The organism is Glutamicibacter sp. B1, assembly GCF_039602135.1.
GTDB classification, from domain to species: domain Bacteria; phylum Actinomycetota; class Actinomycetes; order Actinomycetales; family Micrococcaceae; genus Glutamicibacter; species Glutamicibacter ectropisis.
The window spans coordinates 2,354,440-2,409,190 of sequence record NZ_CP125942.1 but is presented as its reverse complement, the minus strand read 5'-3'; the positions used below and the strand labels follow the sequence as shown (position 1 = coordinate 2,409,190).

The following is a 54,751-nucleotide window of genomic DNA, read 5'->3' as shown; positions in this document are numbered from 1 at the left end:
CTCTGCAATGGCTCCGCTCCTTCGTTAAATTCTAATGGGCGCTTGCTGGGCATCGACCCGACGGTTTAGTCGCTCAGAGAATAGTATTCCAAGGATCGCTAAGACGAGAACAAAGACCGGGAAAATCCACAGCCCCACCCACTGGGAGACAATGCCGAACAGTGGTGGCATCAGCGTCGAACCAAGGTAGGCAGAAGCCATCTGAATGCCAATAATTGCTTGCGAGTTGTTGCGTCCAAAGTTGGTCGGTGTTGAGTGAATGATCGCTGGGTAGATTGGTGCAGCACCTAACCCGGCAATAGCTAGCCCGGTAAGCGCCACAGCATTAGTTTCCAATGGCAACAAGATCATGATGCCAGCGACCCCAACCAGGATGAAACCGCCGCGGATGAGATTCCTGTCGCCAATACGGTCGGCAACGATTCCAGCAAGGAATCGTCCAAGGGTGATGCCTATAAGGAAGAAGGACGCAAAAGCTGCCGCGGTAGCAGCGGATACGCCACGGGCTCCCACTAGGTAGGTGGATGACCACAAGATGGAAGTGCTCTCCAAAGCGCAGTAGGCGAAGAATGTTGTCAGGATAAGTACGACGCCAGGGATCTTGAGCGCTTTGGTCAGCGGAACATGGCCGGAGGCCGGAGGTTGCGATGCAACAGCCTGGCTATCTGTATTCACCTCGGTGAGCTGGTGTTCCTTAGAACGCAGGATGTTGACCTTGCCCCAAAGTGGCAGGGTAAACAGTAGAGCTGCGGTCAAGACAGCTTGGATGATGCTCACAATGTTGTAGGCTCCTGGCCACCCCATCCCTGAGGTCAGGGCATGGCTCATGATCAAGGGGCTGATCGATGCACCTACACCCCAGAAGCTGTGTAGCCAGTTCATATGGCGCGCCGCATAGTGCAGGGCGACATAGTTGTTCAGGGCTGCATCGACCGCGCCAGCGCCCACACCGTATGGGATCGCCCATAGACAGAGCATCCAAAACTGGTCAGAGAATGCGAAGCCAAATAACGCGGTGGCGGTCAGTCCGACGCTGATTGCCGTGACCAATCCTGCGCCGAATCGTCGAGTCAGGCGCTCGGAAGCCAGACTGGAGAGGATGGTTCCGATGGCAATGATCATCGTGATAATCCCGGCGAAGGATTGCGGGACATCTAAGTCTTTATGCATGACCGGCCAGCCGGCCCCAACTAGTGAGTCCGGTAATCCGAGGCTGATGAAGGCAATATAAATGATGGTCAAGAGGATTGAGTACATAAAGTGCTGGCGTCCTTCACGGAACCTCGAAGATGATGGGAATCGTCACCGTCTGGACGATCTCTCCAAGTATATGTACGAACGTACTCAAATGTCGTGTATATTTTCTGGCATGACTGAGAAATATTTTGAAGGTGACCCGAGAAGCAACCGAGAAAGAATGCTCGCAGGGGATCTTTATATTTCGGATGATCCTGAAAATGCCAGACTCCAACAACGGGGAGTCCAGCTAACTGATGCCTACCACCGTGCCGTCGTTGCTGCAGATCCACAGGCACGCGAAATCCTCAAAGAGCTTGTTGGAACCTTAGGCGAAGAAGCACACGTCAACTCCCCGCTCTTCGTGGATTACGGCGAAAACCTACACATTGGCGCGCGAACCTTCATCAATTTCAACCTCACCGCCTTAGACGTTGCCACTATCACTATCGGTGAGGACTGCCAGATTGGACCGAACGTTCAACTGCTAACCCCCACCCACCCCATAGATCCACAGCCTCGACGTGACAAATTAGAAGCCGCCCAGCCGATCATTATTGGAGACAATGTCTGGCTCGGCGGTGGCGTGATTGTGTGCCCTGGCGTGAGTATCGGTGAGAACTCTGTGATCGGTGCCGGTGCTGTTGTCACCAAAGACATTCCAGCTAATGTCATTGCTGTCGGTAATCCAGCCCGGGTTATCAGGACAATTGGATAAGTAGATGTCCACTCAACATCCGCCCACCGGATCGCGACTCGGGCGTCGTAATGATCCCGAACGCCGAGACAAAATTATCGATGCCTGCCTGAAAGTCATTGCACAGTCCGGAGTGACCGGCACTTCACATCGAAAAGTTGCGGCTCAGGCAGGTGTCCCACTTGGTGCCATGACGTACTACTTTGACGGCATGCAAGACCTCTTGCACAGTGCGTTTACCAGCCTGGCAATCCGAGTGAGCGGTGAATTCGAACGTTCCATGGCTACGGCGACTGACAAACAATCAGCGTGTGAAAAAGTTTTCGAAAGGATTCTTCAAGCAAGTAGCGGTGATGACGATGAGCTAATCCTGTCTCATGAGCTCTACACCCTAGCCACGCGTGACACCACTTTTCGTTCCATCACTAGCGAATGGATGAGACGCAGTCGTATTGCGCTAGAGCTTCACTTTGATCCACTGACCGCCCGCTTACTGGACGCGATGATTGAAGGAGTCACCATCCATCGGGCGCTTGATTCAGAACCGCGTGATCCACAGGAAATTAGGGCTGCGATTGCCCGTATCACGGGAAATCCAAGCTTTGATTCTTAGTGAGCTAGTTCGACCCAGAATCTAACTATTCTAGCGTCGGTACATGGCCAGGGATTCTATTGATTCAAATCAGAGTGAGGGGAAGGATGGGCTCTGCAGGTTTCGGACGGGTCGCACTTTGTAGGTTTGTTACCAGCCAACTATGCGACACCCTCCTGCCTGGTTCGACTACGTGACCAACCCCTTGATCTCGGGATCAGCTCTTCCAGCTCTGAAGATCTTCTTTCTGCTGCAACAGCTCGGGCTCATCGCCGAAGAACTCGATGAGAATGTCTAATGCCTCCAACGCGCGAACGCGCCCGGCTTCATCGATCTGACCAGTAAGTCGAAGCAAGGTGAACGCGGCCGCAACGATGAATGTCGCGTCCTCGTACCATTCCTCTGCCGATGGGGTTTTGCCCCATTCGCCCGATATGGGGGCTTCGGTGATTTCCAGAACATCCGCCACAGTAGAACCGCTGTTTAGCTCATTGCGGTATTCGGCAGCCTCTTGAAGGGTATCCCAGCCCTCGTCGGAACCGAACGGGGCAAACTCGCAGGATTCGTCTTCGTAGAATGTCGCGGTAAAGTGGCGCGTGAAATTCTTGTGGGCTTGTGGCAGTTCTTCTTCGTTCATCATTCTCTCCGAAATGGTTCAGGCGGAACGCAAAGCGTTCACTGACATGGAACTAAGACTAGTCGAGCCCTGGCAGTCCTCAATTTCAGGCGACGTTGTGACAACTCCTACCAAGGGCTGTGACCGGTTAAGTTGAGAGGGAGTTAGCGTACTAGCCATCGACATTCTCCGTGGTCTCCCGGTTACTCACCTAGAACGTGAACCGAACAATGCCGGGATTGTGCCTACCTTGCACGAAGCGACCGACGAAGCGTTGTCCGAGTATAAGGTGCAGGATGACCGATAGAGAAGTAAGGGCAAATCTGTCGGTACGGCCGAACAGGCAGACATATACCTCCTCGGAGTATTCGCACATTCGAGCGATGCGTCGATTTCCAAAACGTTCTGTTATGAGCGCCGGGGTGAACATATGGAATATTTGCCTGATATTTATCACGATGTATAGAGACCAGAGAGTCTGTCGCTCCCGCGTAGAATAAGGCGCAGACAGCACCGACCGGCGCGGAAACATATTGACTGAGCGCGATCGCGAATAAAGGACATTATTTTGGGCCAGCCAGCCAACCTGAAAAAGCAAGCACGCGAACGCATGGCGCGCACGGGGGAGAGCTACACCACCGCGCGTAAGAACATCCTCACTGGCAAGCCGGAAAGCCCCAAGGCGGCTCGTGCCGCTGCCGCTCGCGACTATGCCAAGGAAGCTCGCGAAGCCAAGGCCAAGGGCAAAGCCGCCAAGCCAGCGCCCGTTGCTGCTCCAGCCCCTCAAGATGAGCTGCCGGAGTACCCGGCGCCCGAAGATGTCATCCAATACGATGCGGCACTCTGGCACCGCGTTCTAGTTCAGGCAGGCGTGACCAACCCTGTTACCGGCGCTCCGTTGAGCCAGGCGCTACTGGCAGGTCTTGCTGGTGGCATCGGCTTCATGGTTTTCACGTTTGAATATGAAGAAACAACTACCGCCACCTTGGTCACCCGTGCGCACCCGGAGCCATACACACAAAACCTGCTGGCTCGCTGCGGTGCCAAAATCAACGAACGCACCACGGGCTCTGCGCAGAAGGCAGTCGAATACATGGATGCGGCGTTAGATGCTGGTCGCGCCGTTGTTGTCCGGGTCGCTATCAACGCACTGCCGTGGATTGATGGTAACGAGGTAGACGAAGCCGAAACGATTGATCTTGCGGTCGTTGGTGACCATGAAGATGATCTGCTGGTAGATGACGGTTCGGGAGTGCTGAATGTTATCAGCCCCGCAGACCTGGCTTTCGCCCGCGCCAAGCGCAAGAAGGAAAAGCACTGGCAAGCATGGGTGCCATCTACGCGCTCGCCGAAGGTGGAAGTTCTCGTTGCCAATACATTAGAAGCCATTGAAGAAACTACCTCCCGTCTTCTTGGAACTCGTGAACTATCAGGGATTCCGGCCCACTTCGCCAAGAACTTTGGAATCGCTGGTATGCGTACCTTCGCAGAACGCTTGCGTGATACGACCACCAAAACTGGGTGGACTCGCATGTTTGCCGAACCTGCACGGTTGGCTGGTGGCATGAATCAGCTTTCCGGATTCCTCACCGACACTCGTTTTGGTGGGGAGGGCGCGCTACGCGGACTCTACGCAGAATTCCTTGATGAAGTTTCGGGCCTGCCCGGCCTCTCAGCGCTAGGTGAGCATAGTGCAGATTACGTGAAGCTAGCCCAGCAGTGGGATGACTTTGCAGAACTGGTTGATCCAGAGGTCACCGTTGATGAGCGTAGCGCAATGTTTGCTCGAATGGCAGATGCGATTGAGCGAATTGCCCAGGCTGAAGAGAAGGCTGCAGCTGCGTTGGCAGACACCGTTAAATCCTTGGCTACGCAGGCTTAGGTCACTCAAGTTCAGACTCTTCAAACCCTGCCTCATGATGTGTAAGAACATCATGAGGCAGGGTTTTACGTCACGCCCGGTGCCACTAGCTCCATGAAAATCAGGAAATCGCCTCAGACTTGGTAACCTAGTTAGGTGAGTAACGAGATTGAGATCGGCCGCGGCAAGCGGGCACATAAGGCATATTCCCTGGACGACGTAGCGATCGTACCGAATCGCCGTACTCGTGATCCGAAGGACGTTTCGGTATCCTGGCAGATCGACGCATTCCAGTTTGAAACCCCTATCCTGGGCGCACCAATGGACTCAGTGACTTCACCAGCCACTGCCATTGCCCTCGGTAAGCTTGGCGGTTTAGGTGTACTAAACCTCGAAGGTCTGTGGACCCGTTATGAGAACCCAGAAACCGTCTTGGCTGAAATCGCTGGTCTGAAGTCGGAAGCTGCTACGCGAAATGATCCCAAGATCACCGCTAAGCTGCAGGAACTTTACTCGGCACCAATCCAGCCAGAACTAATTACCTCGCGCATTTCTGAGATTCGCGATTCCGGTGTTGTGGTTGCTGGTTCGTTGACTCCGCAGCGCACCCAGGAGCACTACAAGACCGTAGTGGCTGCTGGCGTTGATATCTTTGTCATTCGTGGCACCACTGTTTCGGCCGAGCACGTCTCGAAGACCACCGAACCATTGAACCTCAAGCAGTTCATCTATGAACTCGACGTCCCGGTGATCGTGGGTGGCGCGGCTGGTTACACCCCAGCAATGCACCTGATGCGCACCGGTGCTGCCGGTGTTCTGGTGGGCTTCGGCGGCGGTGCTTCCTCGACGACTCGTCGTACTCTCGGCATCCACGCACCAATGGCCACCGCTATTGCAGACGTTTCAGCTGCACGCCGTGACTACATTGAAGAATCTGGTGGACGCTACGTTCACGTCATCGCCGATGGCGGAATGGGCAACTCCGGTGACATCGTCAAGGCCATCGCTATGGGCGCCGACGCTGTCATGCTTGGCACCGCACTAGCACGTGCCGAAGAAGCTCCGGGCGCCGGATACCACTGGGGCATGGAAGCAGTACATGAAGCTAGCCCACGTGGTGATCGCGCCGAGGTTGGCACCGTTGGTTCCTTGGAAAAGGTCCTCTACGGTCCATCGCATGAAACCAACGGCACCTCGAACCTTGTCGGTGCCCTGCGCCGTTCGATGGCAACCACCGGTTACTCGAACCTGAAGGAATTCCAGCGTGTAGACGTTGTACTGTCTCCATACGAGTCTGACCGTTTTAGAGCCTAAACAAGCTACTGATTTTAGCGTCAAGGCCTGCTCTTCCATTTTCCGTGGAGGAGCAGGCCTTTTCCGTACATGTCGTATGGCAACGGCCGTTCAGAGTCAATTATGCGCAACTAAGAAGATTCACTCTCCTCACACCACGGAATCGTAATGAAAGAAAGTATTGCGAGAGTAAGTGGATTGCTTGTGAAATAAAAGCCATTTGTTTTGACTAAGTATCCATAAGTGCGTCACGTCAGTGCTAGGCTGATGCTTCCAAAGAAGTGCTGCTGGACTAGAAATTGAGAATGATCTTGGTGGAACTGCTGGCGCAACTTCACCTGAAATCGCTGACGGCGCTCAATGTCGACGAGGCAATTAAGGGCTCGAATGCTATGCGCGTTTTTGTTCCGAGAGGAATTGCTGGATTCAGGCGTGCGGCAAAGAAGGCGTTGCTCGCAAGAGTTACTAGATATTAGAACAGAGGCTATAGATGTCACTATCGGCTACAACGAAATCGCCCAACAAGAGAACGGGGCTACTCATTTCTGTCGTGGTCTTGGCAGTAACAGTCATTGCTGGCGCTCTGTACCTATCAGGAGGGGCTAGGGCGTAATCAAACGAGTAACTTGCAGGACTTTCTCGCGGGTAGTGAGTCCCTTAGCCCGCAAGAAAACACTAAAGAATTGTGTTCAACTGACCAATGTGTTGAAGAATGGTCGACTTCAAATGGAAACTTCCTCCAATTTGAATCTCAAGGTGCCGCTGAGCAGTTCGCAACCTATCTTGGAGACGACGGGCGACGCTGGAGAAATATTGTGCTCGACATGAGTGGCAAGGAACTGAGCTTTGAGCAGAAGAAAGAAGTCATTGACACCCTATTTGCTAGTCACGACTGGTCTTAAGCGGTTTGTGTAATGTGGCTAGGATCTGACAATGGAATCGGTCAGATTCTAGCCACTCGTGTATTACGGCGCAGGGCTTTGCGAAGCCTTTTGCATCAAAGAATATGCTAGGTCCCAACGACTGGGGTTCATGGATGGTTCCCCTCTCGATGAAAGTTGCCTGCTAGGCCAATCTCACCCCTCACCATTTCGAGTTCTACGGCAAATAGAAGTACGGTTAAGGGGTGTTTAAAACCGCTCTGAAGCTTAAGTGGATCGGCGCCCTCCTCGCGGCGCTCGCCATCGCCACCGGATTTGTTGCCCTCTCCGGATGGCAGTTTGGTGCCTCTGAGAGTGAACCCATCGTCAAGGTTGATAAGACCGAGAAGCCGGTGGAGCTGACAAAACACCAAGACATCGGCACCGAACTTCTTGGTACTAAAGCGGACCAAATCGTCACCTTTACCGGTGAATTCGTTCCCGGGACAGACCAGCTCATCGCTGACCGAATCGAAGACGGCAATAAGGGCGTCTGGGTCATCAGCGAGTTCAAGGTTGAGGGTGCCAAACAAGACGCTGGCATTGCTGTCGTCCGAGGCTGGCAGCCAGAAGAAACCACGCCATCTGCAGCACCCACGGGTGAACTGCAAATCACCGGACGATTGCTACCTAGCGAGGGACCTGAAAACGAACACGACTTACGTAGTAAAACTCTTCCCACGATTGCATCAGCACAGTTGGCAAATATCTGGGATTCAGTACTGTACGACGGCTTCATCTCGGCTCACGAAATCAAAACTGTCAAGGGTGAGAGTGTCCAACAGCCTGGTATCGACATGATCTATGTTGGACCGCAGCCACAGGAAGCTCAGATCAACTGGCTCAACGTCTTTTACGGAATTGAATGGGTCGTCTTTGCAGGCTTCGCGATCTTCCTTTGGTACCGAATGGTGAAAGACGATTATCAGCGGGATCTGGATGAGGTTGCCGAGCGCGCCGCCCAAGCCCGCCAAGCAGGACCCGAGCAAACCCCACCGGGAAACAGCAACAACTAGCATCACGCACACCGACCTCTTTCATGACTCGGAAGGAATCACCAGCCATGTCCAGCACCGCTCCCGCACCAAAGCCTCGGAAATTTGGTGGCACACCAGCGCAGATCCGCGGCGCCGCAAAGTTCTATAAGGTCTTTGCCTACATTACCGGTGTGATGCTGTTGCTACTGGTGGTTGAGATGATCTTCAAATACTTCTGGTCACTCGAGCTCTTTGTCGGTGGCACTCTTGTCGATGACACCGCTAACTCTGTGGGCCTATTCAACCGTGCAGAAATCACCGGGGGAGCGAACCTCTCCTTGGGCATACTCATTGCGCATGGCTGGTTGTACGTGGTTTACCTCTTCGCCGACTTCCGCCTATGGTCGCTGATGCGTTGGCCATTCATGCGCTTCGTGACCATCGCTTTGGGTGGTGTGGTTCCATTCCTGTCCTTCTACACCGAGTCCAAGGTGCATGCAGAAGTAGACCGCGAATTGGCCGCCCATCCGAAGGCCGCCAAGCGGTACTAGCCGGGTCATAAAAATACTGCCAGCGGGCGAACCAAAACTCTTGGTTCGCCCGCTGTTTGCTTCATTGCCCTGGATTTGAGGCGATGACTTGCCACTAGGTGACGCTGATGACAGCGCTCCGACTGTTTCACATGCGATGAACCGCGTAGACTGTAACGGTGACTACTGCTCCCCTCAATCCAGAACATAAGCCGGTTCTGGTCGTCGACTACGGGGCCCAATACGCGCAGCTTATCGCTCGTCGTGTACGTGAGGCCCGTGTGTACTCGGAGATCGTTCCGCACACCCTGTCCACTGAAGCCATCTTGGCCAAGAACCCTGCAGCGATCATCCTTTCCGGTGGTCCTTCCAGCGTTTACGCCGATGGCGCCCCATCCGTTGGGGCCGACCTGTTTGAAGCCGGCGTGCCGGTCTTGGGCATCTGCTACGGCTTCCAGGCCATGGCTAACGCCTTGGGCGGTACCGTTGCAGAAACCGGCCTGCGCGAGTACGGCCGCACCGCAACCACCTTTGAGGGCGAAGCCCGTTCGATCCTGGCTGGCGCCGCACAGGCCCCAACCGTATGGATGAGCCACGGCGACGCTGTCTCGGTGGCCCCAGAAGGCTTCGAAGTGCTGGCCACCACCGCCGGTGCTCCGGTAGCTGCATTCGCTAACGAGGCCAAGCGCCTCTACGGTGTGCAGTGGCACCCAGAAGTTAAGCACTGCGAGTACGGTCAGGACGTTCTAGAGAACTTCTTGTACAACGGTGCAGGGCTAAAGGGCGACTGGACCGCGGACAACATCGCTGATGAGCAGATCGAGCGCATCCGTGCTCAGGTCGGCACCGGTAAGGCCATCTGTGGCCTGTCCGGCGGCGTGGACTCGGCTGTTGCTGCAGCACTGGTTCAGCGCGCCATTGGCGACCAGCTGACCTGTGTCTTCGTCAACCACGGCCTGCTGCGCGAAGGCGAAGCTGAGCAGGTTGAGAAGGACTTTGTCGCTTCCACCGGCGCAAAGCTCTACATCGCTGACGAACGCGAACGCTTCCTGTCGGCACTGGACGGTGTCACCGACCCAGAAACCAAGCGCAAGATCATCGGACGCGAATTCATCCGTGCTTTCGAAGCAGCTGAAGCGGCGATCATCGCTGAAGCTGCCTCCGAGGGTGAACCAGTGAAGTTCTTGGTTCAGGGCACCCTGTACCCAGACATCGTGGAATCCGGTGGCGGCGAAGGTACCTCCAACATCAAGAGCCACCACAACGTGGGCGGCCTGCCAGAGGATCTGCAGTTCGAACTGGTTGAGCCACTGCGCACCTTGTTCAAGGATGAGGTTCGCGCGGTGGGTCGCGAGCTTGGTCTGCCAGAGGAAATTGTTGGCCGTCAGCCATTCCCTGGCCCAGGCTTGGGTATCCGTATCATCGGTGCAGTGAACGAAGAGCGCCTCTCCATCCTGCGCAAGGCCGACGCGATTGCTCGCGCTGAGCTGACCGCTGCAGGATTGGACGAGGAAGTCTGGCAGATGCCAGTAGTACTGCTCGCTGACGTACGTTCGGTAGGCGTGCAGGGTGATCACCGTACCTACGGCCACCCAATCGTGCTACGTCCGGTGTCCTCCGAGGATGCTATGACCGCCGACTGGTCGCACCTTCCTTATGATCTGCTCTCGAAGATCTCCAACCGCATAACCAATGAGGTCGACGGGGTTAACCGAGTCGTTCTGGACGTGACTTCCAAGCCACCAGGAACCATTGAGTGGGAGTAATCCCATAGCTTGAAATTCCCCTGTTCTTCGCCATCTTCGTGGCGAAGAACAGGGGAATTTTGTGTTCTGATGGATGAATGTAGATTGAAAATAATTATGGAATTCCATGCGCCATTAAAATCGCAGGACGCACTGCCTTGCAAAAGGCGTTCCGGCAAGAACTGATGGCACAAATCAGTAATAAGTGGAACCACATTTTCCAAGCGCGACATCAATGGGGATCCGTTCAAAAGCTGCCGACCTATTAGTCAAGGTAGCAAGCAAGGTGAAACTCTACAGGGACGATAAGCTTGTGCAGGAATATCGATCGGTGTACATGGGCAAGACGATTGTTGCGAAAGTGCCGAAAAATACTGGTCAGATCTCCGATGGATGGGTGAAGTAAAGATGGCGGATTCTAAGCTACTGGACTCGATAGAGGCTGGCCGTATCGATGAAGCGGTAGCCACTGCTATTCGTCGACAACCCGATTTTTTGCTTGAAGATTTTGACTACGAACGCATAAGCTACAACGCTGAATCTTATTGGGAATTCACTAAAGCCTGGATTGAGGCTGCGGCTAGCCTAGACCAACCCAAAATCGCCAGATGGGTTGTGGACATGGCTTTAGGAGAATTTGCGTACTTGGAAATTCAATCCGAAGCGGCTCAGATGTTGGTAGATTCGATTCACGAGGCCAAAGGTTTTCTGGCCAGTTTGATTCAGGACGTTTCTGTACTATCGGATAATCCCGATGCAGGGTTGACCAAAAATCAAGTCCGAGAGTTGAACAAGGCGGCCTTGCTGCTCTCGCAAGTAACAATTCCAGGGGCCAGCTACTAGAAAACGCGTCGAGAAGTCTTGCAATGACGATCTGCTCCTGCAATTTCAGGTAGTTGGCCCAAGCTATTGTTCTGTACGCTATGCATTTATCTACTCGATCGCACCAATTGAGCTAGGCGGCATCATGTTGTGCTTTGACGTCTCGTCGAACGACGTACTTTTGGCATTGAAGCCGGAAGTAGAGACGAATAGTTTAAACGCACCAAATGGTAGTTGTCGTATGTCTCTGGCTGCTCGTTCACTAAACTATGATTGGGCTCGATTTGTTTCGATGATCGCACGCCCGCTTTGAAGACGTAGTTCAGCTTTAAGAATGCGATCACTCCGGATTCCATAAAAATCGACATCGAATAGTCCAATCTAGCTTTGCGAAACATGAACGCCAACACAAAGAGCAAACGGTTCCGCTTCTCCCAGTTAAAACGTGTTTCGCACCCCTGATCTTCAGGGCTTGTGCACTACGTTAGAAAGAGGCGTATCTGCACCGTAGTGCGCCTGAAAGTGGTCGGTTCAGTGAAGGGAATGACTGTCGTGGCTAGTGGACAGAATGCTGCCGCCGAGCGGGTAGCAACCTGGGTGAAATCCCTAGGACAAAGTGCGGGTGCCGATACCACCTTGCGGTTTGCTCCCTCGACGTCCAACAGCATTGACATCACCCACGCCAACCCATCGGGGCTGGCGCAATTTCTTGCCGGACGACGCACCCGTCTATCCACCCTGCTTCATGACGCAGAACAGTATGCGACAGCACGTCGCACTGCACGTGCCCTCGCATCAAAGATCAGTGAGCTCTGGGATGAGCGTGGCATCGATGTCGGCTACCTAGCCGCCGGTGTCGCCAACTGGCGTGCCGTACATGACGGAAAGAGCGAGCCGGTCTCCGCTCCGATCATGCTGGGTCGTATCACCCTGACTAAGCACATGGATGCCGATGACTACGACCTGCAGTTAGTTGGTCGTGCCACCGTATCCCCAGCATTCGTACGACAGTTCGAGGCCGATCACGATGCCAAGGTCGATGTTAATGCGGTAGACGCCGCCGCCTATTCCATTGCTCGCTTTGATCCGGTGCGTGGCATGGATGCGCTACGCCACCAGATGGCCGAAGTTCCTGGCGTTGTCGTGGGCCACCGCCTACTGCTGTCCACCTTCTCGGAATTGATGGACCCTGCCGACCCAGCCAAGCTCACTGGCTCACACCCGGTGATTGAAGCACTGATTCGTCAAGATTTGAATGAACAGCAGGCCAAGAATGCTGCTGATTCCAAGGCTTCCGAAGCGCTTGCGAAGCTCGTAGCGGCCAAGCCGGGCAACGACGCAGCGACGAAATCGGAACAAGAGAAATCTTCCGAGGCGACGAGCGAAGAAACCTCCAAGGCAACTAGCGCAAAGTCGGATGAGTCCAAGGCGCCGGAAGAGGGCGGCTCGCGCCTACGTCGGGTGCGCAACATCCTCAAGGACAGCACCCGCCCACGTAAACAATCGGGGAATGCTGAAGAACCTTCAACTCGCAAGGTGCACACCGGAAGCACCACGCTGGCCAAATCCTCGGATGAGCGCGACCCAGAAGAAGAGCTTTACCTGCTGGATGCTGATGAATCCCAGTCGAAGATGCTGGACTACATCGCGGCCGGCGAATCCGTAGCCATCAATGCTGCTGCCGGTACCGGTGCAACCCAAACTGCACTGAACGCCGCCGCACTACTGGCCGCTCAGGGCAAGCGTGTCCTCGTGATTGCAGAACAGCGTTCTGCCGCCGAAGAATTTGTGCAGCGTTTCAACCAGCAAGTAGATGCCGCCAGCCTACTTTTGGAACCGAACGAGGATCCGGAAGCACTGCGCACCTTGCTGACCAAGGCCATTTTGCGTAATGAAAAAGCCACCGAACCGCAGTTGGGTTCAATGTTCAAGCGCCTGCGCGAATCGCGTCATGCACTGCACGAACACGTTAAGTCCCTGCACTCGGTCCGTAGCCGTTGGGGTTGCTCGCCCTACCAGGCCATGCAGGAGTTGGCACGCCTCTCGGCACTGGAACCAGCACCATCAACAACCGTCCGTCTGAAGCGTTCGGTCCTAGATTCTATGGGCCAGCGTGGACATGTTGCCGCGCAGCTCAAGCGAGCGGCACAGCTTGGCGCCTACTCCAAGGCACACACCACCAGCCCGTGGCACGGTGCGCCTCTGCGCAATGCCGAAGCAACCGAACAAGCACTGAACCTAGCCAGTGGTCTGGGACGTGACTTGCCGATCCTTCATGAACACATGGAGAAGATTGCCAAGCAGTCGCAGATCCGTCTGGAAGATAGCTACGACAAGTGGGGTGACCAACTACAGCTGTTGGTCGCCGTACGAGGCTCGTTGGACAAGTTTGAGTCCGACATCTTCGAAGGCGACATCGATGATTTGATCGCTGCCACCGCAACCAGTGCATGGCGTCGCGAACACGGTGTCGAAATGGGCTCTATTGTTCGTTCCCGCCTACGCAAGATTGCCAAGGAATACGTCCGCCCGGGCATGCATGTCGCTGACCTTCAGGCAGCTCTGCAGGCAGTGTCTGTGCAGCGTGACGCTTGGCGTGCCATCGCCACCAGCCAGCGTAACCCGCAGGTACCCGGCGGATTACTGGATGTTGAAGCCGGCTATCACGACGCTGGGGCCCGCATCGACAAGCTATCTAGCATGCTCCCACCAGCCTTGGGCTCGCGCTTGCGCGAAATGCCTATCGCTGAACTGCTCGATACCATTGCAGCCTTGGTTGACCGCCGCGAAGATCTGGGAGAGTTGCCTGAGCGTACGCTGATCTCTGAACAGCTCACCGAAGCTGGTTTGGGCGATTTGCTCGATGACTTTGCTGAGCGTGAGATCGATGCTGATGCTGTTGATAGTGAACTAGAGCTGGCATGGTGGCAGTCCGTCCTGGACGCCATGATTTCCGGTGATGACTTCCTGGCCATGAACGACGGCTCCAAACTGGAGAAAATCGAGGCTGATTACCGTCTAGCAGATGGTGCTCACATCGCCGCCGGCCCGCAGCGCATCCGCTGGGCCCTGTCTCGCAATTGGAAAGCTGCTCTGGCAGACCATCGGGCCGGCTCACGTGCCCTGCGCGACATGCTGAAGTCTGGTGCCCCAAGCATTGCTGGACTCTTGCAGCTAGGTGCACCGCTTGCTAACTCGTTGACCCCGGTCATCGTTTCAGCTCCGTTGCTGCTGGGTAGCGCCCTTCCAGAAGACGCCGAATTTGATGCGGTGATCCTCCTGGAGGCAAACTATCTGGCGTTGCGTGAAGTCCTTGATGCGCTACGTCGCTCCAGCCAAGTCATTGCTATCGGTGATGAAATGCTGGGCGGTCCAAAGCACTTCGAAGTTTCTGTTGACCCCACCGCGCGTGCGGTGGAGCGCAAGCAGGAACGCTCGGCACTTTCTGTACTCAACAAGGTGCTGGTTTCCGGCTCACTGTCCACCGTATACCGAGGGATTGATGAGGGACTGGTGGAACAGCTGTCCACCACTTATTACGATTCCAGTATTTCGCGCTTGCCGATGGCCGTGAACATCAGTGGAAATTCACCACTGTTGCGTAGCGAATACGTGCCTGATGCCACCGGTTCACTGGCTAATAGCGAAGATGGCGTGCAGACCACTGCTGCCGAAGTGGCTCGCGTAGTTGACCTTGTCTTTGAGCACTTCAAGAATCAGGGACGCGAGTCCCTAGCTGTGATCGCGTCGAACCGTAGCCATGCGGCAGCCATTGCTGAGGCGATTCGTGTTCAATTGCCAAATCACAAGTACGCCATGGAGTACCTGCGTTCTAAGCATGAACCGTTTGTGGTCACCACCATGGACCGATTGATTGGCTTGCGCCGAGACGCCGTAATCTTCGCTTGGGGCTACGGCCGCACGCCACACGGCAAGACGCTGCATGAATTTGGTGCTTTGTCGCGTGAAGGTGGCGAGCAGCTCTTCGTTGCTGCGATGACTCGTTCACGAAGCCGCATGACCCTAGTTTCCAGCCTGTTGCCGGGCGATGTGGATCTGAACCGCGTCTACCGTGGAGCCCGTCAGTTCTTTGAACTCTTTGGACGCGTTGAGGCTGGCGACTCGGGAGTCAGCGCCATGCGAAACCCACGCTTTGATCCATTGGTTTCTGATCTGGCCCGCCGCCTACGCGAACGCGGAGCCATTGTCGCAGAAGATTATCGCGGTGTCCTTGATCTCTCAGCCCACGTCTTTGAATCAGAAAACAGTGGTATTCGCCCACTGGCCGTGGTTTACGACGGTACCGAACACTACGCTGAGCTTACTGTTCGTGAACGCAGCCGACTGCGTCCTGAATTCTTCGAAAAGCACGGCTGGCGTTATGTTCCATTGTGGACCATTGATGTCTTCACCGACCCAGGATCGGTGACCGAAAGACTGGCTAAGGCCCTGCAACTGCAGCCGTCCACCAGCGCAGCACCCGCCGAAGACTCATCTTCGCGTAGCGCCGTGGCAGCGGCCCGACCCGTTTCGGCCCGAGACGTCACGACTGAGCCGGCTCCAAAGGAAAAAACTGGACTGCTGAAGTCAGCGAAATCCAAGTTGGACCCTAAGGCTGAGGTGCAGTCAAAAGCGACAAAGGACAATGTAGCCGAGAGCAACGAAGCAAAGGATTCTAAGGCGGTAGTTGAAGAGCCGAAGCCGGCCACCCCGGCTCCGGTACCAGCAAGCCAAAATGCTGAACAATCGGAGTCCAAGAAGTAATGACCTCTGGATCAGAACCAACGCGCGGTCGTCGTAAGCGACCGCGCGTTGTCGCACCGCCACAGCATCTGGAACAACGCGTGCAACTCACTGGTAGTTACACGCCTGTTCCACACTCAGCATCGGTGAACCGAGCCCTGGCTGAGCCACAATCAGCTGATGGTACGACTTCCGATGCTACTGGCAACAAGTCACAACGTAGTACGGATCCTTTGGCCGAGTTCGTTGCGAAGGACCAAGACCCTCGACAGTGGGGCGATGCAACCGAAGACCTCGCCGAGCTCATGAAACGCGAGAAACCCCCGCACTGGGGCTAACGGCTCGGTCAATTAACCAAGACCGCCGAAACTTTCCCACGGGACACGGCACCGGAAAGATCATCCGAGAGACTGCTAGCCGCAGCAACGACGATTATTCCTTCGCCGCTGGGGGAGGCGCTATTGAGCATGCCAAATTCTGAATTGGATGCACTTTGTGGCACCCAGAGCACAGGCACCGCCTTAGCAATGGTGCTGGAGGAAATCTCACGGTCAAAACCGTCACCAGTGGTCAAGACAATATCGACCAGTTGGCCTGGATGAAGCAGTGTCACCGTAGCTGGATCGCTGAGGCGTAAGGGAACAGCAACCGTTCCGTTGATGGTGCCAGCCAGTAGTTGTTCACCGACCAATGCATACTTACGAATCACCGTCCCCGCGCTGAGCCCAACAGCGATACGCTGACCAACCAATTGTTCAGGGGAATCAAATACTTCGTTATCCTCAGGGTCTAGGCGTACCGTCTGAACTGAGAGATGATTGGCAACAATTTCACTTCCCGCCGGAATATCACTAGAGACGACGACTACTTCACGTTGGGTTAATTGGCCTGAAGAGAAAACGTTGAGTACGCCAGCCAGTGCTAAGAGTGCAAAGGCCATCGCGAGAGGTTTACGGTAACGCCTCAGCAGTTCACTGCGAGTACGTGCTGGACGAATCTTTGGTTTCGGAATAGCTGGTGGTCTGGGTGCCGTGGTGGATCTAAAGAATAAGCTCATGGCACCATGCAAGCTGTAACTGGCCGACTCACGGACTAAGTGGCCACGAATTGTGTGTAAGGCTTGGGGAGCTTGGCTGCGTGGAAACCTAAAGGATTTGGTGAACTTTTTCTGGCGTGAACACCAAGTCCACTGGCTGGTCATGTTCCGCGACAGCGAAAGTCCCCGCCGGGACATATTCATTCTCGTAAACAACCGCCGCGACTCTCACTGGTGAATCCGCGATCTGCGGTAGGAAGCGATCATAATAGCCACCGCCTTGTCCCAAACGGAGCCCCTGCTCGTCAATGGCCAAGGCTGGGATGATCAAGGTATTGATGTCGTCAAAGAGTTCGGTGCCAAACCGTGGACCCACTGGTTCCATCACTGGAGCCAAAGAACTGCGCTGGAACTCGATGCCCGGGGCGTAGGCGGCCCAAGATAAGGCGAATTCTGGCTCGCACACCGGCAGGAAGACTTCGATGCCTTCATCCACCAAAGCATCGAGGAGTTTCAGGGTTTCTGGTTCGCCGGGGGAGGACATGTAAGCTGCGACCTTGCGAACGATTCCGGTGCTTTGCCTCAGATATCCCAGAACCGTTTCGGCCAGTTTTTCGCCTAGTTCAGTGCGCGACCGAGCCTCGATGCGATCTCTGGCCGTGCGGATTGATGCACGTACAGCCTTCTTTTGGGAGTCGTGATTCTTCGCAGGGTTCACAGTCATGACACCAGCTTACGCACAACGCAACGAATTGCACCTGGTCTGCAACGCAATGCGTTTAAATCGTTGAAGAGTATTACGATGTGCTCATGTTCTTCTCTCGTCGTGCCACACAGCTGGTCCCCGAATTGAGCTCGGATCGATTGCTGTTGCGTCAGTTGACCATGCGTGATGAGAACGAATGGATCACCCTGCGTTATGCCAACGCGCAATGGTTGCAGCCCTGGGATCCCACCAATCCGATGGGGCCACCTGAATCGATTACCTTTCGACAAATGATCACAGGCAAAGATCAAGCAGCTCGCGAAGGCACCGGTTACTCATGGGCCATCGCCCTGCCACAATTGCACCAATCCAACCCACCGTTGATTGGGCAGGTGTCATTGTCCTCAGTTCAGTATGGTGCCGCGCGCACAGCATCCATTGGTTATTGGATTGACCGTAGTCATGCCGGGTTTGGTCTCATGCCAGAAGCTTGTGCGCTGGTGATTGATCATTGTTTTAATGATCTTCAGTTGCATCGGCTGGAGATCAATATCCGTCCGGAAAATGCGCCCAGTTTGAGAGTGGTCGAAAAGTTAGGGTTCCGTGACGAGGGAGTGCGTCGTGCCTTCTTGCATATCGACGGAGCGTGGCGTGATCATCGAACCTTTGCCTTGAATCGGGAAGAGCTTTCCAGCACCATGCTCGAACGCATCTACGAACGCTGAGTCCAAAAGCGTGTTGCTTGACTCCAGCAGTCCACAAAACGTTGAAAGTAGTGCCGAAAACTTATAGACACACCGACATATGTGCGTGTCACCGCAAGAAAGGTTGCATAGGGTTGATTTGAAAGAGCCGTACTCGGTTCTATGAGATTTGACCGACTCAATCGGTGATGGAGGACGCACATGGCTGGCACGTCACAGAGCGCTTCGCAGGAAGTTGCTGCGACCAAACTCAAAATACGTGTGCGTTATGGCCGATTGTCCGTCGCACTAGTCGGAGCGCTGGCAGTCGTTGCAACCGTAATCGGTGTCATTTTGGCTCCATTCACCGCATTATCGTTCGGTACGGTTGGTATCTTCGCCCTAGTTGCCGTGCTGTCCTTTGCTACCTTGCGTATGCTCGCAGTGCGTGACCGTAACCGCAAGCTGCTAGAGCACCTCGAAGCTACCCGACAGAAGGCCTTGCAGACTCCTGCTTTTGAAGATTCCGCTAATCAGGTCATCAACCGTAAGCGTGAGGCAGATGAAGTCTTTGATGCTCGTCCGGGATCTTCTCGCCGTGCACCAGCCATTACCGCCGAGGAACTTCGTGCCGAAGCATTGCGTGTGGCGCATGGCCATGGTGGAGTGAAGCAGCCCGACACTTGGGCTCCAACCCGGGTGCCGAAGCCAACCTATGTTGAAGCATCTGAGCGTATCGCCAAGGCAGCAAAGAATGCTGATGAAGCTGTTGCTCCTCGTGTCAAGAAGGCTCCACTTCCAGCTGAAGAGCCACTTCGTCCAAGCAAGCAGATTAGCCTGAAAGCTTCAGAAGATGCCAAGCGTTTGGCTTCTGAGGTTTCCGCGGAAGAGCGTGCAGCCGTGACTTCGGTAGCGGCCAAGCGTGCCGAGAGCGTCAAGGAAGCAGCTCCCAAGGAGCCTGAAACGCCAGCTGCGGAGACCGTCGCACCAGTGACCGGAACTCTGCCTGCAGCTGATCTGTCAGTTTCAAACACCAAGCCACGTTTGAACTTAGATGCGGTGATGCAGCGCCGTCGCGCCTAAAACATTGACTCGCATGCAAGAAAGGCCCTCACTGAAAATCAGTGAGGGCCTTCCTTGCATCTAATGCTTTTGGTGAGAAACGCTAACTAACTCATCGAGTCTTCAGAAGGCAACGGTCCACGGTTTCCGTGGTGATGAGCAAAGACCAGTGTTGTTTCGGTATGACCCACCGATTCATCGGTTGCTAGGTTATCGAGCACCCAATCGCGCAAGTGATCAGTGGAACCCACCGCAATATGCAGAAGATAGTCAGTGCCACCTGAAACGTGGAACATTGACAGGACCTCGGGAAGGCGAGGAATGCGTTCGACGAAGGTGTCGATCTTCTCGCGGTCATGAGCGCGAAGCTTCACCGAGATTAATGCCTGAACTGTGCGACCTACCGCTCCAAGGTCTACTTCAGCGTGGTAGCCGGTGAGAATGCCTCGCTCAACTAAGGAACGTGTGCGCAGCAAAGCGGTGGAAGGAGCAATGCCAGCCCGCTGAGCGAGCGTTGCATTGGAGATACGCGCATTGGCTACCAATTCGTCGATGATGATTCGATCGATTTCATCTAGATCGACGTTTGAATAATTCTTTGAGTGCGGGGACATAAGAATATTTCATCACATCCGGGAGCCTTCAATGGGATATTTGGCGAATAAGCTAGCTCACGCCCTAACTGATGGGGAAAATAACGGTGAACAAACCGATATATTGGGGATATGACACGACGTTCAGAGCACACCGGTGAATTCTTCGATACCCGACTCGCAGCCTACTGCTTGGTGGAACACGATGGAAAGATCCTATTGACGCTCTGGGATATGCGCCATCGCGATCCGAAGTTCATCCCTCGCTGGTCCTTGCCTGGTGGAGGCATCGATCTAGGCGAACCTATTATCGAGGGTGCCAAACGCGAAGTCTATGAAGAGACTGGCTATGCAGTGGGGGACCTAACCCTTCTAGATGTCACCACTGGGGTGATACCGGGAGCCAAACGCTACTCGGGTGACGGGCACCCCATGCAAACTGTGGCGGTGACCTATCGTGCGACGCTCACCGGTGGCGAATTACGTCATGAGGTCAACGGCTCCACCAGCCAGGCTGCATGGTTCACCCGTGAAGAAATTCAGCAGTTGAATTGTATTGAGCGGGTGGACAACATTCTGCGACTGACCGCACCTCGCGATTAGCCGTTGAATCAAAAGACCCTGCCATAGAATCAATAGGGATATGAACTTGCGAAAAACCTCCCGCCTTGCTGTCCTCAGCGTTGCCCTATTGTTGCCTCTAACTGCCTGCACTGACCAAGATCAGAGCACTGATGCTTCTTCGGACCAGAATGTTGTTTTGAAGTTGGCGCGCGGTAATGAGCCGGTGGAGCAGGCCATGGGCGAGGTATACAAAAACGCACTGAAGGCTAAAGGCTTCGAAGTTCAAATCAACAAGTCCACGGATGATCCGTACCAGCAAGTACTTGATGGCGAAGCTGATATCGCTGTGGACTACGCTGGCGAAGCGCTGAGCATGGCCAAAGATGCGTCAAGCATCACCGGTGAAGACGGTGTACTTTCAGTCGATGAGCTAAAGAACCTGCGTTCGGAAATCAACGACTCGAACGATTCCATCGAAGCCCTAGACCTCAGTAACGCGGATTCAGGAAAAGTCCTGGTGATGAGCCCGGCCGAGGCTGAAACCCATAGCGTTGATTCCTGGTCGTCACTAGCTGCAGCATGCGAAAAGCTCACCATCATTACCGACGATTCCGAAATCACAAACTTGGAAAGCGGTTTGAAAACTGCAGGCTGCCAGAAGCCTCAGCTCTCCGTGGTTCAAAGTGATGACCTGGCGACCCAGCTGCGTGCCTCCGTGGACCGAGCAGTCGCAATGAGCGCGGGCAACGCGATGATTTCCGATGAAGGATTTAAGAGCATCTCCGATACCGCCAAACTTTTTGATGCGCAGCCAATCATGCTGCTGGCCAGCAACAACGTTAATAACAAAGCACGTGGAGAATTGAACAAGGTCACCGGGCAACTCTCACAGCAGACCCTAGTGGAACTAAACCGAATGGTCAGCGAGCCCGGGGCGATGAAGCCCGCGCAGGCGGCGAACCGCTGGGAATGGATTATCGAGTAGCACGCAGTGGCACTGCTCTAGTAATTCGACCCCCAAGGATTTCGGCCGCACCCGAAGGCGGTCGAGTAATAAGGTGTGTTCTGCACACCTGACATGAGAAAGTGTAATCATGGCAGAATTCAAGCAATCGACGAAACTGCACAACGTGCTGTACGACATCCGTGGCCCGCTCTTGGAGCACGCCCAGCGTATGGAGTCCGAAGGGCACCGTATCCTGAAGCTGAACATCGGCAATCCCGCGCCGTTCGGCTTTGAAGCGCCTGACGCGGTGCTTGTCGACATGATTCGCAACCTGCCCAACGCCCAAGGCTACTCTGATTCTCGGGGCATCCTCTCGGCCCGTACCGCAGTATCGCAGTACTACCAGACCCGCGGTATCCAGACCATCGGTGTGGATGACATCTACCTAGGCAATGGCGTTTCCGAGCTCATCACGCTGTCGTTGAATGCGTTGCTGAACAATGGGGACGAGATCCTGATTCCTGCCCCAGACTACCCGCTGTGGACCGCATCGGTTTCGCTAGCTGGTGGCACCCCGGTGCACTACTTGAACACTGAAGAAGAGGGCTGGCTTCCTGACCTCGAAGATATGGAAGCTAAGATCACCGATCGCACTAAGGGCATCGTGATCATCAACCCGAATAACCCCACCGGTGCGGTGTACCCGAGGGAAACCCTTGAGGGCATTCTGGAACTGGCACGCAAGCACGGGCTCATTGTGTATTCGGACGAGATCTACGAAAAGATTCTCTACGATGATGCCGAGCACATCAACACCGCTTCGTTGGCCGATGACGTGCTGATCCTGACTTTCTCCGGTTTGTCTAAGGCATATCGTGTTTGTGGTTTCCGTGCTGGTTGGATGGCAATTTCCGGTCCAAAACATCAGGCTGCAGATTACATTGAAGGCATTAACCTTCTGACCAATATGCGTCTGTGTGCCAACGTTCCAGCACAGCACGCAATCCAGACCGCATTGGGCGGGTATCAGTCCATCAATGACTTGATTCTGCCTGGCGGACGACTCTTGGAACAGCGTGATGCTGCCTATGATTTGCTGACCGCAATTCCAGGTGTCTCGGTGCAAAAGGCCAAGGGTTCGCTGTACATGTTCCCGAAGCTGGATCCAGAAGTGTATCCGATGCATGATGACGAGGTATTTGCCCTTGAACTGCTCAAGGCGCAGAAGATTCTGATTACTCAGGGCACGGCCTTCAACTGGGTCCGTCCCGATCACTTCCGCTTAGTGACGCTGCCGAACGTGCGGGATCTGACCGATGCTGTAGGTCGTATTGGACAGTTCCTCGAAGACTGGCGAGCTCGCGCTTAGCCACAGAAGTCAACACCATCGCACGTTCATTTTTGAACTCGTGCGATGGTGTTTTCTTATGCCCAGAATCCGAGGGGTAGACGATGAGAATTATCGATTCTTGAAATTTATCGAAGTTCTGTTTCATTCTTCGAGACAGCATTGAATAATCCCAGTACGCTGGCAAATACCTAGATTTACCGTAGTGAAGTCCAAAGAAGGAGTATTCCTTGAGCTCATACCCAAAGAATCTGATCAAGGCGTTACGCGCGGAGCCAGATCTGAAACTCTCACAGCGGGCTACTAAAAATCCTGACTGGTGGCCCAAAGATGCGCCGCAGGACAAAAAGGCTGCACAGAAGCGGATGGATAAGATTGCTCAGCCGCTTTCAGATCTTCAAGAACGCTTCTTTGCTGCGTCAGTGCAAGGAGAAGAAGCACCGGCAGTATTGCTGATTCTGCAGGGTATGGATACCTCAGGCAAGGGAGGCATCGTCCGCCATGTGATGGGTATTTTGGATCCGCAGGGCGTTGAGCATCATGCGTTTAAGGCGCCGACTAAAGAAGAACTAGCTCACGACTTCCTATGGCGTATCACTAATGCGTTGCCAGGTAACGGCAAAGTGGGAGTCTTTGACCGGTCCCATTATGAGGATGTCTTGATTGCCCGAGTCAAAGAACTGGTCAGCGCAGAAGTTTTGGACTCTCGTTATTCCAAGATTGTGGACTTTGAAAAGCAGCTAGTTGAGCAGGACATCCTTCCGATCAAGGTGATGTTGCACATCAGCAAAGACGAGCAGTACAAGAGACTTTCTGAGCGCCTCGAACGCACGGATAAGCATTGGAAGTACTCGCCGGGGGATATTGACGATCGCTTGCTCTGGGAGGACTACCAGCAGGCTTACGAGATCGCCATCAACCAGACCGATAGCAAGACTGCGCCGTGGCATATTGTCCCGGCTGATCAGAAGTGGCGAGCCCGCTTATGCGTGGCCGAACTATTGCTTGATACCTTGCAGAAAAACACTGTGCCATGGCCAGAAGCCGACTTTGATGTGGCCGGCGAAAAGGCCCGCTTGGACGCCACTAAGTAAGTTGCGGAAGCCCGCGACTATTCAGAATTGGAGTCGACCTGCTTAGCGCGGGCTTGCTCAAGTCGCTGCGAAACGCCGTTGAGCCAGTTTTCGCAGTGAGTTGCCAAGGCTTCACCGCGCTCCCATAGTGCGAGTGAAGCTTCCAGTGCGACGCCACCGGTCTCCAACTGGTTGACGACTGTTAGCAGCTCTTCACGGGCTTGCTCGTAGGAGAGCTTGGCAATGTCGTCAGGGATTTGTGCATTCATCGTGGCTCCAGATTAGTTTGAGTTAGTTCGCGGCATCGCCGGCAGGAATTGATTCGGTTGTATGGGCGACCAGCTGTCCCGATGCCAACCGAATGAAAACTTCGGTGTTCACCGGCGCATCGCTGGCTTCACGCACAATATTGCCGTTGGCCAGTTGGGTGACCGAGTAACCACGGTCCAAGGTTTGTTGCGGTGAGAGGGCTCGGACTTGTGACTTCAGATGGGATATCTCATCCCGTGCTCGTTGCACTCGGTAATGCAATAGATCGCTTGAACGTTGCCTGTAACGTGCCAAGTCTTCGGCACGCGAGGTCACCATGACTTGTGGGTTAGCCAGTACGGGGCGTTCACGCACCGCGGCGAGTAATTGCGCTTCACGTTCCAACAGATTGTTGATGGAACGTTCAAGACGGTTTCGAGCCATTTGCAGTCCGGTGAATTCCTCATTCAAATCCGGGACAATACGCTTGGCAGCATCCGTTGGTGTCGAAGCCCGAAGGTCTGCCACATCGTCGAGGATGGGGCGGTCAGCCTCGTGACCGATGGCCGAGACCACCGGAGTCTGTGCAGCGAACACTGCGCGGACCAAGTCTTCATTTGAAAATGGCAGAAGATCTTCGAGCGCGCCACCGCCACGGGCTATCACGATCACATCAATTTCAGGATCCGCATCTAATTCTCGCAGTGCAGCCATAACCTGGTTGGCCGCATCAACGCCCTGCACCGCGGTATTGATGATCCGGAACTGTGCTGATGGCCAGCGGAGGGTGGCGTTGCGCAGTACGTCCTTTTCCGCATCCGAATCGCGACCGGTGATCAGGCCGATTCGTCCGGGAAGTACAGGAAGTGCCCGTTTGTGTCCGGGGTCGAAGAGCCCTTCGGCACCTAACGCTTGGCGCAGTCTTTCTAGACGGACCAAGAGCTCTCCCAAACCCACCGGGCGTAGGTCGGTGGCGTTCAGTGAAAGTCGTCCGGTTTTGGCATAAAAACTGGGTTTGACGCGGGCCACAACACGAGAACCCACTTGTGGCGTGGTCTCCAGCTTGCGCATCACCGAGGACCAGATGGTTACCGAAAAAGAATTATCGGCATCCACGTCACGTAGTGTCAGGTAAGCATGACCGTTACGCACATTGGCTTCCAGCAGCTGTCCTTCAACCCAAGCAAAGGGGGAGTTCTCAATATGGATTTTGAGCTTTTCCGAAAGGATTCTTAACGGCCAAGGATTCTCCGCCGTGGTTTGACCGGCGGTGCTTGGCAAGCTCGCTGGTGTTTGGGGCTCCATACGGGCCGCTCCTTGAGAATCGAGACGTGGCACCAGCCTGCGCGATCGCTGCTGCACAAGTGAGACTACCGCATCACCCCGACAGTTCCGCGGATTACCGGAAGCGCGATGGAGTCAAACAAGGTGGAGGGTTGATGTCAGAACGGGTGAAGTTTGTGGTCATTTTCCCTATACATAAGCCGTGCACTGAGTATTTCCAACAATTCGGATAAGTGTTCATGATGCCCTTGCTCCGGAACAATCACGCGCGGACACTGGTGTACACAGGGGGATCATTTTCAAAAGGACGCACTGTCATGTTTGGGGAAAATTTCCATCACTCCGCAACACGCTCACTTGGAGCGGTAGCGCTCGCCGTGGGCATGCTGGCAGGTTCGGTTCCGTTAGCTGCAGGCGCCATGGCAGGGCAACAGTTGGCGCCGGCTACCCGATCGGCCAGTCTTAGTATTGCCGCTGAAGTGTCCATCGACCTACCGGCGCGGGTGCGCACCACGGATAATCTGAATTTGCGTACAGGCCCCTCGACCGCCTACCCGGTTCGGGTCAGTATTCCAAAAGGCACCTCAGTTCCAGTCTTAGGGCGAGCCTCAACCGGCTGGTATCAGGTCAGCTATAACGGTCGCACCGGCTATGTCAGTGACTATTATGTGGTGGTGGCGAATGTGCGCACCCTTGATAGTTTGAATCTGCGTACCGGTACCTCCACGAACTACCGGATCCTGATCACTATCCCGAAGGGCAAAACGGTACCCGCATACGCCAGAGCCTCTAACGGCTGGTATCGCGTGAATTACGGTGGGCATACCGGCTGGGTCAGCGGCAGTTATGTAACCACCTATCCCAAACCACCCTCGGCACCATTGCGCTCTGGGCCCAATCGCACCTCAAAGGTTGTACTGACTTTTGATGATTGCCCGAGTTCCTTGAGCTCCTACAAATCGACCATCGACTATGCTGCCAGCGCCAACATTGGATTGGTATTGGCTCCGACAGGAGACTGCCTCTCATCCTATAAGTCGCGGTACGGAGTTGATCTGGCTAGCCTGGCCCGGGTCAAGGGACAATGGGTCATCAACCATTCAATCAGCCATCCGGATCTGCGACCGTTGAGCTGTCGACAGGTTGGGACGCAACTGGGCGGCTCCGGGGTGCATACCAACTTTGGCCGTCCGCCCTACGGCGCGATAGATGGCTCGGTGCGCTGCGGCTATGACAGTCGAGGCATGGCCATGTGGGCGTGGACTCGAGACACCGAAGACTGGAAGGTGAAATCCAAGTCGATCACCATTAGTCGTGCCTCTGCGGCGGTACCGGGTGACACCGTCTTAATGCACATGCAGTGGTACGGTTTCTCACCCGATTCATTGCGTCAGATCAAGGCTAATCTGGCCAAACGAGGTGTCGGGGTTTGCAGAGCATACCGTGGCAGCGATGGCACTGGCGCGATTGTCCGCACCAGCGTGAAACTGCCCAGTTCGCTACCTTGCTAGTTGTCCTGGGTGCAGGTGGAGGTGGAACTCACAGCCGGTAGACGGTGGCACGGGTCATATGAGCATGGGCTAACTTGCATGCAGTTCGTAGACTAGAGGTATGGCTACTTCCACTTCCATCCCGGTATCGCTGCCAGTTCCTCGGATCCCGCGCGTTCGACGCACCCCGGCCGAAATAGCAGCTGCCTCCCCGCAGGTATCCGAGCGCAAGGTTTTGCTCGCGGCTCCGCGTGGCTACTGCGCCGGCGTGGACCGTGCCGTGGTGGCCGTAGAAAAAGCTTTGGAGCACTACGGACCGCCGGTTTACGTGCGCAAGCAGATCGTGCACAACCTGCATGTGGTTTCTGAGTTGGAAGCTCGCGGAGCGATCTTTGTGGAAGAAAACGAAGAAGTTCCCGAGGGTGCCCTCGTGGTCTTCTCCGCCCACGGTGTCTCTCCGGCAGTAGTTCAGTCCGCTGCAGACCGTAACCTGCAGACCATTGACGCGACCTGCCCGCTGGTGACCAAGGTGCACCGCGAAGCCGTGCGTTTTGCCAAGAATGACTATGAGATCCTGCTCATTGGTCACGAAGGTCACGAAGAGGTTGAAGGCACCTACGGTGAAGCACCGGAGGTGACCACCATCGTGAACAACCCCGAAGAGGCTGACACCGTCCAGGTGAAGGATCCGGACAAGCTGATCTGGCTTTCACAGACCACCTTGAGTGTGGATGAAACCATGGAAATTGTGCGTCGCCTGCGCAAGCGTTTCCCTAACCTGCAGGATCCACCCAGCGATGATATTTGCTATGCCACGACCAACCGTCAGGCGGCCATCAAGAACATCGCGCCACAGGCTGATCTGGTGATCGTGGTTGGTTCTGCTAACTCCTCGAACTCGGTGCGCCTGGTCGAGGTTGCCCTAGATCATGGGGCGAAGGCCGCCTACCGTGTGGACTTCGCCAATGAGGTCGACGAGTCCTGGTTTGAAGGTGTCTCGACCGTGGGCGTGACCTCCGGTGCCTCCGTACCGGAGGTTCTGGTGCGCGAAGTGGTTGCGTTGCTAGCAGAGTACGGCTTCAACGATGTCTCCGAGGTGACCACCGCAGAGGAAGACATTATCTTCTCACTGCCTAAGGAAATCCGTGGCAAGCTCAAGGAAGCTGGCGACGAGGAACGCGCCCTCGGTGGCCGCGGCTCCCGCCCTCAGGGCAACTAAAGAATTCACGCGTCAGTAGATCATTGCGCGTTCATAACTAGTAAAAGGTAGAATTTTCTCCCGTGGCTCTTACTATCGGAATCGTCGGACTGCCCAACGTCGGCAAGTCCACCATGTTCAACGCGCTGACCCGTGCTCAGGTGCTGGCAGCCAACTACCCGTTCGCAACCATTGAACCCAACGTGGGTGTCGTGCCGTTGCCTGACGCACGGCTCAAGGTGCTTGCCGGAATCTTCGATTCTGAGCGCATCTTGCCAGCGACCGTATCCTTCGTGGATATCGCCGGCATCGTCAAGGGTGCTTCGGAAGGCGAAGGCCTGGGCAATAAGTTCCTGGCCAACATTCGTGAAGCAGACGCGATCTGCCAGGTAACCCGCGCGTTCGTGAACGACGATGTTATCCACGTGAACGGCAAGGTTGATCCGGAATCGGATATCGAGACCATCGCTACCGAGCTGATCCTGGCCGACCTGCAGACCATCGAGAACCAGCTGCCACGCCTTGAAAAGGAACTGCGCAGCAAGAAGATCGAAAAGTCGTTCATGGACAACCTGCTGGCTGCCCAGAAGGTACTCGAAGAGGGCAAGACCCTGTTTGCTGCCGGCAAGGCAGCCGGTGTGGACTTGGAAGAATTGGCTCCAATGCAGCTGATGACCACCAAGCCATTCATCTACGTGTTCAACACCGATGAGGCTGGTCTGGTCGATAAGGAGATGCAGGCTAAGCTCTCCGAGCTGGTGGCTCCAGCCGAGGCGATCTTCCTCGATGCACAGTTCGAAGCCGAACTGGCAGAGCTCGAAGAAGACGAAGCCGCCGAAATGCTTGAGGATGCAGGCATCGAAGAGTCCGGTCTGGATAAGTTGGCTCGTGTTGGTTATGACACCCTGGGTCTGCAGTCCTACCTGACCGCCGGTCCTAAGGAAACTCGTGCCTGGACCATTCGCCGTGGTGCTACCGCGCCGGAAGCTGCCGGTGTGATCCACACCGACTTCCAGCGTGGCTTCATCAAGGCTGAAGTTGTTGGCTTTGACGATCTGGTGGAAGCCGGTTCAGTGGCAAATGCCAAGGCTGCGGGCAAGGCTCGTATCGAAGGCAAGGATTACATCATGAAGGACGGCGACGTCGTGGAGTTCCGTTTCAATGTGTGATGTGAGCTGATCCTGCTCCGTGAGCCCCGTCGATCTTCGTGATCGACGGGGCTTTGTGGTCCCCTTCTTGTTCTTCCGCGTTGAGTAACCAGCGTGATCGTAGTTGATAGCTCAAGGAGGTGGCTTAGATGGCATCCATCATCGTGCGCGGTCTGGATGAGCACGTGAGGCATCATTCGATCGTGATGTTCGCCCACTTCGCGTCGACACGTGGTGGAGTTCCGGCTCGACGTTGGCCACTGCCCGGTCGCTTGGCGAGGCTAACCCATCGGTGCGACTGGCAAGGTGCTACGCGTTGACCACTATTGAGGTGTCACTGACTCGTATAGGTCTCTTTCAGGACTGCGTCCGCTTCCTCGGATTCGTCGATGTAGAAGCGCTCCGCGGCATCCCGCTTCTGATACATGTCGAAGTATTCGTCTGCGATGTTCGCAGCCGAGAAGTAGGTGCCCTCTTGGATGACTCCGGCGATGGAGAGCATCCCCACATAGACGCCCTGACTCGCCAACTCTTCATGGAGGCAATGGGCATAACTGCGAAGCCCCGACTTGCCGATGCTTAACGTCGTCAAAAACGGCGTGACGGTCAGCTCGGTTGCTCCACCGCCGGTAAAGAAGATGGTTCCCTGCTGCCTGTCCACCATCTCACCGATCACCTGCTGCGCGCTTGAGATACCGCCGATGATGTTCACCTGCAGATGCTGATTCGCGATCTGCGCCGTTGTTTCTGCGGCCGAGACCGGCGCGATGACACCCGCGTTGTAGATGAGCACATCGATCTGCCCGAAAGTCTCCCGCACTTTGGAGAACGCTCCCGCGAGCTGCTGCTCGTCCGTGACATCGGCTGCGAAACCGGCGCTCGTGATGCCCTGCTCTGACAGTGATGCCTGAAGAGCGTCGAGATTCGTCTGGTTTCTCGCGATCAGGGCAACCTCGAAGCCATTCTTACCGAACTTTTCGGCGAGACTGCGGCCGAGCCCCGGCCCCGTTCCTACCACTACCAGAGTGCTCATATACACCTTTTCCGTGCCTCGAGAGATACGGCGGATACCACTTGGAAGCGGTTCCGCTCTGTATCGAACTTATCACGGTACCCAGGCTGAAACGCGTCGGCCAAGTTGCAGAGGTTGGTCGGTGCTGGGCCTGGTGGAATTCAGGTTCAATGTGTAGTTCACTCAGCGCAGTGCCCCGGTTTCTATCAGGAAATCCGGGGCATTTGTGCATTCTGGCTTGCTTCGAAAAATCTCATCCAGCGATGTATTCTTGGCGGACGGTACCGTTCGTGGCTGCCTCAATATAGCCGAAGTCTTGATCTGAGTTCAGAACGACAGCATCATTGACGACGGCGTAGGCGGCAATGAGGCAATCGAATGCTGCCGCAGCACGCATCAGTCCGTTGTCCCAGAGGGCTTGCTGGATGTCCAGTACGGTGGATTCGTTCGGGTGTTCCCAGGCTCCCAGTAGTTCATCCATGTCTTTCCTGAGCTCGTGGTACTCCTCTGCGGTTCTGGCGGAGTGACAGTACGCGAGTACCTGGGGCGGGCAGGTGATGATCAAGTGCTGAGGGGATAACTGCCTGAGTCGCTGTGCGATGGCGGGACTGGCGGATGCCTTTTGCCAAATGCTGTTGTCAACCAAGTAGATCGTCATTCGGAAACTGCTCTGGGCGGCGGGGTCCTACCTGCAGGTGGTGCGTCTGCAATCGGGGAAATAGTTGGTGCATCGATCTGACTGGGTTCGAAACTGCGGGAAATGATGCGTTCGACGACGGCCGGCTGCTGGCGGACGGCAATTAATATCCGAAGCGCTAGATCGACGGTCTCACGAGTCGAGCTGGTTCCTGCCAGTCGCTTAGCTTGATTGAGTTCAGCCTTGTTGATGTCAACTGAGGTAATTGCCATGAATCCTCACTGTCTTATATAAGTCATTATATAACTGGATTAATGGGCTGTCGAGGCGGATAACAGCCCGCAGAGGTTGGTATGTGCGGCGACGTGGTAGAGGTCCGGTTTAACGTGTAGTCGCGTTTCGGTGCGGCGTCTCGTCAATTCGTGGCTTGGACGACCTGCACCAGGTGGCCGTCTGGGTCCTGAGCCCAGGCGATCAGCAGACGATCGAGCCAAGGCTCTGGTGGCTTGACGGGCGTTGCACCGAGGCTGATGAGCATCTCGTAGCCTGAAGTAACGTCGTCAGTCCACAGGATCACTGCCGCACGCTGGCCGTCGGCGATAGGGTCGAGGCCGTGGTCTTCACGAGTGCTGGACTCGGTGGCCAGACCGAGGCGGTAACCGTCCAGGGCGAGGTCTACATGGATGGGTGTGCCTGCACGTGGTGTGCGGAAAGCCTCGTCGAAACCGAGCGCGCCGTAGAACGAGACCGCGCGGTCGATGTCGCGAGTGAACAGAACAACCTGAGGAGTCCGAAAGTGTCCCATCCCTCAAGTCTGGTATCGAATGTCTCTCGGTGCAACGGTCGGTGCCGACGACGCGGACACGGCCCGCGCATGAACGGCAATTGCTAGGTACCTAAACTCGGCCCGGTTCCGCTTCAACGTGGAGCTGAATCTCCGTCAGGACTGGAGCTCGTCCGTCATTGAACCACAGGGTTCCAGCGTCGATCCGAGCTGTGCATACAAAATTGTGGCGACGGAATCCAGCGCCGCCGCGCCCTCGTACAGGGCTGAGGTGAAGCCTTGGAAGACGTGGGGAACACCAAGCGTGATCTCAAGGGGCACCGCATCGTCGGCCTCGGCCGCGCGAGCGGCTACTCGTAGAGCATCGTCGAGGAGGATCTCGTGAGATCCAGCTGGTATAAGTAGTGCGAATATTCCAGAGGCGAGCAATCCGCGGTAGGCGGTGACGGAGTCCTCGACGGCTGCCGGGAATGGATGTTCGGGCGCGGCGAATCGGTACTCGATGCTGACCCCACGCATTCTGGTGCGACCAATGATGCCGGCGACCAAAGCGGCCCAAGTTGTGGCCAAGCCCCGAGTTTAGGCACCACCGGGAAGATAGAACTACACTGCCTAGCTATCGGTTCCGTCGACGGAGGCGGCGACGATCGGGACGCCGCCGAGATCGCGTGGGTCTTCGCCCAGCAGTTTTTCAATGCTCAGTGCTTGCGCGCGACTCATGCGGCACCGCCGTTTGCGTACAGCACCTGGCCGTTGATCCATCGCACCGAACCGGCAAGCGCGGAGACAACCCCGGCGATGTCTTCGGGGCTGCCAAGACGCTCCATGGGGTTCATGCCCGCTATGGTGTCGATGAGCTGCTGCGACTTACCCTCGCGAAATAGTGGGGTGTCGGTAGGGCCAGGTGCGATCGCGTTGACTGTTATGTCGCGGCCACGCAATTCGCGAGCGAGGATGAGTGTGAGTGCCTCCACCGCGCCCTTCGACATCGCGTACGCCGCGTAGCCCGGCGTCTGGAGACGGGTGATGCTTGTGGAGAAAGTGATAATCGCGCCGCCAGCACGCACACGGCGCGCAGCTTGCTGGGCGACGACAATGGTGCCCCGCACATTGATGCGCTGCACCTGGTCGAAGGTCTCCAGGTCCAACTCGACCACAGGCGCGAGCGGCATGATTCCGGCTGTGTGCACCACGACGTCAACGCCACCGAAGGATGCGTCGGCCGCGTCAAACAGTGCGCTCATGTCGGCATCGTCTGCGACGTCTCCGGCGAACGAGATTGCCTGCCCGCCCCGGGAACGGATCGTCTCGACCAGCTCTTCTGCTCGCTGGCGATTGCCACTGTAGTGGGCAACGACTGCGAAGCCGTCGGCTGTGAGGCGTTCGGTGACCGCTCGGCCGATGCCTCCGGATGCGCCGGTGACAATCGCGGTGCGTTGTTGCTTGATACTCATGGCAGCTCCTTGATATGAACAATTTGTACATAAAGCACGATAGGCTATTATGAACAACATGTCCATAAATGGTTCGTTAGGCGAGAATCAACCGCAGCGACGGGGGCGTGGGCGAAGGCCGGCCGCCGAGGTCCGGCGGGGAATCGTTGATGCTGCGGCGTCGTTGCTCTTCGAGCATGGAATGATCGCGGTCACCTTTGACCGGGTCGCCGCCTTGGCTGGCTCAAGCAGGACGACCCTGTACAAGTGGTGGCCCAGCGTCGGCGCTTTGGCGGCAGAGGCTTATTTCGCTTATGTTGAGCACTCCCTTGAGTTCCCGGATACCGGAGACATCGAAGCCGACCTTCGCACTCAGTTGCGTGCCTTTGTTCGGCTCATGACCGAGGAGGGTGCTGGTTCCGTCATCACTGAGCTGATCGGCGCGGCACAAAACGATCCTGCCCTCCGTAAGGCGTTATCGGCGACGTACTCCCGGCCCCGACGTGATCTGGCGCTGGCTGCTCTTCGGCGTGCCCGCGCCCGAGGCCAGCTTCGAGACGACTTCTCCCTCGACATCATCGTCGACCAACTCTGGGGGGCTTGCTACCACCGTCTCCTCATTCCCGATGAACCGCTGACACTCGGCTTCGCCGACGAGCTCGTCCGAAACGCTCTTCGCGGTGCGGGGACATCGTAGGGCGGACGTCATCCAGATATTCCAAAGCCTGGAGTGCAAGATCGTAGAACTCCATAGTCATGACGGCTGCGAGTCGACCGGCGCCGCGGAAGGTAATCTTGAAGGCTAGCGCAGTACTGTTTTGATGAGATCGGCCTGGCGGTTGTGGGGTGGATAATTTCACGGAAGTAATGCCTCAATGATGCATCTTTAACAAGACAGATAATGGGTCGTAGCTTGCAGAGATTGGTACGTTTGGCGACTTAGTCGAGTTCGGATTTAGTGCCTCGCGGCGAGTGGCAATATCACTTTTGCGCAAGCACTGGATCTCACTGTGGGGTCCGGCACTTGTGCTTTGTTAGGCTCCAAAGGCCGGAATGATGCTCTCGAGAAAAGTCGCTCGCGAGAGCGTAGTTCGCTTTTTTGGAATATCGTACTATTGGAGTATGGAAAGTGATCTTGAAGACCTCCGACTGCGACTTACTGAACTGACCGAACGAATAGAGCGGCTTGAATCTGAGCGTGAGGTCAAAGAGTCGCCCTTGGTTGCCGATTCTGTGTTAGATGAAGAGCAATTTTGGGCACTGCACGGACTGCGGGCGCGACGTGAAAACCACCCCAATACAGTCGGTGGAGCGGTCTTGATTGTGGGCAGTCTTAATTTGCCAGACGGCGCACCGGTTGCATGGCAGCAGAATGCTGGGACTGACGGTCTATTTGAAACCGACTGGTCAGATTTTGCCGGATCGTTCAGCGCGCTGGGGCATCCTGGACGTTTGGAACTTATCCGCCAAATCCTCTCGGGTGTGCATACAACCGCGGAACTTTCTGAAATCGCGTCGCTTGGAACTACTGGGAAACTGCACCATCACCTGCGGCAACTTGTCGCAGCAGGTTGGGTACGGCAGAGCGGACGTGGGAGCTACGAGGTTCCAGCAGCCCGCGTTGTTCCGTTGCTTGCATGTCTAACGGGTGCTGGACATTGATGCGCATAGTATTGGCGATATATCGCGTGCGCGGGGCACTCTACTTTGTGGCAGCCGGTGTTCTTATTGGCAATGCGCTTTTTGGCCGGCTTATCACCGCCGAAGGGGCACTGCCATACCGGAATGTGGTGGTATGGGTCGCGATGGCACTTGCTGCACTCTGTGTCGTCCTGACGTACTTGGTTCCACGCCTTCTGCCGCAACAATCTTCACGATCGGTACTTGCCCCGGTTGTTGGGCGTTGGCAGGCATTGAATAGTCCGGCGTCCGCAGTTCCGAGCCATGGTGTTCGGGCGTACGGACAAGCTTATGCAATCGACCTCGTATACGACGATAGCCAAGCGCCTCGTCCCGAATTTGGTCAGACCATGATGAGTAACCCGAACAAGTACCCCGCATTTGGACAACCGGTGTACGCCATGATCAATGGCACTGTCGTGCGAGCTTCCGATTGGCGCAGGGACCACCGCACTCGATCGAACGCGTGGGGAATCGTGTACATGATGATCGAAGGTGCGCTTCGGGAGCTGGGCGGCCCTGGGTTTGTGATTGGAAATCACGTTGTTATTCGCGGTGACGACGGAGTCTTTGCTGTCGTTGCGCACTTGAAGCGGGGGTCGGTAACGGTGTCAATCGGGCAACGCATCGGTGCGGGCGCATTGGTGGGACACTGCGGCAACTCGGGCAATAGCAGTGAGCCACACGTGCACGCCCAACTCATGGATCGCTCGTCGTTTTGGACAGGGCAAGGAATTCCGATGGGTTTTTCAAACATCGCCAATGGTGACGAAACTCCGGCCACAAGCACGGAATTGCCAGAAAACGGTGAACATCTCATTGCGCGACCCGCGAGAACTGCCACAGAGAATTGATGCTGAGTCACGCGTACCTGTATGGGGCTGGAGCATTCGGTGGTGCGGTGGGAATTCGGTTTATCGTCTAGCTTCGAAGGTCACTCGGTGGATGGTCGTCTAATTGTCGTATGTGGAGACGCAATGCGTTTGCGGCGAACGTTGCGGCTTGCACGGTTCCGAACGCGACATGGAAATCGGGGTTCGTCTCGTATTGGTCGGCGAGACCTCGGATCATGTCGATGGACTTCGCGGTATCGCCTGCATGCGTCGGAGTTCCTGGGATCTCTTTGAACCACTCCAGATGAATGGCCGCGTGGTCTTGCGCTGCGGTGGAGTCCGGTGTGGACCCTCCTTCCTGAAGTAAACGCCATTGGGTGAGCAGAGCTTCAGCTCTGGCTTTCCATTGCCTTTGCTGACTGACCGATTTCCCATGCCACCACTGATTCGAGGATTCGAATGCCTCGCGGCCCCAATTCTCGATGACCTCGGTTTCATATCGATCGTTGAATCCCTCGAGCATCACATCCATGCGTGGTTCGCGCCCCTGACTGCGCATGGACAAGGTGTGCTCTACCGCATTGATGCGTCGATTCAGCGATTCACGCTCGCTCGCCAGATGCGCCAATTGCTCAGTGAGTGCTTCGACTTCCACCTCGGGCGTTGTTGGCGCACTCAATACGTTCGCGATATCCGTCAGCGGCAAGCCCGTCTCTCGTAATAATAGGATTCGCTGCAGACGGGAGACCGCGTTGAGCCCGTAATAGCGGTAGCCGTTGGACCCTACACGGTCTGGTTCGAGTAACCCGATCTGATGATAGTGGCGCAATGTGCGCCCACTGATGCCTGCGCGCTCTGCTAGCTCCTGCACGGTCCACTCCACGGATTGCTTCCTATTCTCTTGCCCTGGATCTCAGTCTTCCAAACGGGTGGGCAAGTCCAGTACAGGCGCGGCAATACGCAGAATCTCGTCCGCAGGCGTGGCAAAACTTTGCGCTGCAGTGGATCCCGTGGCCTTGAGATATGCACGTACCAGACGGATGCCAGCGGCGTAGCCGGCCCCTGTAGGCAGTCCGACTGGCTCTGCGCCCAACAGTCTTGCGCTCGCATCACCATGCACCCAAGCAGTGAAGTTCTGCATTCCTGTGAGGTGTAGCCCACTAGCGACCTTAGCAAGGACGTTGTCATCGTTGCGAGTGCTCGCGCTGACGAAATGCGTGAACCCACTTTCGCCGAACAGGTCAGCAGCGAACACATCCGCAAGCCCTTCGGAGATCACCTGTTCACCTACGGTGACGGTCGCCGGATCCCAAACGACTCCGCCCGGTGAGTAGCGCACATTGTGGTGGAGCTCATGAACGGCAATCGCTTCGAGTCTTTCCAGCACTTGGGGTGTGGGCCAGACGGTGATCGTGATGTAGCCACTGATTCCTCCGAATGCAGACAATCCCTGGATCTCGTCAACGAAGTGTATGTTCGAGGGATCGCCCAACACGAGGAGAACCTGCAAATCGGGGACCTCGATGTCAGAGGTTGTCGACCGCAATGCTACTGTTCCGGACTCGAGCGCGCATGCGATGCGGTTCCAGGCATCTGCCTTGATGAGACGTTCGAGGCCCTCTTGAATTGGTTCGACGGAGGCTTCCCAATCGAAGCCGAAATTCTGGCGATGCACGGTGGCCATGTCCACCCCGCCCGGAATGAAGTGGTACATCCCAGCCAAAGGTGACCACATCTCACGGATTAAGGCGGCTCGGTCGGAGGGCCCTGCTGCGAGTACCCGGCGCATGCTAGTTGCGCTGTCAATCACTGAAATAGTCATAGCAAGAGACGGTAAACCTTGCCGTGACGTCAAAGTCAAACTTCGGAAGCAACAAGCATCCCGCAAAGAAAATTTCTGCCGGAACTCAGTAGCACTTCGTTGTACGCTTTTACCTTTTAGTGAAATTGCCGTTGAGCGGCGTCATTCCTTCTCGATCAGAGTGATCGTGTAGTCCTCTGGCGAAGGTAGTGCAACATGGTCGTCTCCGAAGGGCATGTAATTGACAGAGTGCAAGCGTTTATCGACGACCCAGAGCTCAAGGAGTCCGAGCGTTTCATTTCCATCGGATACTTCAGCGAGGCTGAAGGGTCCTCCATCATGCGCGATGGAACGAATACCGCCTGATGACATTACGTCGATGAGAAAGCAATCGCATCCATCGTGCTCATAGCCTCCCCAGCTCGCTTTTCCCAACTGTTCTCGCGCAATCGAAGCCTCGGCGTCCGTGCCGCTACAGAGGATATGGAGCAGTGCATTTTCTAGGAGGTTGAAGCTCTCACCGACGGTTCGGGTGGTCCTGGGTTTCATGGTGCTCCGGTCTTCGATGAATGGGCAGCTGGTGGGTTAGTAGCCGGCTATGCGGTTGAGAGTAGTCACCAAATTCTGAAACGTGCGCCTACCCTCTGGCGTAAGCCGTATGAGCGTCGCCCCATACCGGTTCTTGCGTTCCTTCGAGATCTCGACCAAGCTCCGTTCTTCGAGATCTCGGAGGATCCTCGACAGGTCTGACGTTGAGAGCCCTGTGGAGTCCTGAAGTGCGGGGTGGTCAGCCTGTTCGACTTGGCTGAGGTGAGAGAGGGTGACGAATCTCTTGGGCGCGACCAAATGGGGGTCGATGTCGGTATATGCCATGAGCATCAGCGACGGATGAGAAGAACGAAGTAGAGCACGAGCCACGCCGTCGGCGCGAGTCCGGCAAAGATCAACGCCTCGGGGAAAGGGATCGTCTCGCCATGAACAAGTCCACGCCAGATGGGGATCAGGAGCCAGATCGTAAACGCCGTCGCGACGAAGACTCCTTTGAGGCGGGGCTCATTGGGGCGATCCTGCCTACTTTTGATCCATCCGTGCGCGATGACGATCGCCCCTAGCGCCAAGGGAGCTGCCCACCACGGATGCCCGGCCAAAGCGATGACTCCAGCGGTGAAAGAGAGAATCACTGTAGCTGCAGTGCTGATGTGATCACGGCTTGTGAAGATGCGTCGGGGTCTGCGCGGTATCGAACCGAGCAGGTCACGTGCCTGCTCGGGGGACAGCAGGGGGACATTGCGAGACTCTTCAGAAGCCATATGCTCAGGTTAGCAAGTAGTTTCAAAATTTGAAAGTAGTAAAGTGTCGCAATAGTTTATTTGTCTGTCGCAGTGAGGGGAGTCCATACGACGGTCTCGGCAGGGTACGGGATCCGCATCTCAGGGAGCTCGTCGCAGATGTTCCACTGATGCTAAATTTGCCGTGAGAAACCGACAAATCGGAGGGCGAAGTTGAGGCTCCATCATGTGCAAGTATCCATACCACATGGCGCCGAGGATGAAGCCCGGCGTTTCTACAGTGAGGTTCTCGGTCTCCAAGAAGTTCAAAAGCCGCCGTCCCTAGTAGGGCGGGGTGGTTGCTGGTTCCGAGCCTTCGACGGTGAAAACATCACTGCTGAGATCCATCTCGGAGATGAAGAGCCGTTTTACGCGGCGGAAAAGGCGCACCCAGGACTGGTTTGCGAGTCGCTGAAGGAACTGGAAGAACTTGCCTCACGCATCGATAGCAACGGGTATGGACTGTCATGGGCGGAACGGGATACGTTTGAAGGGTATGTGCGCTTTCATACACGTGACGGACTCGGAAATCGCATAGAGGTCATGACGCCCATGGAGCTGTAGACTTCGTTCGATTGTTCGAGGTCTAAGGCAGGTAATGTCAGTTTTGTGGTTGATCACCCGGGGAGAATCCAATGGAGGATGTCTTCGCGAGTTTTTGGATCTTCCGACGGCATAGCAAATGGGAGGGCGCATGAACATGGGAAAAGATTTACCGGTGGGCACCGTTGATGGCACTTTCTATCGTGCGATTGATCCTAAGTACAAGGGGTTCGCGATTGCTGGGTCACGCTCACCGGGCCGGTACTCACGCAAGGATGAGCCAACCCTTTACTTGAGTTCTTCTATTGAAGGTGTTGGAGCCGCGATGATCGCCCATAAGGACGCCAGATCGGCAGCGTTTGAGATCATTGAGATCGAAGTTCAGGCCCCTGGGATTGTCGACTTCCGTAATCCAGACGCGTTGGATCGGGCCGGTATTGATGTGAGCGATGCGATCGCACCGTGGCAGGACGTTGTTGCCTCGGGCGGTACGCCTTCATCGTGGCTGGTGCGCGACCGGCTGCTGGCTGCCGGCGCCAACGGATTAATAGACCCTTCGCGGAAACGGCCCGGCCTATGGCACCTGGTGCTGTTTCGTTGGAATGAAGCTAATGCACCGACCGTCCGGGTTGTGCGGAACGTGCCGACAGAGGGTCGCTAACATTCGCAGCGTGACGGGTAGGTTTTGCTATTCCTTGCACTGCCATGCCGAGCCTAAAGCGCTTGAATGTCAATAGTCCTAGACGGGTCTCCAACATGCGCGATAGTCATGTGGGTCTCTGACAGCAGTCTGGATTGGGCCATTTGAGCTGACAGCATGGAGCTTTTGGCATAGCCTGACGGTATGCGCGAATGGAAGCCTGCTTCGTACCCGTCGATCAGCCCCTATTTGATCTGTCGCAATGCTGAAGAAGTGATCACGTTCCTTGATGCGGCCTTCGACGGGATCATGTTGCGTCGGTTCGACCGCCCCGACGGGTCGTTGATGCATGCCGAGGTCAGAATCGATGACAGCGTGGTGATGATTGGCGGTGGTGCGACCGAGTCGGTCTCAGCTCCGGCGCATGTGCACCTGTATGTGCAGGACGCGCAATCCGCCTTTGCTCGTGCCATCGAAGCGGGAGCGTCCGTCGTCCAAGCACCTGCCCGCAAGACCGAGGACGACGACCTGCGCGGCGGGGTCATGGATACTTCGGGCAACATTTGGTGGATCGCGACGCAATAAACGACTCTAAGAAGTCCTGCTGGCTACAACTTCGAATCGATTATCGCCCAAGTGGCACTAGGATCGGCTTATGGGTGCAGAGCAGATGGTCGAGGAGATCTACTTGGCAGGCGGCTGCCTCTGGGGAGTGCAGGCCTTCACTGAAACGCTGCCCGGGGTGATCCTCACCGAGGCCGGAAGGGCCAACGGAACCAGCCAACGCCTCGACGGCCCCTACGATGGCTACGCCGAATGCGTGCGCACACAATTTGATCCTTCGGTCGTCAGCTTCGAGCAACTCATGGACTACCTCTTTGAAATCATCGACCCCTACAGCGTGAATAGGCAAGGACCTGATGTAGGGCAGAAGTACCGTACCGGTGTCTACTCCACTAATCCGGCTCACCTCGAAGTCGCCCGTTCTTTCATCGCGGCCAGAGCCGATGCTCACCGGATCGCCGTCGAGGTGCTGCCACTTCTCAACTATGTGCGAAGCGCCGAAGAGCATCAGCATCGTCTCGCACGTTGCCCCGAGGATGCCTGTCATTTACCCACCGACATGCTGACCAAGTATCGGACGGATGTTGATGTAGTGGGCCGTGCGTGATGACCATTTGACTGAAGGAATACCTTGTCGAGCATCCTGTGAACCGGGAGCGTATCGGAGTTAAATAGCGACACTGATCCAAATTCGAACATAGCGACCTCGACAATGTGCCGGCAGGCACGGCTGGAGCTCTCTGGAGCAGTCGGACGAGAACTGATGGCGGAGACATTGAGCTTGGCATCACCGTGTAATTGACTTCTTCTGCATGCTTGGCAATGAACCTTTGAGCAACTAAAGTTATTAAGTAGGTACGTACCTACATATGGAGGTGGAAACCGTGACGGTGATGAGTGCACGCGAGTTTAATCGAGATGTCAGCGCCGCTAAACGGGCGGCCGATCGACAGCCGGTGGTGATCACCGACAGGGGTGAGCCTGCCTACGTCCTGCTGTCGATCGATGAATACAGGCGGATGGGTGAGCGAGGGACTTCGCTCGTTGATCGGCTGTGCATGGAAGATGATCTCGATATCGAGTTCGAACCTGCACACATCAATCTGCGGGTACCTGAGCTGTGAGTCATCTGCTCGATACCAACGTCGTCAGCGAACTACGCAAGTCTGCCGGTCGGGCAGATCCTCGAGTGCGAGCGTGGGTTGCCGGCCGTGTACCGTCAGATCTGTACCTGTCGGCGATCACGGTGCTAGAAGTTGAGGTCGGTATTGGCCGAATCGCGCGCCGCGACGCTGCGCAGGGGGAGCGTCTGCAAGCCTGGCTTGATAACCAACTGCTAGACGCCTTCGCTGGACGGATTCTGCCTGTCGATGTCCCGGTCGCACGTAGAGCAGCCCGACTTCACGTACCTGACCCGCGACTCGAACGCGATACGCTCATTGCAGCGACGGCCGCAGTCCATGGCCTCACCGTTGTGACTCGAAACGTCAAAGACTTCGCTGCGCTCGAGGTGCCGATTCTCAATCCATGGAACACCTAAGGAAGATTGTGCGCTCGCCGTTGGCTCGACGCCTATGGGCGTGCTCGTTGAAGAGAGAGCGAGAGCGTCTTGTATGAGATCGGGCCGGATGGGAAGTTCCATCCTCAGGTGGACTAATCTCCTGATCGACGCATCACCGAAGAGCATCGACTGGTCAATCTTCTGACGTTGTGCGCTTGCGGATGTCGTGGGTCGGTCTTTCAAGGCCTGGATTAAATTGGTGGGGAAATGGTTCCCGGGGCGTTCAACGGGCTAAATCATGAGTTCAAGTTCGAGCTCAGTAGATGTCTCCTTGAACCGTAGCCGCTGGTAGAGGCGGATGGGCTCAGTTGGATTGTTCGGCTCGACTTCCAGCTCCATGTAAGGCAGTCCCGCCTGCGCGCTGGCGCTGAGTACCTGGTTGATTAGGGCGGTGCCTAGCCCAAATTTGCGGCACGATTCATGAACCCCGATACGCGCTATCCACGCATAGTGCGTTGTTGCGTCTTCGTCTTCGTCCCATACTTCCGTGTGCGCATAGGCGACAATCTGATTCGCGGAGCGGATTACGGTGCTCAGATCGTGGCGTACCGCGGGTTTATCCACGAGCATTTCTTGCCAATGGTGGGTTGCCCACCTCGGAGAGCCGGGCACGTCACCGAAGACCTCATTGTGTAGCGCGAGTTGAGCGCCTGCTTCCTGCGTGGGGTTAAAGGGGGCGAAAGTCAGACCTGGAGGCAAAACCACCATTGGATTCTTGTCACTAGGCTTCAGGGCGCGACGCATCGTCGTAGCTGAGTGAGTCGTGACGAACCCTGCCTCCTTCAGTGCCTGCACCCAAAGCTGATCTGAGGCATCTGCGGTAATACGCAGTCCTCGGGCTTCGTCTGACTGTTGCTCTCCGAGTAACCGAGCACGTTCAACCATCGCGGCGACCAGCGACCTCATCAGCTCGATCGAGCGAGATTCAGGACGGAGCAACGCGTCCAAGGCAATGTACGTGGTGCCAGAGCGTGATCCGGCGATGCGAGCCTCAAAGCACCCGAGTAAATCGGCCCCCATGAACGCACCGACGAAGTCAACAGTGTCGTCAGTAAGCGCGTTGTGGAACTCTTCGGTTGCTTCGGTCAGTGCCTGAGATGAGTTGGAAGTGCGCTTTGTTGCGTGAGCAAGGTTGAGCCATGCCTGAAGGTCTCGAACGCTCAGGTCTTGAATCGTCATTTTCTCGGTGTTGGTCACCCTCTAATTCTAGTAGGGGGACAGGTCAGCGGGTGAAATGGCAGCTGGTTGCGCTGGGCAGGAGACATGCATGGTTCATTAGACTCGACGCCATGCCGGTTTAAGAAGCTGTCCTTCGGTGGAAGTTTCTCTTATCGAAAATTGCCGATAGCTCGTGGGTAACACTTTTAGTCCGTCAGGACTCTGCAAATCCTCCCGCCAGAGCATCTTCAACTTGGCTCGGATCGCGCAGGTCAATGCTGCGACCGTGTACTGACGAGGCGCGGTGACTGGAGAGCGCCACGACGAAGTCAGCAACTTGCTCGCCGGTTAACGGCGAGCATTTTCGCCGGCCACAACTTGGCTGGCGTCATTGATCTGCCTCCGGGCCGCACAAAGTTATGCCTTGCGCGCCTGTGAATGGTGGGACTGGAGCCTGTCGACGACGAGGAATTTTGGGACTACTGATCGCCGAGACGTCTTACGAGAGTACAAACTTTCTTTTAAATATGCTTGCGCATATATATGAACAAGCGTATGTTGGAAACATGACATCAACCACTGTGCTGGAAGCGATCGCTGAGCCAACTCGGCGACGTATCCTCGACGCCATCCGCGATGGCGAGCGTTCTGTCGGTGATCTCGTAGAAATCATCGGAATGCATCAGCCGGGAATATCTAGACATCTCAAAGTACTGCGAGACGCGGGCCTAGTTGAGGTCCGTCGCGACGCCCAGCGAAGGTTATATCGGCTCCGAGCTCAACCGCTGATGGAACTGGATCAATGGCTGGAACCCTACCGGCTGGAATGGTCCAACCGACTGGACAATCTAGAACGGCATCTGGAACGCACCGCCGACGGAGGACTCGTTCGTTTTGAACGTTTCCTTGCCTATCCGATCCAAGAGGTCTGGGCAGCGATTACGCTGCCGGAACGCCTGGGTGACTGGTGGCCACCAATGGCTGCAGAGATCACCGTAGACCTACGAGAAGGCGGAAGGATTGTCTTCGAGTGGCCAGATCTGGACTTCCCAACGATGGAATTCGAAATTACCCGAGTTGAAGCCCCAACGCTGCTAGAGCATAAACACACCAGCCCCGGCTCGTGGATGCGCTGGGAATTGGAAGAAACCGACGAGGGCACGCGACTGCTCGCAACATACTCTGTACCTGACATTGACATGGCGATCGACCGCGGCGATGTTGTGGGGCTGCACTACTCCCTGGACCGTCTTGATCCTGCTCTTTCAGGGAACCCAGTGGGTTGGGACAATGATGCTTTCCAAAAACTCCTTGCGACTTACGCGCAGGAACGACTTGGTAATTCTTAGGGCAAATATTGATCTAGGTGATTGAGTCGAACTGACTTCAAAAAGTTAACAAGCCCTTCTGACTTCTCTGATTGTCAGCGCCTGCTTCGACTGAAGCCTGTAACTATCCCTCAACTTCAATACGTCAATGCCCTCGGGTTTGTTCATTACCGAGGGCATTGTTTAAGTGTCACCGGGAGGAAATACCGGTTTTACCGAGACGGTTTAGTGGACAGCGAGGTCGACGCTCGCGATCAGCGGCGCCACCGTGACCACCAGGATAAAGGCGCGCTCGGCAATGCCGAAAGTGCGTCGACGCAGAGGGCGCACAACCAATGAGATCACCAACGCCGCAAGGGCGATCGCCGCAACCGTGTCCAGTGTGCCCATTAGTTCGTGCGAGGAAGGGCTCAAGAGTCGGCCCAAAGGTCCAATAGTTGCGTAGGCGAGCGTAAACCAAGCGACAGCGAAGAGCAGATGTACCCGTCCACGCAAGGTGGTCTGGGAGCCCGACCTATCGGTGGGTACTAACGGCATGACCGCCAATAACACGCCAAGGATCAGGAGCCAGAAGCCGACGCCACGTCGCGCGTCACCGCTCACCGTGTTTAGTAGAACCGTAAGCCCCAAGCTGATCCATGCCAGAGCGGCTGACCAAGATGCGGCTGTAGCCAATAGGCGAGTTCTTTTCTCCTCGGCGACGGCATAATCACTGACCGGTTCGCGTACAGGGTCAACTCCGCCTGGAAGAAAATGCAAGGTCACAAGCAAAAGCAGTCGGATTAAGAACAGTACTGCAGGGATTATGAAGAGTGTGCTGGCCATGGGAAACCTTCCGACAGTTGCTGAGGACTGGGGCTGGTTCAAACTCTAAAGATTCAAGTACCTTTAAGGTCAAGAGGGGAGATTCAATGAAAATCAGTGAAGTCGCACGCCTCACCGGACTTGCCCCATCGGCCATCCGCTACTACGAGCAACAGGACATGTTTAGCCCTGGCCAGGTAGAGCGAACATCCAACGGCTACCGTAACTACACCACAGGCGCACTGCGTCGCCTCGAACTCCTACAAGCTGGACGAGATGCAGGATTTACGCTTGCTGAAATGAAGAATCGCATGCGTGACTGGGATACCCTGCCGGATGAGAAACGGGCCGAGATCTTAAAAACGCAGTTGGACGTCATCGACGAAAAAATTGAACGACTTTCCGAAAGTCGTCGCCAGGTGCACGAGTCGCTGCAAACACTTCAGGAGCGACTCGGGACCACCGGCCAGTAGCTTGACGCTGGTGCACCCAAACAATGACGATGGGATACCTGAATCGTCTGGTCATAGAAATCGGATCAGCACAAACAAAGTGTGAGCGAGTTTGCCTCGTCTTAGGAGGTGGCCTGACCATTTTCGTAATCGGACAATTACCTCCAACACTGTGCACGACTAGTCCCGCTCATCGGGCTTTGAGTCTTGCGCGAAGCGTTTGGCCTTGGATTCTTCCGAGGAGAATTTATTGCGCAAAGCAGCCCAACGTGTGCCGCGGTCGCCACCAATCACATGGTCGCGACCACTAAAGAGGGCTTCAACACCCAGCTTCGCAACGAGCTCGGGATCGTTTTTCCACGAGTTATCTCCGAACTTCGTCTGCTGCATGCCAGCTCGGTCGTGAAATTCGGTCGCCGTGGCCCCCGGCAACAGCGCGGTCACGCTGACTCCGTGCTCGCGAAGTTCCTCGCGTAAGCCCTGAGCAAAGCTGTACATGAATGACCGGGTGGGACCATAAATGGATTCATAGGGCGTAGGTGTGGTCGCGGAGAGGGAAGTGGTAATGAGGATTCGGCCCGAACGCTGTGCCACCATGGCGCGAGAGATGTGCTTAGCCAGGATGACCTGCGAGGTGACGTTCAGTGCGAGTAGTCGCAACTCATCTTCGATATCTGTGTCAATAAATGCACCGCCCAAGCTTGCGCCCGCATTGAGCGCCGCGACATTCAGTGGACGGCCGAGCTGTTCGAATTCGCGCCATAAACCATCAACTTGTTCACGGTCGGTCAGATCTGCACGTAGTGGTATCACCGTGGTGCCTGGAAGTTTCTGTGGAAGCTCAAGTATGCGATCGCTGGCTCCGACTCCGATAATGTCGTATCCACGGGTAGCTAACTGTTGTGCAATGCGAAAGCCGATTCCAGAAGAAGCTCCGGTAACTAGTGCGGTAGGTTTCATTGATTGTTCCTGTCTTTTGTCATGCCTGTAAGTTGAAGCAACATGAATGAAGCTTTTGAGATCTAGGTTGTCACGTTGAGGCAGGCGAAGGCATCAATGCTTATAGAAAGAAAACCAATAGTTGGTTGAGCGATTTTCTTTCGGAACGGAAGTGCAGCCCAGCAAGTTAGGCCCTGTTTATCATGCATCTCGGCTGTTGTGGAAGAAGTGTTCATGCCGTATTTTCAGCCAAGGAAAAATGTTGTGCACGGGACCGACCGGCCCTAACTGAGGCTGCTAGGGTGGCGCGCGGTACGAGCCCGCGCGCCACCCTGGCCATCGCTCCTACCGCCGCGAAACCCGGTGGTTCTGGGTCAGTACGTGATCACCAATTCTGAAACCTCGCGTGATACATGCAAGTCCCAATAGTGTTCGGCTAGTTGCGCTGGCGTCTTGAATGGATAGCCCGGGGCGGGCGCCGTCTCGCCGATGCCAACACCGATAGCTACGTGCGCGACGTAGATGTCGGTTTCGGCCAGCTGCTTATTCAGGTTTAGCGCCCAGTTGCGGGTTGCGGCCTGTGCGGTGTTCAGCGTTCCAAAGAACGGCACTGGGTCGATGGAGCCGGTGCCCGCAGTGAATAAGATGGTGCCGGTTCCTTTTTCTTGCATGGCTGGCAGGATCGATTGCACCGCGGCGACCGCACCGAAAAGTAGACCTTGGACTGCAGGGCGCAAGTTTTCGACTGTCACCTCAAGCGGGTTGACCATGGACTCAGCGTTGCCGGCATGGGGCGAGAATTCCAGGACGTCGATGGAACCGAAGCGCTCGCGGGCCTCGTCCAGTGCTGCGGTGATCGAAGCGGGGTCGCCCGCGTCGGCCACGATTCCGGTTGCCTCGATGTTCTCTGCAGCGAGCTGAGCAACTAGGGCGTCCAGCTTCTCACGATTGCGAGAAATCAGTGCTGCTTTGAATCCGTTCTGGCCGAACTTGCGAGCCAATCCTAGGCCGAGTCCGGGACCTGCTCCGATGATGGCGATGGTAGGCATAAAAAATTCTCCTGAGTTAGTGGTGAAACCGATTTCGGGAAATCGGTCTTAGAGGTTAATGAATCCGAGGATGGCTGAGACGGCTGCAATGACAAGCAATACGACCGGAACCATAAAGTTCTCCGCACGCTTTAGGTGCACGATGATCGCACCGACCATCGCCAAGACCAGACCAATGGCTGCGATGGGTGCCAGGACGGGAGCGATGCCCGTGGCCAGCGGTAGGAACAGTCCGAGTGCGCCAAGGACCTCGACCGCTCCGATGGCCTTGACCGCGTCGGTGGAGGTATCTGTAGCCCAGGTCATGCCGGAGTCCGCAAGTGCCTGCGGTGTGCGGGCGAGCTTCGTGACGCCTGCAGCGAGGAAGACAAATGCCAGGATTATGTTGATGATCCACAAAGCGATGATCATGTTGCTTCCCTTTCTGTGAGGTCGGCACCGACAGTTGGCGATGCTCTGCGCAATGGTTACTATTTGTAACTAACAACATCATGAGTCATTATTGAAAGGCTTACGAAAGGCACATCAATGTGCCTGTGGCACAGGGGAGGAACCATGAGCATCGAATCTATTGCGCTGGATGCCACCGTATTTGAGCCTCTAACAGGCAACGAGGGAGCCTGTTTAGAGACCGGAATCGGCCAGGCGGTCCGCGACCTGCTGGACCGAGTGGGAGATAAATGGTCCTTGCTCATCATCGGTATGCTCCGCACTACCCAGCTACGTTTTAGCGAATTGCAACGGCGAATTCCCGGCATTTCCCAACGGATGTTGACCTTGAAACTACGCAGCTTAGAACGCGACGGTTTGATAACCCGCACCGTTTACGCCGAAGTTCCTCCGCGAGTTGAATATGAGCTCACCGCCATGGGTAGAACCCTCATTGAACCCGCCACGGCTCTAGCCTTATGGGCTGTGGAACATCAGCCGGCAATTTCTCATGCCCGAGAAGAATTCGACCGCAAAGACAAGTAAAGACTTCAAACCCCCTGAACGTGCATTTCCCAACACAGTCGAGGTGCAGGAAAAGTCCGCCAGTCCTTCATATGCTGACTAGAAACGATTGATGAGTTGCGGGTTCGACGACATGTCATCAGAGAGGAACTGAGCATGCTTGAACGTTATTTCACTGAAGAGTGGGAGTGGGAATGCTGTGGCGGGGATCTTCTAATCGGTCAAGACGTGCAGTTGTGCGTGGAAGTTGATTCTGAATATGCCCAGAACATGCGTGCCGAATTCACTCATGTCTTGCCCGAGGCCCTGACGGGAGTAGAAACTCACCATGATGACGACCCGGTGATCATCAACGGACGTGTTGTAGCGCTCCACGCGGTCATTGCTGACGTGAAATGGACCGTCACTCCACGCACAACACCCGACCCTGTCCCGCAGGTTCTTGGCGATGGCGTTGTCGTAAGCATTGGCAATACTGAGCTAGGACAGGCAGAAGGGGAGAACGTGAAGGGAACAAGCCGCCTCCTTCCGGTCTCAACGTTCCCGGACCGCAGTGTGGTTCCTGAAGATTCAGAGCCCGACTGTTCGGTCTTGGGCGAGCAAATCAGAGCAGACCTCAGCGGGTATGTGATCACCATCGAGGTCGACTGAACTGGATGATGTGATTGAGGTAGGCAAAGGATCTTTTAAGAGCCATAGCGCTCTGGGCATTGACTGTACGTAGTCACGTTCAGAAGATTGATGCATGAGCCTATACATCACGTATCCGGTTGATGACGTTGAGCGTTCGAGGGTTTTCTATGAAGCCTTGGGATGGGTGTTGAATTCCCAGATTTCTAATGAATCGGTGGCCTGTTTTGCTATAGCTGAAGATCAGTTTGTCATGTTGGGAAGCCGGAAGATGTATGAAAGCGTCGGTGGTGCCTCAGAGCTGGTAGGTGGGCCGAATACGCCATCGAAGGTGACAATCTCGTTTGACCTGCCCAGCCAGGAAGCAGTCGACGAACTCGTAGAACGAGCCGGTGCCGCCGGAGGGAGAATCGGAGACACCGATGAGTACCCATTCATGTACCAGCGCCAGTTCGATGACCCGGACGGCTACCACTACTCACCGTTCTGGATGAAACCGGAGGGCGATTCTGTTCCTTAGAAATACTGTGGGCTTTCGGAGTTTTCTGAAATTCAGGCTACGATGAAATTTGGCTTATTTGAGCGGAGGAGTTGCCCACCTCGCTCGACGGAGGCCCGCAACTGACCGCCGGTTCACGGATGCAGCGCTCCGTGAATGACTGGGTTCAGATGGAGTGAGTGTTTGTCTGCGGCAGCTGAGCACCCGAACTATCAGTTGATAATCGTTGACGCCGAACAGTCTGGCCGGAGGCTGGACAAGTACCTGCGCTCTAGGTTCAAACAAGTGCCGGCGGGAGCGCTGTTCAAGCTAATGCGCCAAGGCCGCTTGAGGGTCAATGGGCGCAAAGTTCAAGAAAACTACCGGCTAGTCCTTGGCGACGAAATTCGGATGCCGTTGATTGATCAAGCACATCCAGTGCAAGAAGCCGCTCCCGTACCGAGATCACTGCTGAAACTCTTACACAATCGTGTGATTCATGAGGACGAAGACTTGTTGGTGATCGACAAACCGGCTGGTATCGCGGTCCATCAGGGGACCGATGTTTCGGCCGGGGTGATCGAAGCTTTTAGGCAACTAAGGCCGGATGTGCCGCACCTGGAACTGAGCCACCGGCTAGATCGAGACACCTCAGGGGCGCTGGTATTGGCGAAAACTCCAAGCATGCTGCGATTTCTTCATGATTTGTTGCGCGACAGGGAAGACGAAATTGAACGCCACTACCTAGCTTTGGTTGCCGGGTATTGGCCTGAAACAAAGCAGGAAATTCATGCTCCGTTGCGACGCATGGAGCATGCCGTCGTTGTCGATCCCCAAGGACAGCGGGCTGAAACACGCATAGCGGTCAAGCAACGTGTGGCCGATCGCGCTTCGCTACTTGATGTACAGCTGTTGACCGGGCGTAAACATCAGATCCGCGTGCATCTACAACACGAGGGGCACCCCATTGCGGGGGATGACAGATATGGTCGGAAGGACTTCAATCAGCGCGTTGCCGGTCTCGGAGGCAACGGACTTTACCTGCATGCAGCAAAGATTTTGATCCCGAAGCCGAATGGACGAGCGGTACTGGTTGAATCGCCGATGCCACCGCGTTGGAGCCAGCTGATCAACGCCGGTTTGTGAGTAGTGCGGTAAGAGTCTTTGAGGTCGTTCTTACTCAGTAGGTTCTTGCTCGGTGGACTGATCAATGAGATAGATGCGACCGCCAAAGGGATCAGCGAAGCTGGCCCACCAACCGCCTGGAATCTGCGCGGGCTCTTCAAGACCCACTAATTGCGGCCGACGTTTTTCAACCCAGGATTGAACATCGTCCACGGTGAGTATTGGCCCTGGTGCGTCACTATCTGAGGATGAAACGTCCAACATGAGGGTGACATTGCCGTTGACGGGACTGACAGCTGCCGTGGTATCTCCTTCCCGCCAATGCTCGTCCCAGCCGAGCACATTGCAATAGTAATCAAGAGCTGTGTTCAATTCGGGCACGGGTTGATAAAACATCTCAATGTTCTCCATGACTGAAAAGTAGCTACAGGGGGACTTTTCGTCAATGGAAAGCGGTGAATCTGAGGTATTGGCCCAGCACGAGAATGCGGTCCTAGCGCAGCAAGGGCAGCACAGCAATATAGAAGAATCGTGCTCGTGCTAGACAAGACTCGAAGCTGGTTGGGGTTCTGGTAGCCGCATGACTCTCAGCGCCACCGCTGCCAACGCAGCTGCTCCGACCAGCGCCACGATTCGTTCCATGAGCCCGCCAAGCCCGATTTCTTGAGTTGGCGCGATGGCGAACATAGCCAGAGCGATCACGACTCCAGTGACCCGTGCCGGCCATGCTAGAGGTTTCCACTGGGGAATCTTTGTCATGGCCGCGGCGAGAATGAAACAGCTAATCATGAACGCCACGACGCCCACCGAACTCAGTACGGCATCGAGCGTTCCCCCGAGATTTGCTGTTTGTGAATCTGGCGTGCATTCTGAATCAGCGAGCCGACAAGCCATCCGTTCGAAGGGTGTCAACGAATCTCCCAGACTGAAAATTGAGAGTCCAAGCAAAAGGATTCCGAACAGCCCGAGGGAACCTTGCCCACGAAAATGTGGCCATAGTCCAAAGAAGATGAACGTGGCGGTTGCTAGCCCGCATAAGGTGATGAGGATGACTAGAACCCAGCCTTAGGGTGCGGTGACCGCATACATGTCGCTAATCGTGTGGGCCAATGGACTGTACTTTTGCCCCTGCCATATAGGTGCAACCAACCATCCCAGACAGAATACAATCTGGGCTATTAATCCGATCTTCGCGGCTGTGCGACAGCTCATTTTTCCATAGTAGAACTGCTCACAAGTGCTGGCTAGAGTACGTGTTGAATCATCTAAAGTGCTCGCGAAACAACCCACATGCCTCAATAAGAAATACTCGCGAAACACTACCCACCATGAAGATGAAAACCTCATGCTGAACAGATGGGACACGAGTTAACCTTGGCAACGCGACGAGACATCACCAACTAGGAAGCCCAGCTGTACGCCAAAGCCTCCAAAAGAAAAAGGCGTCATCCTGGACCGCATCACCGCCGAAATCGGATGGTCACTCGCCAACGCCCGCCGCCAGTTTCAACACGCCTTGCAACGACGCGGACCAGCCATCAGCATCAAACGTAAACCACGAGGCAACAGATACAGCTACGACGCAAGACTAGTCCTCCAGCACGTGTATCTCATGACTGGTCAACCTTGTGGGAAGTACCTAGCGGCCATCATGCGCAGCGCGTTAGACAACCTAGAAAACCATGCGGCCAACGGCTCTTTTAGCAATCTCAGAGCCCGATACGATCCACATATACGTGCTGAACTTTTACACATGAGCCCGGCAACTATTGACCGGTACCTCGCCCCTTTCAAGGAGCGGTTACATCCTGACGCGAAATCTTCGACGCGGTCCTCCAAGAACCGGTTCAGAGACATCATTCCTATCATGACTCGCATCAGGCCAATCGATCAGCAGCCTGACATCATCATGGTCGATACCGTAGCCCACTGCGGGCATACCCTCAAAGGCGAATTCGTGTTCACACTCACCGTTACTGACCCGTTCACGGGGTGGACCATCAACACAGCGGTGAAGAACAAAGCGTCGAAATGGATTGTTGAGGCCCTCGACGAAACCAAGGGGTTATTCCCTTATGAACTGGATAGGATCCATTCTGATAACGGGTCAGAATTCTTGAATTCTGCCGTACAGGCCTGGGTGAAAACTAATAATTTGCAAGCTACTCGCTCGCGTCCAAGACATTCGAATGACAACCCTTTCGTTGAGCAGAAAAATGGGGATATTGTCCGGAAGGACGCGTTCTGTTACCGGTTTGACACACCCCGAGAGTTAGCTGTGTTGAAAGCTTTGTGGCTATTGGTGAACTTACGTAAGAACTTATTCACGCCGACAACGAAGGCCGTGGGGTACAAGGTCAGTAGGGCAGGGCGGCAGGTGCGGACCTACGATGCTCCGTGCACGCCAGCTGACCGAGTACGGCGCACTGGGGTCATGTTGCCACCTCAGCGCGAAGCTCTGAACCTGTTGTATCGAGATACGGATTTAGCTGAGCTGACCCGGCGGATCCATCAGTTGCAGCAGGAGCTTATTCGGCTCGCAGAGGCAAAAACCCAGGCACAGGTTCAGGAACGGGTTTCTTAAAGATTTCGCGAGCATTTTAGGTGAGTCATGCGGTCCGGTTTTTGCGAGCATATTGACTTGAGGCACTACGGAGTAACGGAAAAATCCGATTCAAATCTGGAATAAGCCTCAACGCGATCACTGCAATAGACACCCGGAGATGAGAACCGTGGAACAGAAAAGACAGGCGATCATGATCGAGGATTTTTGGACTTTGGCGAGTCATATATATATTCATTTCTTTCTTGAAGTTCCAAATATCGGCGGCCATAGGGCACTATGAAGTTGCAACCAAGATGAGACCACTAAGCCGAAGCTCGGTCGATCACAGAAAAGGCGCCGCATATGGGTACATGGGGAACGAACCCTTGGGACAGCGATGACGCAGCCGACTGGTTTGCCGAATTCTTTGACGGCATTGATGTTGACGCGCGAATTACCGCTGCCTTTGAAGATGAGGATGAATACGATCAGATTCGAGCCGCGTGCTACTTGCTCAACGTCCTCGGACGCGTTTACGTTTGGCCAGGGGATCTAAGCACACTTGATTCGCTCTTAGAGCGCGGAATTGAGCTGCTGACCGCAATGCTTGAAGAAGATTCGGAATTCCGCGAACTTTGGGACGACGATGAAGAAGTCCTCGCCACCGTCGAACAAGAACTTGCGGACCTGAAAGAACGACTCAGTGAAAACACGGAAGATGACGACGAATCGGATGATTAACCGCTAGAAACTTGCGGTCATGATTAATGATTCAGTACGAGCGCGTCGGGGCGAAGACCAATGATTGGACTCCCACCAACGAGACGTAGCCGGGCTGAGCAGAGACGCCGGTGCGTCCTTGTTCTGGACGAGAGTTGTTCAAAGATGTAGATCCGCCTTGCACGGTTTCTTGCTCATTTTCCGCTCATTCTTGTGTTGAACACTGAACTGGAAAGCAAAAGCAACCAGTTTGGAGGGCAGATGAGCAACGAATTCCCGGAAACCCTGACAATGGCACAAGCCACCGGCGCTCGCCGGCGCAAGAGTACCGAAATGATGAT

General features: G+C 55.4%; 64 protein-coding genes and 1 pseudogene (1 of these 65 cut by a window edge). 41 read left to right on the top strand and 24 right to left on the bottom strand.

Annotated elements, in window-relative coordinates; all coding sequences use genetic code 11:
* Positions 1-24: 24 nt before the first annotated feature.
* On the bottom strand, positions 25-1,257 hold the full coding sequence (locus tag QMQ05_RS11270) for an MFS transporter (protein WP_345470103.1): 1,233 nt from the start codon (positions 1,255-1,257) through the stop codon (positions 25-27).
* A 112-nt stretch (positions 1,258-1,369) separates the two neighbouring features.
* Between QMQ05_RS11270 and QMQ05_RS11265 the strand changes: the two genes are divergently transcribed.
* The gene (locus QMQ05_RS11265) at positions 1,370-1,954 is read left to right on the top strand and encodes a sugar O-acetyltransferase (protein ID WP_345470101.1); all 585 of its coding nucleotides are present in this window, start codon (positions 1,370-1,372) and stop codon (positions 1,952-1,954) included.
* Positions 1,955-1,958: 4 nt separating this feature from the next.
* Complete coding sequence (locus QMQ05_RS11260) at positions 1,959-2,546, top strand: TetR/AcrR family transcriptional regulator (RefSeq protein ID WP_345470099.1); 588 nt, start codon at positions 1,959-1,961, stop codon at positions 2,544-2,546.
* A gap of 196 nt (positions 2,547-2,742) precedes the next feature.
* Here the strand turns inward: QMQ05_RS11260 and QMQ05_RS11255 are convergent, their stop codons facing one another.
* Positions 2,743-3,165 (bottom strand): hypothetical protein, encoded by a 423-nt coding sequence (locus QMQ05_RS11255; protein ID WP_345470097.1) that lies wholly within the window; start codon positions 3,163-3,165, stop codon positions 2,743-2,745.
* Between the two features lie 544 nt (positions 3,166-3,709).
* Between QMQ05_RS11255 and QMQ05_RS11250 the strand changes: the two genes are divergently transcribed.
* The 10 genes from QMQ05_RS11250 to QMQ05_RS11205 all read left to right on the top strand — a co-directional run bounded on the left by QMQ05_RS11250 (position 3,710) and on the right by QMQ05_RS11205 (position 16,370).
* Positions 3,710-5,023: a BtrH N-terminal domain-containing protein gene (locus tag QMQ05_RS11250; RefSeq protein ID WP_345470095.1), complete on the top strand. Its 1,314-nt coding sequence runs from the start codon at positions 3,710-3,712 to the stop codon at positions 5,021-5,023.
* 135 nt (positions 5,024-5,158) lie between these two features.
* A complete protein-coding gene (locus QMQ05_RS11245) occupies positions 5,159-6,316 on the top strand; it encodes a GuaB3 family IMP dehydrogenase-related protein (protein ID WP_334123565.1) in 1,158 nt (385 codons plus the stop codon).
* A gap of 284 nt (positions 6,317-6,600) precedes the next feature.
* On the top strand, positions 6,601-6,771 hold the full coding sequence (locus QMQ05_RS11240) for a hypothetical protein (RefSeq protein WP_345470094.1): 171 nt from the start codon (positions 6,601-6,603) through the stop codon (positions 6,769-6,771).
* Positions 6,772-6,921: 150 nt separating this feature from the next.
* Positions 6,922-7,197 carry a hypothetical protein gene (locus tag QMQ05_RS11235; protein ID WP_345470092.1) on the top strand — a complete coding sequence of 92 codons (276 nt, stop codon included), beginning with the start codon at positions 6,922-6,924 and terminating at the stop codon, positions 7,195-7,197.
* Between the two features lie 224 nt (positions 7,198-7,421).
* Positions 7,422-8,231, top strand: a complete 810-nt coding sequence (locus tag QMQ05_RS11230) for an SURF1 family cytochrome oxidase biogenesis protein (protein ID WP_345470090.1) — start codon at positions 7,422-7,424, stop codon at positions 8,229-8,231.
* Positions 8,232-8,278: 47 nt separating this feature from the next.
* Positions 8,279-8,743, top strand: coding sequence for a DUF3817 domain-containing protein (locus tag QMQ05_RS11225; RefSeq protein ID WP_345470088.1), 465 nt, complete (start codon positions 8,279-8,281; stop codon positions 8,741-8,743).
* A gap of 158 nt (positions 8,744-8,901) precedes the next feature.
* A complete protein-coding gene (gene guaA, locus QMQ05_RS11220) occupies positions 8,902-10,488 on the top strand; it encodes a glutamine-hydrolyzing GMP synthase (protein ID WP_345470086.1) in 1,587 nt (528 codons plus the stop codon).
* A gap of 372 nt (positions 10,489-10,860) precedes the next feature.
* Positions 10,861-11,310 carry a hypothetical protein gene (locus tag QMQ05_RS11215; RefSeq protein ID WP_345470084.1) on the top strand — a complete coding sequence of 150 codons (450 nt, stop codon included), beginning with the start codon at positions 10,861-10,863 and terminating at the stop codon, positions 11,308-11,310.
* Positions 11,311-11,832: 522 nt separating this feature from the next.
* Complete coding sequence (locus QMQ05_RS11210) at positions 11,833-16,053, top strand: DUF4011 domain-containing protein (RefSeq protein WP_345474723.1); 4,221 nt, start codon at positions 11,833-11,835, stop codon at positions 16,051-16,053.
* Positions 16,053-16,370 carry a hypothetical protein gene (locus QMQ05_RS11205; RefSeq protein WP_345470082.1) on the top strand — a complete coding sequence of 106 codons (318 nt, stop codon included), beginning with the start codon at positions 16,053-16,055 and terminating at the stop codon, positions 16,368-16,370. Before QMQ05_RS11210 ends, QMQ05_RS11205 begins: the two co-directional genes overlap by 1 nt.
* A gap of 8 nt (positions 16,371-16,378) precedes the next feature.
* Here QMQ05_RS11205 and QMQ05_RS11200 read toward each other — a convergent pair whose 3' ends face one another.
* Together QMQ05_RS11200 and QMQ05_RS11195 are read right to left on the bottom strand one after the other, a co-directional pair.
* The gene (locus QMQ05_RS11200; RefSeq protein WP_345470080.1) at positions 16,379-17,089 is read right to left on the bottom strand and encodes an SAF domain-containing protein; all 711 of its coding nucleotides are present in this window, start codon (positions 17,087-17,089) and stop codon (positions 16,379-16,381) included.
* Between the two features lie 88 nt (positions 17,090-17,177).
* Positions 17,178-17,792, bottom strand: coding sequence for a 5-formyltetrahydrofolate cyclo-ligase (locus tag QMQ05_RS11195; RefSeq protein ID WP_345470078.1), 615 nt, complete (start codon positions 17,790-17,792; stop codon positions 17,178-17,180).
* Positions 17,793-17,878: 86 nt separating this feature from the next.
* Here QMQ05_RS11195 and QMQ05_RS11190 point away from each other — a divergent pair, with 86 nt between their 5' ends.
* The gene (locus tag QMQ05_RS11190) at positions 17,879-18,499 is read left to right on the top strand and encodes a GNAT family N-acetyltransferase (protein ID WP_345470076.1); all 621 of its coding nucleotides are present in this window, start codon (positions 17,879-17,881) and stop codon (positions 18,497-18,499) included.
* A gap of 180 nt (positions 18,500-18,679) precedes the next feature.
* The gene (locus tag QMQ05_RS11185; RefSeq protein WP_345470074.1) at positions 18,680-19,540 is read left to right on the top strand and encodes a hypothetical protein; all 861 of its coding nucleotides are present in this window, start codon (positions 18,680-18,682) and stop codon (positions 19,538-19,540) included.
* Between the two features lie 86 nt (positions 19,541-19,626).
* On the opposite strand, the gene QMQ05_RS11180 is transcribed toward QMQ05_RS11185, so the two are convergent.
* A complete protein-coding gene (locus tag QMQ05_RS11180; protein ID WP_345470072.1) occupies positions 19,627-20,133 on the bottom strand; it encodes an Lrp/AsnC family transcriptional regulator in 507 nt (168 codons plus the stop codon).
* 111 nt (positions 20,134-20,244) lie between these two features.
* Here QMQ05_RS11180 and QMQ05_RS11175 point away from each other — a divergent pair, with 111 nt between their 5' ends.
* From QMQ05_RS11175 to QMQ05_RS11160, 4 genes are all read left to right on the top strand, one after another.
* Positions 20,245-20,715 carry an NUDIX hydrolase gene (locus QMQ05_RS11175; protein WP_345470070.1) on the top strand — a complete coding sequence of 157 codons (471 nt, stop codon included), beginning with the start codon at positions 20,245-20,247 and terminating at the stop codon, positions 20,713-20,715.
* Between the two features lie 46 nt (positions 20,716-20,761).
* Positions 20,762-21,661 (top strand): glycine betaine ABC transporter substrate-binding protein, encoded by a 900-nt coding sequence (locus QMQ05_RS11170; RefSeq protein WP_345470068.1) that lies wholly within the window; start codon positions 20,762-20,764, stop codon positions 21,659-21,661.
* A gap of 109 nt (positions 21,662-21,770) precedes the next feature.
* Positions 21,771-22,991, top strand: coding sequence for a pyridoxal phosphate-dependent aminotransferase (locus tag QMQ05_RS11165; protein ID WP_345470065.1), 1,221 nt, complete (start codon positions 21,771-21,773; stop codon positions 22,989-22,991).
* A gap of 209 nt (positions 22,992-23,200) precedes the next feature.
* Complete coding sequence (locus QMQ05_RS11160) at positions 23,201-24,064, top strand: PPK2 family polyphosphate kinase (protein ID WP_345470063.1); 864 nt, start codon at positions 23,201-23,203, stop codon at positions 24,062-24,064.
* 17 nt (positions 24,065-24,081) lie between these two features.
* Here the strand turns inward: QMQ05_RS11160 and QMQ05_RS11155 are convergent, their stop codons facing one another.
* Together QMQ05_RS11155 and xseA are read right to left on the bottom strand one after the other, a co-directional pair.
* Positions 24,082-24,312: an exodeoxyribonuclease VII small subunit gene (locus QMQ05_RS11155; RefSeq protein WP_345470060.1), complete on the bottom strand. Its 231-nt coding sequence runs from the start codon at positions 24,310-24,312 to the stop codon at positions 24,082-24,084.
* 22 nt (positions 24,313-24,334) lie between these two features.
* Positions 24,335-25,597: an exodeoxyribonuclease VII large subunit gene (xseA, locus tag QMQ05_RS11150; RefSeq protein ID WP_345470058.1), complete on the bottom strand. Its 1,263-nt coding sequence runs from the start codon at positions 25,595-25,597 to the stop codon at positions 24,335-24,337.
* A 296-nt stretch (positions 25,598-25,893) separates the two neighbouring features.
* Between xseA and QMQ05_RS11145 the strand changes: the two genes are divergently transcribed.
* The 4 genes from QMQ05_RS11145 (at position 25,894) to QMQ05_RS11130 (ending at position 29,732) form a co-directional block, all read left to right on the top strand.
* Positions 25,894-27,087, top strand: coding sequence for an SH3 domain-containing protein (locus QMQ05_RS11145; RefSeq protein WP_345470056.1), 1,194 nt, complete (start codon positions 25,894-25,896; stop codon positions 27,085-27,087).
* 100 nt (positions 27,088-27,187) lie between these two features.
* On the top strand, positions 27,188-28,285 hold the full coding sequence (locus tag QMQ05_RS11140; protein WP_345470054.1) for a 4-hydroxy-3-methylbut-2-enyl diphosphate reductase: 1,098 nt from the start codon (positions 27,188-27,190) through the stop codon (positions 28,283-28,285).
* Between the two features lie 62 nt (positions 28,286-28,347).
* Positions 28,348-29,433, top strand: a complete 1,086-nt coding sequence (gene ychF, locus QMQ05_RS11135) for a redox-regulated ATPase YchF (protein ID WP_345470052.1) — start codon at positions 28,348-28,350, stop codon at positions 29,431-29,433.
* Positions 29,434-29,561: 128 nt separating this feature from the next.
* The gene (locus QMQ05_RS11130; protein WP_345470050.1) at positions 29,562-29,732 is read left to right on the top strand and encodes a hypothetical protein; all 171 of its coding nucleotides are present in this window, start codon (positions 29,562-29,564) and stop codon (positions 29,730-29,732) included.
* Positions 29,733-29,746: 14 nt separating this feature from the next.
* On the opposite strand, the gene QMQ05_RS11125 is transcribed toward QMQ05_RS11130, so the two are convergent.
* The 6 genes from QMQ05_RS11125 to QMQ05_RS11100 form a co-directional block, all read right to left on the bottom strand.
* Entirely contained in the window at positions 29,747-30,445 is a 699-nt protein-coding gene (locus tag QMQ05_RS11125; RefSeq protein WP_345470048.1) for an SDR family NAD(P)-dependent oxidoreductase, read from the bottom strand.
* 232 nt (positions 30,446-30,677) lie between these two features.
* Complete coding sequence (locus QMQ05_RS11120; protein ID WP_345470046.1) at positions 30,678-30,905, bottom strand: hypothetical protein; 228 nt, start codon at positions 30,903-30,905, stop codon at positions 30,678-30,680.
* A gap of 173 nt (positions 30,906-31,078) precedes the next feature.
* Complete coding sequence (locus QMQ05_RS11115; protein WP_345470044.1) at positions 31,079-31,333, bottom strand: type II toxin-antitoxin system VapB family antitoxin; 255 nt, start codon at positions 31,331-31,333, stop codon at positions 31,079-31,081.
* 143 nt (positions 31,334-31,476) lie between these two features.
* Positions 31,477-31,866, bottom strand: a complete 390-nt coding sequence (locus QMQ05_RS11110) for a VOC family protein (protein ID WP_345470042.1) — start codon at positions 31,864-31,866, stop codon at positions 31,477-31,479.
* A 135-nt stretch (positions 31,867-32,001) separates the two neighbouring features.
* A complete protein-coding gene (locus QMQ05_RS11105; RefSeq protein WP_345470041.1) occupies positions 32,002-32,415 on the bottom strand; it encodes an alpha/beta hydrolase fold domain-containing protein in 414 nt (137 codons plus the stop codon).
* Between the two features lie 146 nt (positions 32,416-32,561).
* Complete coding sequence (locus QMQ05_RS11100; RefSeq protein ID WP_345470039.1) at positions 32,562-33,359, bottom strand: SDR family oxidoreductase; 798 nt, start codon at positions 33,357-33,359, stop codon at positions 32,562-32,564.
* On the opposite strand from QMQ05_RS11100, the gene QMQ05_RS11095 reads away from it, so the two are divergent.
* The 3 genes from QMQ05_RS11095 to QMQ05_RS11085 all read left to right on the top strand — a co-directional run bounded on the left by QMQ05_RS11095 (position 33,358) and on the right by QMQ05_RS11085 (position 35,812).
* On the top strand, positions 33,358-33,975 hold the full coding sequence (locus QMQ05_RS11095; RefSeq protein ID WP_345470037.1) for a TetR/AcrR family transcriptional regulator: 618 nt from the start codon (positions 33,358-33,360) through the stop codon (positions 33,973-33,975). The two genes, QMQ05_RS11100 and QMQ05_RS11095, sit on opposite strands and share 2 nt — an antisense overlap.
* A gap of 425 nt (positions 33,976-34,400) precedes the next feature.
* Positions 34,401-34,940: an ArsR/SmtB family transcription factor gene (locus QMQ05_RS11090; RefSeq protein WP_345470035.1), complete on the top strand. Its 540-nt coding sequence runs from the start codon at positions 34,401-34,403 to the stop codon at positions 34,938-34,940.
* The gene (locus tag QMQ05_RS11085) at positions 34,940-35,812 is read left to right on the top strand and encodes a M23 family metallopeptidase (protein WP_345470033.1); all 873 of its coding nucleotides are present in this window, start codon (positions 34,940-34,942) and stop codon (positions 35,810-35,812) included. Before QMQ05_RS11090 ends, QMQ05_RS11085 begins: the two co-directional genes overlap by 1 nt.
* 67 nt (positions 35,813-35,879) lie before the next feature.
* Here QMQ05_RS11085 and QMQ05_RS11080 read toward each other — a convergent pair whose 3' ends face one another.
* Positions 35,880-36,674: a MerR family transcriptional regulator gene (locus QMQ05_RS11080; protein ID WP_345470032.1), complete on the bottom strand. Its 795-nt coding sequence runs from the start codon at positions 36,672-36,674 to the stop codon at positions 35,880-35,882.
* A 30-nt stretch (positions 36,675-36,704) separates the two neighbouring features.
* Positions 36,705-37,613 (bottom strand): DUF2268 domain-containing protein, encoded by a 909-nt coding sequence (locus QMQ05_RS11075; protein ID WP_345470031.1) that lies wholly within the window; start codon positions 37,611-37,613, stop codon positions 36,705-36,707.
* 195 nt (positions 37,614-37,808) lie between these two features.
* Here QMQ05_RS11075 and QMQ05_RS11070 point away from each other — a divergent pair, with 195 nt between their 5' ends.
* Entirely contained in the window at positions 37,809-37,958 is a 150-nt protein-coding gene (locus QMQ05_RS11070) for a hypothetical protein (RefSeq protein WP_345470030.1), read from the top strand.
* Positions 37,959-38,177: 219 nt separating this feature from the next.
* On the opposite strand, the gene QMQ05_RS11065 is transcribed toward QMQ05_RS11070, so the two are convergent.
* Complete coding sequence (locus QMQ05_RS11065; protein ID WP_345470028.1) at positions 38,178-38,465, bottom strand: transcriptional regulator; 288 nt, start codon at positions 38,463-38,465, stop codon at positions 38,178-38,180.
* Between the two features lie 5 nt (positions 38,466-38,470).
* Positions 38,471-38,902: a hypothetical protein gene (locus QMQ05_RS11060; protein WP_345470026.1), complete on the bottom strand. Its 432-nt coding sequence runs from the start codon at positions 38,900-38,902 to the stop codon at positions 38,471-38,473.
* 207 nt (positions 38,903-39,109) lie between these two features.
* Between QMQ05_RS11060 and QMQ05_RS11055 the strand changes: the two genes are divergently transcribed.
* The 6 genes from QMQ05_RS11055 (at position 39,110) to QMQ05_RS11030 (ending at position 42,207) form a co-directional block, all read left to right on the top strand.
* Entirely contained in the window at positions 39,110-39,484 is a 375-nt protein-coding gene (locus QMQ05_RS11055) for a VOC family protein (protein ID WP_434063139.1), read from the top strand.
* Positions 39,485-39,614: 130 nt separating this feature from the next.
* Positions 39,615-40,124 carry an RES family NAD+ phosphorylase gene (locus tag QMQ05_RS11050; RefSeq protein WP_345470022.1) on the top strand — a complete coding sequence of 170 codons (510 nt, stop codon included), beginning with the start codon at positions 39,615-39,617 and terminating at the stop codon, positions 40,122-40,124.
* Positions 40,125-40,307: 183 nt separating this feature from the next.
* The gene (locus tag QMQ05_RS11045; protein ID WP_345470020.1) at positions 40,308-40,688 is read left to right on the top strand and encodes a VOC family protein; all 381 of its coding nucleotides are present in this window, start codon (positions 40,308-40,310) and stop codon (positions 40,686-40,688) included.
* Positions 40,689-40,758: 70 nt separating this feature from the next.
* Positions 40,759-41,274, top strand: coding sequence for a peptide-methionine (S)-S-oxide reductase (locus tag QMQ05_RS11040; RefSeq protein ID WP_345470018.1), 516 nt, complete (start codon positions 40,759-40,761; stop codon positions 41,272-41,274).
* A 262-nt stretch (positions 41,275-41,536) separates the two neighbouring features.
* The gene (locus QMQ05_RS11035; RefSeq protein WP_345470016.1) at positions 41,537-41,791 is read left to right on the top strand and encodes a type II toxin-antitoxin system prevent-host-death family antitoxin; all 255 of its coding nucleotides are present in this window, start codon (positions 41,537-41,539) and stop codon (positions 41,789-41,791) included.
* A complete protein-coding gene (locus tag QMQ05_RS11030; RefSeq protein ID WP_345470014.1) occupies positions 41,788-42,207 on the top strand; it encodes a type II toxin-antitoxin system VapC family toxin in 420 nt (139 codons plus the stop codon). The genes QMQ05_RS11035 and QMQ05_RS11030 overlap by 4 nt, the downstream gene beginning before the upstream one ends.
* 252 nt (positions 42,208-42,459) lie before the next feature.
* Here the strand turns inward: QMQ05_RS11030 and QMQ05_RS11025 are convergent, their stop codons facing one another.
* Positions 42,460-43,425 carry a GNAT family N-acetyltransferase gene (locus tag QMQ05_RS11025; protein ID WP_345470012.1) on the bottom strand — a complete coding sequence of 322 codons (966 nt, stop codon included), beginning with the start codon at positions 43,423-43,425 and terminating at the stop codon, positions 42,460-42,462.
* 527 nt (positions 43,426-43,952) lie between these two features.
* Between QMQ05_RS11025 and QMQ05_RS11020 the strand changes: the two genes are divergently transcribed.
* Positions 43,953-44,735, top strand: coding sequence for a metalloregulator ArsR/SmtB family transcription factor (locus QMQ05_RS11020; protein ID WP_345470010.1), 783 nt, complete (start codon positions 43,953-43,955; stop codon positions 44,733-44,735).
* A 282-nt stretch (positions 44,736-45,017) separates the two neighbouring features.
* On the opposite strand, the pseudogene QMQ05_RS11015 reads toward QMQ05_RS11020, so the two are convergent.
* A pseudogene (locus tag QMQ05_RS11015) lies at positions 45,018-45,539 on the bottom strand (DUF998 domain-containing protein); the annotation flags it as partial.
* Positions 45,540-45,625: 86 nt separating this feature from the next.
* Here QMQ05_RS11015 and QMQ05_RS11010 point away from each other — a divergent pair.
* Positions 45,626-45,991 (top strand): MerR family transcriptional regulator, encoded by a 366-nt coding sequence (locus QMQ05_RS11010; protein ID WP_022874010.1) that lies wholly within the window; start codon positions 45,626-45,628, stop codon positions 45,989-45,991.
* A gap of 159 nt (positions 45,992-46,150) precedes the next feature.
* On the opposite strand, the gene QMQ05_RS11005 is transcribed toward QMQ05_RS11010, so the two are convergent.
* The 3 genes from QMQ05_RS11005 to QMQ05_RS10995 form a co-directional block, all read right to left on the bottom strand.
* Positions 46,151-46,930 carry an SDR family NAD(P)-dependent oxidoreductase gene (locus QMQ05_RS11005; protein WP_334123150.1) on the bottom strand — a complete coding sequence of 260 codons (780 nt, stop codon included), beginning with the start codon at positions 46,928-46,930 and terminating at the stop codon, positions 46,151-46,153.
* Positions 46,931-47,283: 353 nt separating this feature from the next.
* Complete coding sequence (locus QMQ05_RS11000; protein ID WP_345470008.1) at positions 47,284-47,958, bottom strand: SDR family NAD(P)-dependent oxidoreductase; 675 nt, start codon at positions 47,956-47,958, stop codon at positions 47,284-47,286.
* Positions 47,959-48,006: 48 nt separating this feature from the next.
* Positions 48,007-48,369, bottom strand: coding sequence for a DoxX family protein (locus QMQ05_RS10995; RefSeq protein ID WP_345470007.1), 363 nt, complete (start codon positions 48,367-48,369; stop codon positions 48,007-48,009).
* A 144-nt stretch (positions 48,370-48,513) separates the two neighbouring features.
* Here QMQ05_RS10995 and QMQ05_RS10990 point away from each other — a divergent pair, with 144 nt between their 5' ends.
* The 4 genes from QMQ05_RS10990 to QMQ05_RS10975 all read left to right on the top strand — a co-directional run bounded on the left by QMQ05_RS10990 (position 48,514) and on the right by QMQ05_RS10975 (position 51,166).
* Positions 48,514-48,933, top strand: a complete 420-nt coding sequence (locus QMQ05_RS10990; protein WP_334123153.1) for a winged helix-turn-helix transcriptional regulator — start codon at positions 48,514-48,516, stop codon at positions 48,931-48,933.
* Positions 48,934-49,068: 135 nt separating this feature from the next.
* Positions 49,069-49,563 carry a DUF6578 domain-containing protein gene (locus QMQ05_RS10985; RefSeq protein WP_345470006.1) on the top strand — a complete coding sequence of 165 codons (495 nt, stop codon included), beginning with the start codon at positions 49,069-49,071 and terminating at the stop codon, positions 49,561-49,563.
* Between the two features lie 94 nt (positions 49,564-49,657).
* A complete protein-coding gene (locus QMQ05_RS10980) occupies positions 49,658-50,062 on the top strand; it encodes a VOC family protein (protein WP_345470004.1) in 405 nt (134 codons plus the stop codon).
* Between the two features lie 162 nt (positions 50,063-50,224).
* Positions 50,225-51,166: an RluA family pseudouridine synthase gene (locus QMQ05_RS10975; RefSeq protein ID WP_334123156.1), complete on the top strand. Its 942-nt coding sequence runs from the start codon at positions 50,225-50,227 to the stop codon at positions 51,164-51,166.
* A gap of 30 nt (positions 51,167-51,196) precedes the next feature.
* Here the strand turns inward: QMQ05_RS10975 and QMQ05_RS10970 are convergent, their stop codons facing one another.
* Together QMQ05_RS10970 and QMQ05_RS10965 are read right to left on the bottom strand one after the other, a co-directional pair.
* Positions 51,197-51,541: a VOC family protein gene (locus QMQ05_RS10970; RefSeq protein WP_345470003.1), complete on the bottom strand. Its 345-nt coding sequence runs from the start codon at positions 51,539-51,541 to the stop codon at positions 51,197-51,199.
* A gap of 144 nt (positions 51,542-51,685) precedes the next feature.
* The gene (locus QMQ05_RS10965; protein ID WP_345470002.1) at positions 51,686-52,057 is read right to left on the bottom strand and encodes a hypothetical protein; all 372 of its coding nucleotides are present in this window, start codon (positions 52,055-52,057) and stop codon (positions 51,686-51,688) included.
* Positions 52,058-52,796: 739 nt separating this feature from the next.
* Between QMQ05_RS10965 and QMQ05_RS10960 the strand changes: the two genes are divergently transcribed.
* The 3 genes from QMQ05_RS10960 to QMQ05_RS10950 all read left to right on the top strand — a co-directional run.
* Positions 52,797-53,729: an integrase catalytic domain-containing protein gene (locus QMQ05_RS10960; protein ID WP_345470001.1), complete on the top strand. Its 933-nt coding sequence runs from the start codon at positions 52,797-52,799 to the stop codon at positions 53,727-53,729.
* A 324-nt stretch (positions 53,730-54,053) separates the two neighbouring features.
* Positions 54,054-54,431, top strand: a complete 378-nt coding sequence (locus QMQ05_RS10955) for a hypothetical protein (RefSeq protein WP_334123396.1) — start codon at positions 54,054-54,056, stop codon at positions 54,429-54,431.
* A gap of 240 nt (positions 54,432-54,671) precedes the next feature.
* Positions 54,672-54,751 carry the start of a COG4705 family protein gene (locus QMQ05_RS10950; protein ID WP_345469998.1) on the top strand. The gene runs 1,171 nt beyond the window's last position, so only the first 80 of its 1,251 coding nucleotides appear in the window; its start codon is at positions 54,672-54,674; its stop codon lies off the right edge, out of view.

Bases quoted from the DNA above. Each gene is read 5' to 3' on its own strand.
- QMQ05_RS11270 (WP_345470103.1), bottom strand. From the start codon at position 1,257: ATGTACTCAATCCTCTTGACCATCATTTATATTGCCTTCATCAGCCTC.
- QMQ05_RS11265 (WP_345470101.1), top strand. From the start codon at position 1,370: ATGACTGAGAAATATTTTGAAGGTGACCCGAGAAGCAACCGAGAAAGA.
- QMQ05_RS11130 (WP_345470050.1), top strand. From the start codon at position 29,562: ATGGCATCCATCATCGTGCGCGGTCTGGATGAGCACGTGAGGCATCAT.
- QMQ05_RS11085 (WP_345470033.1), top strand. From the start codon at position 34,940: ATGCGCATAGTATTGGCGATATATCGCGTGCGCGGGGCACTCTACTTT.
- QMQ05_RS11175 (WP_345470070.1), top strand. From the start codon at position 20,245: ATGACACGACGTTCAGAGCACACCGGTGAATTCTTCGATACCCGACTC.
- QMQ05_RS11010 (WP_022874010.1), top strand. From the start codon at position 45,626: ATGAAAATCAGTGAAGTCGCACGCCTCACCGGACTTGCCCCATCGGCC.
- QMQ05_RS11155 (WP_345470060.1), bottom strand. From the start codon at position 24,312: ATGAATGCACAAATCCCTGACGACATTGCCAAGCTCTCCTACGAGCAA.
- QMQ05_RS11120 (WP_345470046.1), bottom strand. From the start codon at position 30,905: ATGGATGAACTACTGGGAGCCTGGGAACACCCGAACGAATCCACCGTA.
- QMQ05_RS10980 (WP_345470004.1), top strand. From the start codon at position 49,658: ATGAGCCTATACATCACGTATCCGGTTGATGACGTTGAGCGTTCGAGG.
- QMQ05_RS11165 (WP_345470065.1), top strand. From the start codon at position 21,771: ATGGCAGAATTCAAGCAATCGACGAAACTGCACAACGTGCTGTACGAC.
- QMQ05_RS11100 (WP_345470039.1), bottom strand. From the start codon at position 33,359: ATGTTGTTCATAATAGCCTATCGTGCTTTATGTACAAATTGTTCATAT.
- QMQ05_RS11215 (WP_345470084.1), top strand. From the start codon at position 10,861: ATGGGTGAAGTAAAGATGGCGGATTCTAAGCTACTGGACTCGATAGAG.
- QMQ05_RS11125 (WP_345470048.1), bottom strand. From the start codon at position 30,445: ATGAGCACTCTGGTAGTGGTAGGAACGGGGCCGGGGCTCGGCCGCAGT.
- QMQ05_RS11095 (WP_345470037.1), top strand. From the start codon at position 33,358: ATGTCCATAAATGGTTCGTTAGGCGAGAATCAACCGCAGCGACGGGGG.
- QMQ05_RS10960 (WP_345470001.1), top strand. From the start codon at position 52,797: ATGCGCAGCGCGTTAGACAACCTAGAAAACCATGCGGCCAACGGCTCT.
- QMQ05_RS10955 (WP_334123396.1), top strand. From the start codon at position 54,054: ATGGGTACATGGGGAACGAACCCTTGGGACAGCGATGACGCAGCCGAC.
- QMQ05_RS11040 (WP_345470018.1), top strand. From the start codon at position 40,759: ATGGGTGCAGAGCAGATGGTCGAGGAGATCTACTTGGCAGGCGGCTGC.
- QMQ05_RS11115 (WP_345470044.1), bottom strand. From the start codon at position 31,333: ATGGCAATTACCTCAGTTGACATCAACAAGGCTGAACTCAATCAAGCT.
- QMQ05_RS11225 (WP_345470088.1), top strand. From the start codon at position 8,279: ATGTCCAGCACCGCTCCCGCACCAAAGCCTCGGAAATTTGGTGGCACA.
- QMQ05_RS10985 (WP_345470006.1), top strand. From the start codon at position 49,069: ATGCTTGAACGTTATTTCACTGAAGAGTGGGAGTGGGAATGCTGTGGC.
- QMQ05_RS10995 (WP_345470007.1), bottom strand. From the start codon at position 48,369: ATGATCATCGCTTTGTGGATCATCAACATAATCCTGGCATTTGTCTTC.
- QMQ05_RS11090 (WP_345470035.1), top strand. From the start codon at position 34,401: ATGGAAAGTGATCTTGAAGACCTCCGACTGCGACTTACTGAACTGACC.
- QMQ05_RS11060 (WP_345470026.1), bottom strand. From the start codon at position 38,902: ATGGCTTCTGAAGAGTCTCGCAATGTCCCCCTGCTGTCCCCCGAGCAG.
- QMQ05_RS11240 (WP_345470094.1), top strand. From the start codon at position 6,601: ATGATCTTGGTGGAACTGCTGGCGCAACTTCACCTGAAATCGCTGACG.
- xseA (WP_345470058.1), bottom strand. From the start codon at position 25,597: ATGGAGCCCCAAACACCAGCGAGCTTGCCAAGCACCGCCGGTCAAACC.
- QMQ05_RS11190 (WP_345470076.1), top strand. From the start codon at position 17,879: ATGTTCTTCTCTCGTCGTGCCACACAGCTGGTCCCCGAATTGAGCTCG.
- QMQ05_RS11145 (WP_345470056.1), top strand. From the start codon at position 25,894: ATGTTTGGGGAAAATTTCCATCACTCCGCAACACGCTCACTTGGAGCG.
- QMQ05_RS10990 (WP_334123153.1), top strand. From the start codon at position 48,514: ATGAGCATCGAATCTATTGCGCTGGATGCCACCGTATTTGAGCCTCTA.
- QMQ05_RS11140 (WP_345470054.1), top strand. From the start codon at position 27,188: ATGGCTACTTCCACTTCCATCCCGGTATCGCTGCCAGTTCCTCGGATC.
- QMQ05_RS11110 (WP_345470042.1), bottom strand. From the start codon at position 31,866: ATGGGACACTTTCGGACTCCTCAGGTTGTTCTGTTCACTCGCGACATC.
- QMQ05_RS11050 (WP_345470022.1), top strand. From the start codon at position 39,615: ATGAACATGGGAAAAGATTTACCGGTGGGCACCGTTGATGGCACTTTC.
- QMQ05_RS11210 (WP_345474723.1), top strand. From the start codon at position 11,833: ATGACTGTCGTGGCTAGTGGACAGAATGCTGCCGCCGAGCGGGTAGCA.
- QMQ05_RS11260 (WP_345470099.1), top strand. From the start codon at position 1,959: ATGTCCACTCAACATCCGCCCACCGGATCGCGACTCGGGCGTCGTAAT.
- QMQ05_RS11045 (WP_345470020.1), top strand. From the start codon at position 40,308: ATGCGCGAATGGAAGCCTGCTTCGTACCCGTCGATCAGCCCCTATTTG.
- QMQ05_RS11255 (WP_345470097.1), bottom strand. From the start codon at position 3,165: ATGATGAACGAAGAAGAACTGCCACAAGCCCACAAGAATTTCACGCGC.
- QMQ05_RS10970 (WP_345470003.1), bottom strand. From the start codon at position 51,541: ATGTTTTATCAACCCGTGCCCGAATTGAACACAGCTCTTGATTACTAT.
- QMQ05_RS11180 (WP_345470072.1), bottom strand. From the start codon at position 20,133: ATGTCCCCGCACTCAAAGAATTATTCAAACGTCGATCTAGATGAAATC.
- QMQ05_RS11195 (WP_345470078.1), bottom strand. From the start codon at position 17,792: ATGACTGTGAACCCTGCGAAGAATCACGACTCCCAAAAGAAGGCTGTA.
- QMQ05_RS11035 (WP_345470016.1), top strand. From the start codon at position 41,537: ATGGAGGTGGAAACCGTGACGGTGATGAGTGCACGCGAGTTTAATCGA.
- QMQ05_RS11070 (WP_345470030.1), top strand. From the start codon at position 37,809: ATGGTCGTCTCCGAAGGGCATGTAATTGACAGAGTGCAAGCGTTTATC.
- QMQ05_RS11075 (WP_345470031.1), bottom strand. From the start codon at position 37,613: ATGACTATTTCAGTGATTGACAGCGCAACTAGCATGCGCCGGGTACTC.
- QMQ05_RS11205 (WP_345470082.1), top strand. From the start codon at position 16,053: ATGACCTCTGGATCAGAACCAACGCGCGGTCGTCGTAAGCGACCGCGC.
- QMQ05_RS11005 (WP_334123150.1), bottom strand. From the start codon at position 46,930: ATGAAACCTACCGCACTAGTTACCGGAGCTTCTTCTGGAATCGGCTTT.
- QMQ05_RS11000 (WP_345470008.1), bottom strand. From the start codon at position 47,958: ATGCCTACCATCGCCATCATCGGAGCAGGTCCCGGACTCGGCCTAGGA.
- QMQ05_RS11185 (WP_345470074.1), top strand. From the start codon at position 18,680: ATGGCTGGCACGTCACAGAGCGCTTCGCAGGAAGTTGCTGCGACCAAA.
- QMQ05_RS11065 (WP_345470028.1), bottom strand. From the start codon at position 38,465: ATGGCATATACCGACATCGACCCCCATTTGGTCGCGCCCAAGAGATTC.
- QMQ05_RS11200 (WP_345470080.1), bottom strand. From the start codon at position 17,089: ATGAGCTTATTCTTTAGATCCACCACGGCACCCAGACCACCAGCTATT.
- QMQ05_RS11020 (WP_345470010.1), top strand. From the start codon at position 43,953: ATGACATCAACCACTGTGCTGGAAGCGATCGCTGAGCCAACTCGGCGA.